Genomic DNA, 52,464 nt, shown 5'->3' on the forward strand with positions numbered 1-52,464 from the left:
AAAACACTCAACTGGCAATCACCACGAAAGGTTTTTCAGCAGTTTGCAGTGTTCGGTTAATTCTTGCAATCTACCATTTGTTTGTTAGGATCTCCTGGAACAGACATGATAACCTTATTATCACTATTTATTGATATCACATCTCCGGACAATTGGATTTTTTGCCCGAAGTAATCGGCGGAATTATTTAACAATTGAGTGGATGTAATGTCTGATCTGTATTCACTATCACTACCATTATTGGAAGCAGAAGAAGACGAAGAAGAATTTTGATTATTGTTCGAGCTATCGACAGGACCGGTTTTCATAGATGATGTAGACGATTTAGATGATGTAGGTGATGAATTCGTGCTAACACTATCGCTGATTGAATCATTGATATTTGATATTGCACTTGAGGTGATTGAATCATTTGAATGGTCTGAACTCTTATTCTGTGGTTTTTCTGGTGATCCTTTTGACGAGTTGACAGATGGTATTGAAGAACTAGTCTCTGATGCCTTACTAATAGGAGTATTGCTTTGGATAGTACTTTGGTTGTTCATCTCGCTACTTGGTCTAAACTGCGATATTTCAGCTTTTCTAATTGATTTACTAACAGCGTGACGTAAAACATAAGCATATTTTTTCTGAGAGTCGGCTGCTATATGTGCCAAAAAAGCGCTGACCAAGATGCATATAGAAATGACGACTGTCCACACCATGATGGGTTTTGAATGAAATAATTTTTTAAACATATTAATGTTCCTTTTATATCAATATTTGTCCAAATTTAAGTTGAAAGCAAACTAATACAACATCCTATTCATAATGTATCATATAAAAATAACAAAACTACTATAATAGTGTGACACTTTATTTATAATCTCAATTGCATCTCAGTCAAATGTTGTCTCATTAATTGAATAAGAATAGTACAATTTAATGGCTTCTGAGCAGTTTCAGATGCTATTATGAAGAGCAAAAGTCTCTGTTTGATGTCATAAAATATTACAACAAAAGTTTGTTGTTTATTGATTCACATTCACTCATTGCAAAATAAGGCTAGTTATCGGATAAACACTATCAGAATTGTTTTAATATATGCTATCATTTATTTGAGTCAAAAAAGAAAAGGAAAACCATCTTATGACACTGATTAATGAATTACATGCTATAGCCGAAACGGCTGAGCACCATGAAGGTAAAACAATCTATTTAGCCGGAGGTTGGTTTAACCCACTTCAAGAAAAAATTCTGAAAGAATCTTTCAGTTCCTTACTCAAAAATACGACCGTAGCTCATGTTCATGTGCCCCTACTTCACCAATACCAAGGCTCAAATCCGATTGTAGATGGTGAATTCAATCCTGATCAGGAATGGGCTACTGCCACTTTTGATGACGATGTTAATGCAATCGATAATGCCGACATTGTTGTTGCTTTACTTGACGCAAAAGATCAAGATACTGGTACAATTTGGGAAATGGGATATGCTTACGCCACTCATAAACCTGTGGTTGTATTAACTGTTGGTGATACGTTTGAGTATCCCATTAATCTGATGCCGGCTCAAGGAGCAATTCATCATCTCGAAAACAATACTCTAGCAACATTTGATTTTTATGAAATTAACAAACGTTTCTATGTTGGAAAAACAATTTAAAAACCTTAACCAATCGAAATTTCTGGTTAAGGTTTTTTTCATATCATTTCACGATGAATTATGTTTTTGGATTGAAACTAGCCATATTTGATCAAAATATTTTTAAAAAAGAAACGCCAACTTTGTACGAAGTATCCTGTCGTGAATGCTATAATAAATGTTCCAATTCCCAATGGTCCACCAAATACAAGTGCTAATGTAAAGAAAAGCAAGTCTTGCATAGACCTGGTTAATCGATAACTAATCCAACCCTTTTTTTCAAATGACAGGGCGACAGCATCGTAAGGAGAAACCCCTAAATTGACGCTTGTATATAGACTAATGCCTAATGAAAAAAGAACCATACCAAAAACAAACAAAATAAAAATTTCTAGGATAGAACTCTTACTAAATGTGTGAAAAATTATCTTACTCAATATTGGCGTAAGATAGCCAACAATGTATCCTGGTAATGACATATTAATTAAAGTACCAATGCCAAATTGACTGCGATCAAAAATGCAAATAGTCAAAAATAAAATCACGTTAAAGATTAGTTGATAGTTTCCTAAGTACCAATTAAAAGTATTTGATATACCGATATCAGCGGCTGTCGCGGGGTCTATTCCCAGACTCGATAAGCGAAAAAATACGATACCCAGTGCTATTATACTTGTACCAACAACAGATAAACAAAGGCGAATGAAAATTGAAAGTGAGTCATTCTTAAACATGTCTTCTCCTTTGCCTTACTAATTATAAAAGAAGTCTAAACGTTTAATACATCATTGTCAATTTATATCTATGCCATAAGTATCTTTCTACGCAGATTAATTTTTAATTGATCTTTTCAATTTTTATCTAGTTTATAGCACGCTACTATCACTTTGTAATTGATAAGTCCCGATCCGATCTAATTGTGTCACAAGATTTGTTTTAGGATTGTAGGTCACATTATAAACAAAACGTGTGGTTGCATCTGCCGAGTCCTTGAGATGGCTTTTAACAAAAACAATCACCTTTCCCTTCACTTCTGTGGTACTTGCTGAGGTGGGTAAGAAATCCATGTGATCATAAGTCATTACCACACCTGTCTGTGTAATCAGATTATCGGGATCAGCCTTGAAATCTAAACTATTTTTGACGACATCTTGAGTTACATAAGGTGTCATCTGTTTGGCTTTGGCATCAAATTCCTTTTGAGAGGCAATTGTCCAATCTAGGGTAAACAGTTTATCAAGCAAGTTTGAGGCAGCCGACACATTAGGTTGCTTTGAATCTAGTACCGTACCGACCTTTGATTTCTTGTTGATAAGTTTGCTTTGTTCTACCGCGAGTTCATTTGAGGCACTTTGATGTGTTTTAACAGCGACTTGAGTAGCTAACCAAAATCCCAGTCCAGCTATCACCATCAACGCTGGTATAGCCCACAGTAAGGCTATTTTTTTATTAACTTTTGACATGATTATTTCCTTCCTGAGGTATCTTTTACAGCACCCGTTTGGAGTTCTGTAATTTTGCCATTTTCAATGTGCATCAATAGTGTTGTGCTGGTTTCCTCTTTGCCTAATTTATATTTAACCGTCCCAAATCCTAGACCTGAGCCATCGGCTGCTTTGGAATAGACAATATCATTGCTTTCTAAATGAAAAGTTGGCACCCCTTCATCCACGTCACCGCCAAACGTTGCCCCTAGAAAAGCTGACACAACGTCATCCGTTGCCACACTACTTTTAGCATCTGATTTATTTAACTTTGGTAAGATGGCAAACATTTCTTTGAGGAAAGTATTGCCAATCTTTTCAATGTTTTGGGTATCTCGAATATCGGCAGTTTGAACCTTATCAAGCTGTTTAGCTTGAACACTGTACTGACTTGCTTTAGATTTTGTTGCCTTGATTTCTTTTTGCAAGATATTCACACTCTTGACCGTGCGTTGATAAGTAAGTCCCTGCTGGACTAAAAACAAGCAAGCAAGTGCTAACACAAAGGCGTAAACCCATTTTAAATTGAATTTTGTCATGGTTAATCTCCTGCGACCACTTTAGCAATCGTTTTGTTGTTGTTTGAACTGGTACTGTCAATCACTTGATTACCTTTCAAAGCAATCACTGTGGGTACTTGTGTCACACCATACTTAGCAAGATATGCTTGTGCATCAGACTTCTTGACGTTGATGACAACATAATCAATTGTCTTTTGATGTGTCTTGATTGTCTTTTTAATCGTGCTACGCGCTTTCTTACAGTCAGGGCAACCAGGCTTATGGAAGATTAAGACTGTCTTTTGCTTGCTACTGGCATCTAACTGGTCAATCTTGTCAGCGAAGTTCTTGGTATCTGGATAACCATTCACTTCCGTGTTGTAATAATAAGTCCCACCAATTGCAGTCAATATCGCAATGACGGCTAAAGAGAACACTGCAATGCCCCATTTCTTTAATTTATTCATATTTGAATACTCCTATTTATCTGCTTTGCCTGTACTAGAGTCAAATGGCCCACTAGGAATAACAACGTTAGTGCCTGCCTTTGCAGGTAGCTTGAGATAAAGCCCAGGGGATTTTAGTCCTTTACTTTCGGGCGCCCAATTATATTGATCTTTTGTTTGTACGGCGAAGTGAACGTGAATACCTGTTGCTTCACCAGTTTGTCCTTCATGACTAATGTGTTGACCAGCAGAAACCTTATCACCTGTATTGACAACAATGGCTGACTGAGTTGGTGCGTGACCGTAATAGGTAAACACCCCGTCGGTGCCTTTAATCACTAGCCAATTACCCCCAACGCTATCAAAGCTTTTGGCTACTACCGTGCCATCATGAACAGCGTACACATTACTTTCACCACCAGTCATAGTGTGGTTGACGGTTTGAAAATCGACACCATAATGTTCTGCGCCTGTTAGGCCTGCATAGTTTGGATAGCCACCTGTTATGTTGTATTTTCCTTTAACTGGTAAGCCATCTGTGTTGGTATCCAACCCTGTGTCACATGAGGCATCAGACATAGCACTTGAACTGGCATCGCCTGAGGTATCACTAGAACCCGAGTCGTTGTTGCCGCCATCAAAGACATCAATATCACCTGCATAATCTAGTTTGAAAACCTTTTTGACTTCTTCGGCAGTTTTTGCGGTGTCGGCGACTTTTCGTTGTGGATCATTTTCTCCGACCCCTTCAAACTTTGTATCCCAAGCCACCATTGAACTGTTAATGTTGTTAGCGGCCGCTAAGCCAATTAGAGTTGCTTTATGACTACTATGCAATTCATTGATTGCCAGTTGAACTTGTGCTTGCACTGTATCAGCTGTGTCACCATAGCGATTTCCGTTAATACCTCCAGCACCCCACTGCCAAATGCCTTTTACCGAGCCAGCCGGATTGACGGCTTTCGAATTAAAGCCACTTTCTCTAAGACCAATCGCAATTGCAGCAGCGATATTGTCGCCTGACATTTTAATTTCTTTATGAAAACGGTCAATTGCATGTTGTATGGCTTTGTGCGTTGCTGAGTTGGGATCTTTCCAATCACCACCGATTGAAGTGCCACCATCATCAATGGTTGTATCATCATTCCAACAATTGGCATTCTGTGTTGAAAAGACCATGACACACATTAAGGCAATAACTGATATTGACAGAATTGCTGTAGTGATGATGCCGATGATGACATACAAGCGACGTTTTTTATCTTGCATCCAACGTTCTAACATGGTCTAACCTCCCATTAAAAGGCTGAGGCCTTTGAGAATAAAAACAAAAACAAAACCACCAATGACATACCAAATAATTTTGTTATCCACTGGTTGAGGTTTTTGACCTTTGTCATAGTTTTCAACGATTTGTTGCGCCTCTTGCTTCATTTTTTCACGGTTATCACGCGCCTTCTTTAATGGATGTGGCAACTTCATCTTACAGTCCTCCACCAAACAAATTAATTTCTGAGTCATTAAGATCAACGTGCATGAACGTAGATTGCTTACCCACCAAGTTCATTAAGAAATCACCTTGATCTAATCCTTGTAGCGCTTGTAGTTGACCATCAGTGATATTAGTTTCACTCACCACACTACGTAAACGGGTTGTATCCGTTTTTGATAGACGTCCAATCGTTTGCTTTGGGAATCGGCCGAAGAAGGAAGATGCGGCACGACTAGCCTCAGTGTCTGATGCATTACCTGTTGGCACAACATTTTTGAGTCCTGGGAAGATAGCAAACATCCCGAAGAAATCTTTACCGTGTTGCGCCATCATGTTGTCACCGAGGGTAATGCCTAATGAATGTTTAGCATTGAAAATATCATCCGCTTCATCCTGTATCCACCAGAAATATTTTGGTGGATTACCATTGTTGTTGGCCTGAGTTGAGACTTCACCACGTTTAATGCGCTCACGTTGCTTAGTTCCATTAATCGTGATGTAGCTTTCCATCAAAGACAAAATGGTAAAGTATTGGGCGTTGTAGAGATCATCTTCTAGTCTTGAAAGACCACTCGTATCAAAACGAATCAAACGCTCACCAGACAGATCAGGCATGGTCGTTACACCATTCACCATGTCGCCATGGTTTTGTATTAAGCTGCTAATTGTCGATAAGATGTTATCCAAACGTTCTACTGCAGGCTGTGTCATGTTGCGCGTCAGCATGTTACGGGTTTCTAGGAAGGTTTGAAAATCTTCGAGAATTGGATAGTCTTCATTTTGTAGCCCGATTACACGTAAATCTTGCGGGTTGTCTTTTGGTGACAATGACCACATACGCCGTTCAACATAGAAATCAGTAATTAGGATACCCAACATTTCTAATTCTTTTTTATTTGCTTGCGGGTTAAGCGTAGCGTAGTAAGTAATCACCTTTGTGCGGTGTTGGTTGAAGCTAGCAATGACATCAACATTACCATTGGCATCTAAGACTGTCCCAAACACTTGCATCAAATTGATAATGTTTTGACTGCCATCAAGTGTCAAAGTGACACCATAATAATAATTGACGAGATCACGCCATTCATTAGACTTATCAAATACCCAAACTGTATCACCACGAGAAACTAATGGCCCCAAGTTCTTTTTGGCAAACGAGCTTTTACCTGAGCGCTCACCACCCACAACTAGATTATAAGCGGTTAACTGCGTACGGTGGTCGTTGTAGCTGGGATCATACATAACCTCACCACGCTGCATCGTCAAACCCATGTATGAACCACGAGGATGTGCGATAAAGGTTTGGTTGAAAGCATAAGAACCAGCTAACGCATAGGCTTTCATTGGAAATCCTTTGTCCTTAATCGTTTGATTTTCAATAGACATGGCGGGCATAAAAAACTGTTGGAAGTGGGTTAATTGCTCAGAAGGATAAACTTTCATGCGGTAGTTAGAAAGCTGTTGTTGAATTTCTTTAACACGACGACGTAATTCTTCTGGAGAAACATCTGATATCAATAATCTAACGTAGACACGTTTGTAAATTTCACGACCATTGCGGGCTTCATTCAAGTCTTGGAGTGTAATGTCAGCATCTTGTTCGGCTTCCAACGCGTCACCTTGTGAGGTCACTTCACTACGTGCCTTACTACGCAACGTGTTAGTAGCTGTCTCAAGTGCTTTTTGCACTTCAAACTTGTTCTCAGTCCCAATCTTGATGTCTACAATGGTGTTCTTGTGATTGATTAACTCTTTGAACCAGCCTTGTAACTGTTCATTCTTGGGATAGTCATAGACATTGACAATGGCACTACTTGCCATACCATCATCAAAGTAAGTGGTATGAAATTCAATGCCACTAGGGTTTTGAACTTCCTCAATGAGTTCTAAATTATAGCCGCGTGCTTTCAATGCGGAACGTTTTGCTGTATTTAAACTTGTGCGCATGCTTATTTTTCCTCCAGTTCTAAGGTTTCCCCAGGATTGTTAATTTGGTACATGACCATCTTTTTACGATTAATTGAGACTGGCTCAGGTGTAAACGCCATGCCTGCGTGTGCCATAAAGTCACGGCGATTTTTATCTAAGGCAGCTAACGTCTTGCCATAGATCACAGCGGTATATTCTTGATGTTTAATGTCACCGACCACATTTTTTTCAATATTAATTTCTTGCAAAATAGTTTGGCGCATCATTAACAATTGTTGATAATGACGATCATCTAGGTCAACACTATTCAATTGGCTTTCCACTCTCACTAACTCTTGTCCCCATGAAGCTTGCTGGATTCGCGTGTCAGCGGGTAGTTGACTAACGAAAATATCAAAGTCCTCCACGTAAACTGATAGCAACTGGTGAAAGTCAGCGATAATGGCGTTGGAACTCTTATCGCCTTCAGCATTCAGGAAATCCAAATCTTTTCCAGGTAAATTGAGCATGTCAGCGTATGTATCATCTGCCAATAAAATTGGATGCCCTTTTTTATTCAAAATGTCTTTATAAGGTAAAGCAAAGTAGATTGGAATTGGTTTGCGATTATCAAGTGCTTGTTTGACAACTGTTAAACCCTTTCCCTTTTGTGCTTGTTTAGCTTTTATTCCCATTATTTTTCCTCTCGTTTCTTGTTTTCAGTAATCGCAGTTAGATCACCTGTGGCGTGCTTGCTGGACTTTAAGATGCCACGTAGGATTTCTTGATACATGAGACCCATTGGGTTACTTGGACTAGGTAAAATTAAAAAGCCAGCTAGTAACGCATTACTGACAATTAGAATCAGCCCATACTTGCCAATATTGTAGGGATAGAATGATTTAATCATCAGGTAAGTAATCCCAAAAACAATGACTAATACGAAGATTCGTTCCATCGTGAAAAACATCCACCGTGACACTTTCTTCCAAATATTGCGTCCAGGGGTAAAGTGTTCATACATATAATTTCTCCTTTAACAAGTTATTTTTGCCTGGATTGAAGTTCAATCTGTGGTCAGTGTACAAGGTATCGAAAGAATGTCATAAAGGTAAATGGTTTTTCCTGAGCCAAAGAAAAAGCCCCTGCACGAACAGGAGACAATGATTTGCTTGTTATCTTTTTGTGTATCCAATCTATATAAGATATTGATAGATGTGTATATATTCATCTTATAACACAAACATACCTTTACCTATATTTATAGTATAGTATATTGATATACATGTTATACGTATGATATAATATATATGTAAACAAGTTTTACATGCCTGGATTGATGGTTTCATCGTTATTTCGTTTTGACAAATAAAATAACTAAGGAGCTTCATCATGAGTAAAACAATTACATTTTCAGCATCTAAAGGTGGCGTTGGTAAAACAACGATGACATTTAACTTTGCAAGTTTTCTGGTTCGACAAGGCTACAAGGTTTTGTTAATTGATTCAGACTATCAAGGTAACTTGTCCTCTACCTATGAAAGCTATACTAATAAGAATACGCTATATGACGTCTTTACAGGTGGTTTAGCCCAATTTAGACAAATTACCCCACAATTAGGTTTGTTACCTGCTAGCCCTCATTTAGACGAATTAGAAGGTACATTACAATCAAAGAATAATAAAAACTTTTTGATGATGATGTGGCTTCAAGACCACCTTGAGGAAATCAAAGATTATGACTATATTCTAATTGACACCCATCCAGAGTTTGGGACATTAACGAAGAATATGATTGCCGTTTCTGATTATGTTGTGGTGCCACTAGAACCCTCAGAGTATGGTTTTATTCAATCAAAACAACAATTTGACCTACGGATGAAAGAGTTTCGTGATGATGCAGTAGATATTAGAACACGCGAATCACTGATTGAAGCGAAAGTTTTGTACCTTGCTAATCGTGTGAAGCACAATACCCGTTCAAGTCATGAGTTTGGCCAGATTATTGACCAAATTGAAAACCTTGTCGCCGTCTTAAATGAGCGTGAAGTCTTTAATAGTTCAACGATGCTAAAGACTCCAGTGTTTGATTTAGACCAAGCCAAGCGCAACCCGAAAACTTTGCAGCAAATTAATGATGCTTATCAAAAGCTATTAGAAAGTGTGAAATAATGGATTACGATAAAAAAGACCCCCGTATGTTTGATGAAGCCAGCGCTCAAAAACAAATGGCAGATGCCTTTAGTCGAGACGAACCGCAATCAGAGGTATCGTTAGGTGACGGGTTTAAGTTACCTTCTTCAAATCATAGTAGTCGTAAAATACAAACGACTTACACCATTCGCCCTGAGATAAAACAAGGCATTGAGAAATTAGCAACCAAACAAGGATTCCGCTCATCAAGCGCCTTTGTGGATTTAGTGCTTGAGCAAGTTTTAAATCAATCAAAATAATTTAGGACAAAACAAAAGGCAGTGATTTTTAAGTAATCACTGCCTTTTAGATTAGCTATTTCTTTATATTATCAGGATTAACACCTGGGTATTGTTTATTAAATTTCTTTACAGTTGCAAAATAATCAGATGGAGTACCCTTATCTTTTATGTCTTGCGCCCAGGAATCTAATGGATACGATAAAGTTGATCGACTATTTTTAATAATTGAAGAGGTTCCAAAGCTTTCCTGTACTCCATCTTTATGTCGGGATTCCTCTGACATTGACAGATAATTGTTTGCCCAAGTTTGAAAGTCCTTTTCACTCCAATTAGTAAAATAATATCCATCATCCATCACAATGACGTGACGACTCATTTTAGCAGCCTTTTTAGCATAGGCTTTTTCATTGTTTTTGTCCTGAACTGAGGTTGAGGCGGATGAAGCCTTAGCACTTGACACGTAACTTGATGATTGTGCCTCAGGACTGTTTTGTTTTTGTTGGTGCAACATAGCCAACAAAATTCCGATAACAATGATTCCAATTACCAAAATCGTGATCCAAATTTTATTTTGCTTAATTTTCTCCATCACTATACTCCCTAAAATCAACTACTGTTAGTTTTACCGTATTAGCCTACAAATTAAAAGTCTCACTTGTCTTCTTTACCTACTACGCTTTGTTGATTCTGTATTTTCGCTTTTTGTTTTGCAATAACACTCTCAGCCCAGACGCGATCCTTTTCTTTTTGTTGAACAGGTGTCAGTGGTTGAGTCACTGTCTTTTTGCCAGGCAATGTACCGCTCAAACGTGGGGTGTTTGGACGTGACATGGTTGCTGGTGTTGCACCAACTCCCTTAGGTTGAACAACTGTCCCGCCACTCACAATTGGCTTGGTTGAACTAGTAGCGCTAGGCTTGTTTGAATTAGTTCCAGTAGGTAAGCCACGGTGTGCATCTGACATTGCGTGGCTCATATTAGATTGAGAATGGTCCGCTATACCCTTTGGATGAGCATTAGGTGAATCTGTGGCAGCCTTTGAAAGTGCTTCATGCACATTACGTGGTTGAGAAGAAGATGGTGTATCACCGCTGTTTGACTTTGGTGTCACAGGTGAATGACGTTTGTTAAAGGCTTCAACGGCTTGTTGTCCCCCATCAAAGTTGTCAGCGACACCACCAGCATAATCTTTGACATTGCCAACGGCTTTATTCACGCCACCTTTAACTTTATCACCAGCCGCACGACCAGTGTTTTTCAATAAACTACCAGGATGTTTCATTGCTCCGACTGTACGTCCAGCTACCTCAGCCACCTTTGCTGCCTTACCTGTGGCTTGTGCGGATGCATCGACACCAGTATCATTTAAGCTATGATCAGTCAGTGCTTGACTATTATCTAAGCCTTGATTGCCACCCGAGTTGGCAATCTTCTTACCTAGTTCACGATTCTTCTTTTTCTGTTCTGGTAAAATTGCGTTGAGACCCTTGCCAATATTTTTCTTGGCAACCCTTGTGGCGCCGCCTACCATGTGAGCAGCTTGATTGGCTAACATCATCGAAGCAACAGGATTATGACCTGAGCGAACACCAGTCCATTGTTCAATCATTTCAAAGCCACCTGCGAGCCCTTTACCGCCAGCTAACAGAGCGGCAATTGACAGGATGGTGAATGGCCACATATCTAGACCTAAACCATTAATGGTGTTAAAGGCAAATTCTACCCAGGCAAAGAAGAAAAATAAAGAAATTGGCATCATGACAATACCTGTTATTTGTCCCTCAATCATTCCCAGAACTTGTTGGACACGTTTGCCTTGTGTGCCATCTCTGAGGCCAAAGTATACAATTGAACCTGCCATAAAAGCCATTTTATAAATAGACGATAACAAACGGACAATCGCACCAGCCACAACGATAATAAAGACTATTTCACCACCAATAATGCCTAACCAGTTTGTTTTCATCACTGGATAATCATCCGCAAATGTCTTACCCAGGACAAGTGAATCACCAGTAACATCAACCATGTTGCCATTGCCACCAATTTTCTTGGTGAATACTGATTTTTGAGCGTCACTTAAACCGTCTGTGTAACCTGCATCACTCATTACTGAGTGATAATTAGTACCTTCAATTGTTGTTTGGCCAATTGGATGTCTTTTCATAAAATCTTTGTACTTGTCAAGATCAAAATTACTTTTGGCTAATTTACCCAGATCTGTGGAATTTCCTTGCCACAATTGTGTGACAATATTATAGTCTTTGCTCCCACTTGTATCAGATACTGCTGCTGTACCAATTCCGCTCATTAACCCGATTATTAATGGTAAAGCAGAAATGACACCAACAGTAATGGTGATACCCTTAGGCCACTCTCTACCCTTGCGACCAGAAGTAGCGGTGTATTGTATCCACTGCACCATCATCATGATGCCAAATATGACAAAACCCAGGTACAAGAAGTCTTTGAGAATATTTCCTAAATTCCAGTCGCGATAGACATCACTGTTTGGCTGAAAAAAGATGTTCATAAAGTCTAACAGTTTGAAAGAAGATTGGTAGGCGGTAAAGACCGCATTCGCAATGTAGTAGAAAATCAACGCAATACTGTGCATGAATAGCATGATTAGTGTTAAGAATATATGTGGCAATGGTGATAGGTATTGCGACCATTGGTTGTAAAAATCGGCTGTTGGACCATTATTAGGTAAAGTTGGTAAACTACCCGCTAATGTGTTGATGCCCGAGAATAGATTTGTCATTTGACTTCTCCTTGAGTTATTGCAGCGTTGAGCTGCTTATAAATTTCCCACATGTATGCGGGTTCGTTGTTTAGTAATCTTAGAACTTTACCGTTATTGTTGTTGCCAGAAAGTGTCAAATATTTGCCACGATTTAAGTAAGCAACGGCACTGTTTTGTTCTTCTGTTTTATTTGAGCGCGGTATCCTCATTTTGATGGATTTCTCTACAATTTGACGTAGCTCAACATTATCCAGTTGTTCTTCGGTCATAAATGGCTCATCAGGGTTAAAGTCATGTTTCCACTGTAAGTAACGTTCCTCATCAGAGAGTTCTTGTTGTGTTTGTACTGTGGCTGTTTCGATACCTTGATGCGCTTTGGCCAAAATGTTGTTGATTTTATCATCAGCTAACGTATTGAGTTGACGATTATCAATTTGATTGCCACCTGCGCCTTCTTCCTCAATTTCTAGTTGAACTTGTTGATCTAGCTCATCAAAGTAAGGCACAAAGTCATGATAGAGGTCATCATATTTCAAATCGTTATGCTGCGCTTTGATGTTCAAATCGGCCGTATAGTAATCAAGTGAATACTGCTTACCCAATAATTCGTAGGCAAACGGCATTCGGTAAGCACCCGTAGAGAAAATTGGTAAAGGTCTAACTGATCTTCCCTTCTTATCCGCACGTTTGATCGTACGGATGGTAATCATCTCACGCGGACTCAATTCACTAATTTCTTTGGCATCCAACAGCCGAACCTTGCTAACTTGTGCATGACGGTTACCACGATCTTGACGATCTAAGCCAATCTGTGAATTGACTGATTCGGTTTGGACTTCAACCTCACCTAATTGCTTGGATAAGGCTTCATTAGTTGGCTCATCATTAGTTAAAATGTGGAACCAGTTACCCGTGTTACCATTGATGTCATTGGTTTCCATTTCAGAATAATGCAATCGTGGTTGTGTTAAGGTTTGAATATACAAATCAACCAAATGCCCGTAGGTTAAACCACGCGTTAGAATGTTGGTGAATCCTGGAATACGTGGGAACATAGAAAACTCATTTAGTTTATAAAGTATCCAACTGTCCATTTTCCTGCGGGTAATCGTTGATGCAATGTCCGTATTGACTGAGAAGACTTGTGAGATAAACAAGCTGGCCAAAGCGGAGAAATCATCGTTAGATTGTGGCGTGATGATGAAGACTGCCATTGGATTTTCTGAGTAACGCAAGGTGACACCTGGTGTCTCAGTTGTGCCTTGTGGTTTAATCTGATCGACCAGGCATTGGATGACAGGCTGCTTAGAGAACAAGTCACGCTTAATCTTGCCATTGAGCAATTTTCGTTGTACAATCTTACCAGTCAACGTAAACTTCTGTTTACGCATCGCAATTGAATTGCCGTCATTATCGAGTGACAACTCAATTTGCCAAGAGACGGGTAAATGGTTATGAATCGGATAAGTTAGCGTGCCTGATTGGGACACGGTTAGCTTGTCCTTTTCTATTGCATGCTTTTTACCTGATTCATAAACATGAATGCTAACATAAACCCCTTTATAGCGGTCAGAGAACTTAATCTTCAGCATTCTTGGAAACCCTAAATCGGTCAAATTGATAGTGTTGAAGGTCGTCAAACGTGTGATTGACTCTGAGGCAAACAAATTCAAACGATTCATAACTGAGAAAGAAATTGATGATTTTGTATCCCCTGTGGCAGATAGGTACTCAGCGGCGTTTAGAATAATCATATTGCGCGCTGGTGTTCGCGGGAGTTTACCAATGTTAGTAATGTACTTAGTTAAGCCATCACCTTCCTTGTCCGTGAACTTGTTCATATCATTGATGAATTGCAAAACGTTTGAGATGGTTACCATTGATTTGTCCTGGTGACGTACAGCAATATCGAGCACCGTGAGCATGACTGCTTGAATGGTACTTTCAGCGGCACTATCCCAAATATCCTTGTGGCTACTTTCTTCACCACTTGAACCACCAATAACCTGCACAACCTTACGTAGTTCCGTATTGGCACTGTCCCAATCACCATCAAAGGCATAATCAATCGCTATTTCAAGTGGATTCCAGGACTCAGACTCACTTGGCTCCATGATATTGAGTAATTTCACGTCATAACCTGCTGTGCGTAAGGACTTGTAGCTCATTTTGGCATCTTCGTTTTTGGCATCAGTATCAATAATGTTCCATTTAATTTCGGCACGACGAATGATGTCAATTAGGGTATACCCACGCATTTGGTCTTTTGAAGAACGCGTCATACCAGTTGTCTTGGAATGGGTGTTACTGGTGTCTACCCAGTAAAAGCCATCAAAACCGCCTTGAACGTTCAGTTGCTTTTCAAATAGCTTTGGCAAACGTTCCAGTAAAACGGGACGTATTTTTTTGTACACCCCGCTAAATTCTAGTGAATTCATACCTAGTGGCCGCTTAACCCATTGCCACGCCCACAGGAACGGATGAATCATAAAGAATTCAAGGGTGTATCCTTGTGTGTGCAGCACTGGTTGGCCTGGGCGACCCTTAAAATTCTTATTGCGATCAGGAATCAATTTATAAACTTTATCCACCTCACGAACTTCCGCAAAACGGTTAGTATTACGCGTTTGGTCTCTAAACAATTGATACCAGTCATAAATACGTTGGAAGACATATTTTTTGATTAGTAGTAACAGGCACAGAATCAACACAATACCTGTCACTAAAGTGAGCCTAAAGAGAATGGTGAAAATATTGAGTGGATTGAGCACCGTGGCGGTCATGTTCATGACATCGTTGAATTCTGGCCATTGAGCGACACCACTTTGCAGATAGAACTTGAAGGCTTGAATATATGGGCCAACAACTCTAATCAACAAGTCAACAATAATCGTGACGTAAAGCGATATAAATATCACACCAATAGTTGCTATAATGCCATACAACCACAAGAACCAGGGACGACCACGCCAACGAATGTAACTTTCGCGCATGAATTGTCTTTCGGCACGATAATCTTTTTTAAATAGCTTCATTATCTGCTGCCTCCCTAGCTGTGGAAACCACAACTTGCCATTCACCATAAGGACTTGTCAAAGATGGTGGATTACCAATGGCTCTAAAGATGAAAGTATCAAAGTCCTGTCCTAGTCCTTGTCGCTTTTGGATAATTGCGGCAGACACTGGATCACTCACATACGTAGCAATCGTGTCATCAATTGGTCTGACTCCTCGAGACGGTTTATAACCAACGTCTGCGATGTAGTTGGCAATTGGTGAGCTGACTTCCTGTGTACCATTTAGATACTCAAATCCCAGGTCAAATGATGGGATATAGCGTGCCACTTCTTGTGTGTCAAAAACAATATTGAAACCACTCCCTTGTGCTTTTTGATTGAGTCGTGACAACTTCAATTCAACAATTCGCACCATGTCCGCCATCTTTAAGACATCAAAGACAATAATGGCACCAATTCTTGCGATAAACTCAGGACGGTAACCATCACTTTGCAAGGCAATTTCGAGTTGTTCTTCAAAATTTGCTTGACGCTTTTTGTCTTCTTTAACAGCATCTGATTTGGCATCACGATTCATCACTGCTGTGGCCCCTGAGTTGGTTGTCATGACAACGATTAAGTCTTTAAAGTTAATGACCCGACCATATTCATCACTCAAACGACCATCATCTAAGACCTGCAAAAGTAAATCCATGACTTCTGGATCAGCCTTTTCAATTTCATCCAACAACAATACGGCATAAGGCGTGTGCCTGACTCTAGTTGTGAGTTGATCTTTAAATCTTTCTAGGCTAGTCCCCGCAAACTTAAACTCAGACATATCAAAGCGAATAAAGTTTTGAGCGTTACCAAATAGATTTAGCGCTAGTTGTTTGGCGGTCTCAGTCTTACCAACACCAGTTGGCCCCATAAAGAGAAATGACTCAGGCTTTGAGGTATCGGCCAGACCTGCCTCACGATTAGTCAGTTTCATCGCAACTTTTTCTAAGGCTGTGTCTTGACCAATCACCTGGCTTTTTAGTCTTGGTAACAGGTTTAATAATCGTTCATCAGACGTCTGATTAATGACATATTCAGGCACATGATAATCATCATGGATGATTGTGGCAACATCTGTGTCTTCTAAACTAGATTTATTAGCTAATCGTGCGACACTTAACGCACCATCTAGCAACATAATTGCCTTTTCAGGAAAGTAACGGTCAGTGATATAGCGTTGTGATAGTGCCATAATTCTGTCTTGTACTGTTTCTGTCACTTCAATACCGTTATTTAGTTGTAAGGCGACTTTAGACAAAACACGCTTCGTTTGTTCAAAGCTCAGTTCTGGCACTTCAATCAAATCAAATCGCCGCATCAGTGCGCCATCACGCGCCACATATTCGTGAAATTCTTTCGTAGTCGTTGCTCCAATAATTTGGAGATCATCACGACTCAGAGCTGGTTTGATAATATTACCCGCATCCAATGAACTGCCTGATGTTTCAGCACCAGTGCCAACAATTTGATGAATTTCATCAATAAAGGCAATCACTGTATCTTTATTGGCAATCAATTCATCAATGATGGCTTGGAATTTATGAGCAAATGACTCACCATCGCTACTTTTCATTAAGTTGGCCAAACTAATTTGAACTAAGTGCTTGCCTTTGAGGGAAGAAACTGAGGTACTTAACAATTGACGTGCCAGGTCTTCCACAATGGCTGTTTTACCAACGCCAGGTAGCCCAACTAATAAAGGCGCATTTTGAATCTGTTTCATCAAGGAGACCATGATACGACGCGTAATACTTTCACGTTCGTAGGCATGATACTTTTCTGGATCAGACATCACTTTGGCACTAATGTCTGTTGTATAGCAATCAAGGTAAGGCGTGGTATTGTTTTGTTTTAATTCAATCATTCATTCCCTCCTTGGTCGGTGACGGGATCACCATAATTCGTATTGCTTTCAGGAACTTGATTGGCAGCATCATGTTCTCTGGCCAATTCTTCTAATTCGCTTGTACCCGCATCAATGTGATCAACTGCTTTTTGACGGTCAGCAATTAAACTTGTGTAGACATCAGTGCTTTTGGCATCATCTAATTGATGATTCAATTGGCCAAGTTCTGGCACTTCATCAGCGGCAATAAAATCACCTTCGGGATCATAAATTGAGATCACTTGTAATTTCTTGCCAACTTGTTGTAACACGGCCACCATCTCAATGCCTAAAATTGGATCGCCTGCTGGGAATAATTCGTGGTAGCGTCTGGTTTCAATTGTCAAAGCAATGGCGCCTGGTTGACCCTTTTCCTGGAAGGATAAAATATTAACTTCCGCAGACTTTGTAATGCCTGTGATAAAGCCTGTAACTTCTTGAATGTTTTCTTGTGACATGTGTTTGCTCCTTTTACATGTGTCGTGTACTTGTTTGATTAATGGCCTGATAGTTTTGTTCGACAACCGCTAACTTATCAGGCTTAAGCAATTTTGTTGTTTTTGGTTGGCGTACTTCACCGTTGCTCAAGTTATCCGATAAATACTGAGTAACATCCGTACTTGCTTTGAGTGCCTGACTAATGATTTTGCCAGTATTTTGACCCTCTAGCGCCTTTAAGTTCTTTGACCAACCCGCAATATAATCAACGCTTTTTTCACCAGGCTCAATGCCTAGGTTTTTAGTAATCACATAGCTGGATAACTCTGCCTGCGTTTCTTTAATGGCTGTGGGCCAATTATTTTGACTCTGCAAAGAATGAAGCTGCGCGTGCGCTATTTCGTGTGCTAAGGTGTGGATTTTATCGGTTGGGGTAAGATCACTGCGCAATAGGATATATTTTTCATCCTTATTAGTTTTTGATTGAACAAAGGCCCCTTTTGCTTGTCCCTGCCAGGTCATTGGCCGCTTGGCAATTTGTTCATCTACACCTTGGTCAATGACGGGCACTTTAAGTTTGTCGGCGAACTTCAACAACGTTTTATAGGCCGCATCCAAATGTTTTGGACTTTTATCAGTGGCTAAGTCAATTGGACGATTCGGTAACATGCTGGGCAACTGCTCAGCTATGGCATTGGTTTGACGAACATCAAATACGGTTTCGACTGGATAATGTTTTACACTGCGGACTTCCAATTGATTGTTATTGGCTAACTGTTTTTGTTCAGGCGTTGCATCCGCCCAACGTATCTTTTCACCATTGCTGTCAATAATGGTTTTCAAGTTTGTTGGGGCGCCAAATATTTTGATGCCCTTTTCCCCCTTATTAACTTGGATGCCATCAGCAGACCATTGTTTGTAGCCTTTTAACAAGGTGGCTTTTGGATTTTGTAGTTGAATCAACATTGAATTACGAGCCGAATAATTTAAGCCAGTAGCAGTAAAGTCAAGGAGCTTTTTGAGTTCAGCGGGATCTTGTTGGTACTTAGCCACCTTTCCCATTGCCTCTTGAATAATCTGCTTATTCTTCAAAGCATTTTCCTTACGACGGTCAGCTTTGGAACGACGCTCTTTACCCTTTTTAGGTGTTTGTTCCTCAACAGTTGGCTTAACAGGTTGAATGGTGCTCATTTTGACATCCACATAATCAGGTTTGCCTGTTTGTGTCTCTTGCACTGCAAGTTTTTCTAAGGCATCTAGGCGATTAGCATTATCCGTCATACTCATGACACGACGGCCTGTAACACCTGCTTTCAGTTGTTCGTTCCAATCTTTGCCTTGTAAGGGAATATGACGTTCTGCTTCAATCGCTTCACCAGTAATTGGATTTTTAAAGCTAAATCGATCAAAGTAATCTGCAGCTTTAAACCCCGCGACATCGTTATCAAAAGCCACAGTGATCTTATTAAATTTGGCTTGCTTAGCAGCAACCGCATCATTCAAATATTGCAAGCCACGCTTAGCATCAGTGCCAGACACAGACAATAGCGTGGCGTTACTTTTCACCATGTCTTGATGATTTTGTTGTGCATAACTCAATAAATCAATTGGGCTTTCAAATAAAATCAATGTTTTATCACCTGAACCAAATGAGAGGTTATAACCCGTTGAGGTATCACTGCCAGCAAAGATTTTTTTGGATGTGCCACGCTTTTTGTAATGTTCAAAGTCTTGTTCAGTCCCTTGACGATCAGCGCCCACAATTTTGCCATTCACATCCTTCCAGGGAAAGATGACGGGGTTTTGATGCAACTTATCACCTTCACGGTAACGGCTACCTTGTACCACTGCGCCACTTTTCAATAAATTGTCAACGAACTGTGGATTGAGCTTGCGTTGATTAACTAAATAATCTTTGGCTACGTTTGTTTCTTGAGTTTTGAAGACCTTGTCATAATCAAACTTGTAACGCGGTGTGTTGTCTTCGTACAGTTTAGAGACATCAATATTTTCACCTTTGACAAAGCGCGCGTAGGCCAGTTGATTTTTAATAGCAGGACCTTTACTGTCACCATCTGATTTGCCTAATTCGTAGTAGTGGATGAAATCAACCAAATCACCTTTAACACCAGTCGAGTTCCAGACAAAACGGTTTAATTTTGTTCTAACCACCAAACTATCGTGATCAACCATGCGTAACTCAGTAGGAGTATCCGTTGTGTAAGGAATACCTTTCCAATCGCAATAGCCCCGAATTGGTAACAGTTTGAGTTGCGCACGTTCTTCCTTACTGATCGCCATGAGCTTGTCCTCCAACTTGTTTGTCAATTGGTAAGTGATTCAATTCAGCAAATGCCTGGTCAATATCATCTGTTTCCAAATTCATTTTGGCTAACAGTGATCGTCCCAATTCAGCCACAAGAGCGTCATTAAGTTGTTTGATGTCTTTTTTGATGGCCCGCTTTTCGTCTTGAATTGCCTTTGCTTGTAAATCTAGTTCATCCAAACGTGTTTGCTTTTCTTTGATTTGTTGGTCAATCGTTTTTTTAGCCATTTTGTAGCTCCCTTTTTGTTTAATATAGGGTCAATATACCAACCTTTTAAATAACCTCATAAAAGTAAATGGTTTTTCCTGAGACATCACAAACCTCCCCCAGTCCCCCTAATCATTAACTTGACAGGCGTGGTTATTACCACACCAGTAAAGTTAATTGGGGGTTCAAAAAAAGCCATCACATTCAAACGATTTTCAAACCGTTTAAATGTGATGGCTTTCCTGCCTGCTGGCTGTTATGCACCATCTATTCTTGCTTTTGTGACTACCAAAACTCTAACAAGTCAAGCAAATCTAAGGACTAAAGTCCAAAGATTTGGGGCTAAATTTGCAAGGCCAAGCACTGCGTGTCGCTACGCGAGCTTTGCAAACCCGCCCTGGCTTGTTTTAGTTTATCCGTTCACAACGCAATAAGAATAAATTGGTCACAAAACAGGCCAACAGGAGGACAAGACTATGGGCTTAGATATGTATTTACAAACAGAGAACAAGCAAACAGGTAAAGCCGTCATTATTCACTCATGGCGTAAAGCCAATCAAATTAGAGATTGGTTTGTAAGACGCTTTGACTTAGACCCTAATGACCAATTGAAGATTGCTATCACTCGTGATGACTTAGAGGCTTTAACGAGTGATATTGAACAGGTTTTGCCAAGCCATGCTTTGGCACTAGAGTTGTTACCAACAGCATCAGGGTTTTTCTTTGGTAGTACAGACTATGACGGCTATTATTTTGAAGTGTTGAGAGACACACGGCATTTTCTTCAGAAAGAATTTACTTACAACAGTGATTCAGAAAATTTGTACTATACAGAATGGTGGTGAAATATGAATATCAGAATTATTAGAATGGAGATCTACTTACAAAATTCTGTAATGGCACTCATTCCTAGCGGTGCTATTCAAGCCGTAGAACTTGTTTATCAAGCTAAAGACTATGATGAAGATGATTTAACGGCTAATGTTTGGTCAGGATTGGAAGACGAGTTATCCGAGCTAGGACTTTATTATCCCGTCAACAACAATTGGGTACACCATCAACATCTAAATGAGAAATTTGATAGATTAACAATTGGCTATGTCGCAGACAACAACATCACGGTCACAAACGAAATTCTAGTAAATCATATTCACGGCAGTATTGATGGTGATGAAAGACCAGATTGGATGTAAAGGAGACACTATGGCATGGTATGAACCTCATCAAGACTTGATAACTGACTATATGATGATTGAACAAAATATTTCAATAACTGCAGAATTACTGAGCTGGCGGGATTGCGACAAACAATTAAAACAAATTCGCTTGCAGGCGTATCGTAATGACTACAATGACGGTGACTATGACTATTTCTTCTCATTGCGGTTTGCAGAATATCCATTATCCAATCTTGTTTTTAATAAAGATGTGACGGAACTAGTATGTGGCAACCCCAAAGCCAGTGCAGCAACCATTCGTAAAAAGTTGTTTAAAATCATGAATGCATGGTGGCTAAACAGCCCAGACTATCACTCACCAAAATCAGACAAGGAGCAACAAAATGACAGAAACTAACCCATTTGAAATTGTAAATAAGCTAATCACTACCAATGGTGTGGTGATTGCAACCCTAAAAAATGGTGATGAGATAACCGTGGCTAGTAATGGTCTTGCGAGACATAACGGAACTTACTTCAAAGATTATGGAGACATTCTAGCGAGTGTTTCAATTGATACAATTCTTGACGCTATTGTTCAATCAATATCTCAATAAAACAAGCCATGACTATTTTTTAGTCATAGCCCTTCCCCCAGTCCCCCTGATCATTAACTTGACAGGCGTGGTTGATACCACACCAGTAAAGTTAATTGGGGGTTCAAAAGGCTCACTTCCGTTCGCATCGCACCAAATTGTTCTGTTTGCTCTGTGCCGTTTTCACAATCGCATGATAAAGAGTCTGTAAGGCGCAAGCGCCAAACAGTCTCTACAAAGCAACACAAGGACGTAACAAGTTGCTGCGCAATCCTTGTGTTTCTTTGGTTATCATGCCAATTGTTACCCGTCACGACGCAACCAGCTCAATTGGAGCGATTGCCAACAGGAAAAAGTTTTGGAAAGGTTTATTTCTTATGGAAGTTTATTATCAACTTATTCGCAACAGCGGTCATACCGTGCGTTATGCCTCAACAGATAAGCAAGTTGTTCTCACGCATGGCTATCCAATTTATTTACAAATCTATGGCGCTAATCGTTCTACAGATTATATTTTGAAAGACACGTTTGCCTTTTTAGACACCCAATACGGCAACAATATTAAATTAGTCAATGTTGATGAACTGGAGAAAAAATAATGACAAAGCAATTCTATGATGATTTTAGCAAATTACCAATCGCCAAAATGGCACAATCAATCGCTGACATGACTTATTTGTTCAATGAGACCAAAGTGCCAACTAGTCACTATAAAGCGCAATTAAGTAAAGGCTTTGAAGAAATGGTTGAAGCAAGCGTTAGTGTTTCATTAGTCAACACCATTTTCAACACTTTGCAAGCTTTGCAAAAAGAAAGCCCAAAGTTATTTTATCAAGCTATGCTCTGCCTTGATACCAAAGTAAAGCCTAGCAGTATTACCCCCAGTCAATATCAAGCAATGGAATTTACTTGGTCACAATTTGAATTGAACAAAAAGAAAAATATCCTTGATAAGGACTTTATCCAAATGTTCAATCAAGTTGAAGAAAATGGACTGACCTATTACACGCAAAACCAACAGGAGACAGATGACAATGAATGATGAAGTGATTGAAAATATAGCAATACGTTACTTTTCTTGGTCTGATAAACAACCTCTGGGTGGCTCAGAAATACTGGTAAGCGAAAATCAAAGCAATAGTTCTGGCGAAATTGATTTATCAGATGATGAAGCACTGCGATTAAGCGCATTTATCATGGAAGAATTGGCTGAGGTTACCCTAAGAACCACAATTTAAGGAGAATAATACGGCAATCGTCAACGTTAAATATATGGAAACATTGGTTAGAACAGTGGTAGTTAATGTCCCTGATACACTCACAGATGAGCAGAAACTGACACAAGCTGTTGAAATTGGTAAACGTCACTATTTTGATGAAAAAGTGATTTTAGGGGCAGATGATTTAGATTTACGTGAAATCAGTGCGGAGTACAAACAAGAGACAACAGATTACGAGGAATTTTAATCACAAATAGGAGCGTGGCAATATGGGGACATTTGTTTTTAAATTATTTGTGTTAATCATTTTATTGGTTTACATACTCTATTACATAGTTGGTGTGATTATGATTGCACATGAAGATGATGAGCGGTAAAAATTTTTTGCCGTGCTCCCCAGACCCGCAAGCGGGATCAAACACGCTACGCTTGTCCTGCCAAGGTCTTGGGTGCCACTTCGCTTTGAGTCAAACATTGTGCCACAACCAGTGACTTGTAAGCTGTGGTGGTGATACCACAGCAACAAGCACTAGCCCAGAATAAAAGGGCTTCGTAAATTCGCTACGCTCACCCTTGTATTCTGCGCTGCTTGTGTCCCCATGTTCTTCGTCAAAACGAAATAACACACCAATCACAGGCAGGGCCGACAGGAAATGGTTTCTGCCTGGTGCGTACATAATCAAGGAGAACTACTATGAATCGAATTACCAAAGTTATCACTACTATTGCCGCAACAATTATCAGTTTGGATATTTTACTAATGGTCATCAATGGCACGATGCTGTATGTCTTACTCACCCTGGCTGGCTTTTATGTCTTAGCATGTTTGGCTTTTAAGCAGTCCGCTTATAAAGCGACGCGTAGCTGGATCGATACTGGTCACCTGCCCCATAAGGAGAAAACTCATGTCAAAACTCACAACTAAAACATTGTCTAACACTACTAATGCTAACGTGTTAGTCATTTTAAAAAGCAACGGTCAATATATCTATCCAGGTTTAGCACAAGAAATCTTTGACGATGTTATTTTTGGTCCGCGCATTTTAAAGCGGCTGCAACGCCTTTTTGTTGACCACCCGGATGGTCTGAGTGAATCAGGTCATGACTGGTATTTTGGTTATCTGGTCTGTGCTTATACGCAAACGCATTTTGGTATTAAGAATTTATTGAACTATCCCTCAGTGACAAAGGAGCTCTTTTCACTTTGTCTCACACAACTCTCTAATTAGGAGGAACCTAGCATGTTAATCTTTTGTTTATGTTTATTAGCAATGTTTCTGTTTTGGCTATTTGGCCACATCATGGGCACCATCCTGTATTTGAGTATCCTATTTGTTGGTCATTTCATTTCATATTGGTACTTTTATTTATCACTTATTATTTTGATAAGTCTGGCTATTGTTTTTGGCATCAAAAGTATCTTAGCGATGCTGGTGCTAATTATTCTCATTCTTTCACTTGTATTAGCACTAATGATATATTGGCCGCGTCATCACAATTCATAACAAAATAAAAAGCCTTGAATAATCAGAGCTTTTACCGAACTATAACATTCGGTATCCAATGGTTAAGCGCGTTGTAAATGCCATTGCTGTAATTTACGTGAAGATTATGTCATAGACAAATTTATTTAGACAGCAGTAATCCGAGTTTTTGATCTAATAATGTATGTCCCTTAAAATTACTTTTTTAAGGCGCTAAATGAGCCAAATAGAGAAATAAATAACAGCACACTAATAAGGATTAATGAAACTTGGCTACCTGTTACAATACCAATTTGTTCGTTCTTAGATAAAAAGAACGTTAATATTTGTGCGCTAATCACAGTACCGAAAGCACCGGCTATTTGTTGTAAAGTATTATTAATTGCACTGCCATCAGATAAGTTATTGACCTGCAATTTTGACAATGATAGTGTCATTAAGTTAGTATAAGTTACACCGACACCAACCATCATTAATATATGTAACAACAGGAATATATTGTAGGATAAGATTTCAATGTAACAAATCATAATGATTAATGGAATGATTGTTAGTGCTGTACCTAAACAGATCACATACTGTTCTTTGAACTTATTCAGTAAATTTCCAGAAAGCGGTGCAAGAATTGCGCCCACAAAGGCACCTGGAATCATAAACATACCAGCCTGCATTGGGTTAATTCCCATTTTGATTTGAATAAAATTTGGAATGATAAATGCCACTGACAATAGTAGCATCTGATACGTTAATAATGAAATCAGTAGTAAGGTATATTTTCTTTGTTTCAAAATAATTAGCTCTATAAGTTTGTGAACCTTGTTTGTAATACCAAAAAGAATCCACGCTATTATACTGATAACCACAAATACAATTTTAAAATGACTCAAAAATAAAAACAAAGAGACAACTGCAACAATCAAATAAGCAAGTGTATTAAAAGGCATTTTGATATCTGAGCTTTCTTCAATTCCATGACTTTCAATACTGCAAATACCGATAATTAAAGAAAAACATATAATTGGTAACAAACCAACAAATATATAACGCCAACCAAATGTCTGAAGCATAAACCCGCCATATGCTGGTCCAAACGCTGGAGCTATCGAGGTCGCCATCCCACCTAATCCCATCATAATAGGTAGTTTTGACTTAGGCGATTGTGTCAAAATAATATGGTACATCAATGGTAGCGCAATTCCTGTACCAATCCCTTGAAACGCACGTGCTGCTATCAACATTTCAAAGCTGACAGCAAATGCACCCAACAAAGTACCTAAAACCAAGCAAAGTATTGCTGAAATAAATAGAGATTTAATTTTATACTTTTTTATTAAAACCACAGACATTGGCAACAAAATAGATAGTGCAACTAAATAACCAGTTGTCAACCACTGAACAACATTTGGTTCGATTTTAAATTGATTCATTAATGTTGGAAAAGTGACATTCATTGCTGTCTCAACTAACACTCCCATAAAACTAACAATGCCTGTTGCGATAATTGATAAATAGAATTTCATGACATTCCTTTCTAATTCATGACATATATTGGACATAAAAAAACGGCATCCAAATAAGATGTCGCCTCTTTAATCGGTGCTTGGCAAAACTCAAACACTATCTGTACGAAAAATATAATCTATAAATACCTGCTATATGACAATTTTTGGAGTTGAGCTAGCGCCAATCAATTTCACCAAATTGCGTTGAATCAACATTTTGCATTAAATTTGCAATTGTATAACTCTTTAATCTTTTTTTAAAATCCTGCTCGGCCGCGCTAAAAGTCGTCAGAACGTCAGCAATGGCAACATCCAAAACTTCTTGGACATCTTCAACAGGTTTATCTGACTGTTGGTTCAAAAAAATTCGATCTGCTAACTGTGTAGAATGTATAAAACTGCCATCTCCTTCAATTGCTTCGTAAACGTCCAGTAATGTAATTTTGTCCGTCGGTCTAGCTAATTTGAAGCCACCTTCTTTACTAGCTATTGCATCTACTATTCCTGCAACAACCAACTTTCTCATTGTTTTTTTAAGGTAGGATTCTGAGACTTGTAAACGATCACTAAGTAGATAGCTTTTCACGGGTTCATGGTCTGTTTGCAGTTCAAGCATGACCAATACAACTAAACTTTGTTCCACAGCTTTGGACATTTTCATTATAATATTTCCACCTATCTTCTCTTGGTAAATAACATTATTATCAATCTTGAGACCAAATAAGGTTATTATGCTTTAATTTCCAATGATATACACCCCATGTTAATACCATTGATATAATACCAATTGATAGCAAAACTATCAAGTCACCAGTAATATTACCGCCAATCGAAATTACCTCTCTGAATGCATGAACAGAAAAAGTCATCGGGATCCATGGATGTATTGCTTGAAAGAAACCATTTGACAACTCAATAGGATATGACCCAGCGCTAGCACTGAGTTGCAGAACTAATGCGATAATCATTAAACCAGAGCCTAGTTTACCAAATAAAGTACTAAATAATAGCACAAATTGGTTGAACGCGAACGCGACAATTAGTGCTGATAAGTACAGCAGTGGAATACTTTTAGGCTCAAGTCCATCCACTAGCAACAATAAAGTCGTTAATAACAGAGCCTGTGCAATCCATACTGGTACATTAACTGCTTGTTTTTGTGCCCACCAAGCGAATCCGTTTCGCGGCCGCTTTGCAACAGTAACGAAATCATAAATCGCACTGAAAGTTATCATACCGACAAATAGTCCTACAGACATCATATACGGTGTCATTCCTGTACCATTATTTTGAACGGTTGAGAGGTTGTGCTGCGAACTTCTTACTGGTTGGCTTAACGCATTGACGTTGCTTTTTTTGCTATTAATAACAGAGAGCTTTATCGAGCCTTCAGCGAGTTTTTGAGCCAACGTTTGCGTTCCCTGCTGTGCGGTTTGTAATCCAGAAACTAATTGTGACGATCCATCGCTAATTTTCTGAGAACCTGTTTGTAGTTGAGTCGCTCCACTGTTCAAAGTATGACTATTATTATTCAATTGATTCAATCCAGAGCTGAGTTGAGTAGCTCCGATAGCGAGCTGGCTACTGCCACTTGCTAATTGACCAGCTCCAGAATTTAATTGGTTGACAGCAGCAGTAGCTCTTTTTTGTCCGGCGTTCAGATTCTCTGCACCATTTGCAAGCTTTTGTGCTCCTGGTACCGCGTCGTTAAGTAACCCTTGACTGATAGTTGTCAAATTATCCGATAACGTCTCAATAGTGCTTTTAGCCATCTCAGCAGCTAAGGAGCCCTCTTTTGCCTTTACCTTGAAAGAAGACAGTGTTTTTTTCAGCGCGTTTAATTCTGGCAAAACTGCATCTAAGCTATCCAATTGTCCTTTTATGTCCCCAGCTGCCTTGATGCTCTTTGGTACATTATTTGACAAGCCATCCATTATGGCTGCATATTGCTCTGCAAAATTTGGATTACTAGCAAGAAAGTTTTTAAATTCTGTATTTTGACTCAACTCACTTAAACTTTTAACATCTTGGCCCGTTGCACCAAGTGAAGACGCCAAATTTTCAGAATCATCTTCTAATTGTGTCTGATTTATGCTAATTGTGGGGATTTCCAATTTATCCAGAGCCGAAAGAGAATCTGATAAATCTTCTAAACCATTTTCAAGTTTAGTTAGGTCGCTTGTTTTTGCTTTTTGCTGGTTGCTAATTTCATTACCAATCTTTTGTAGCTGATCGGCTAATTGTTGCGTCCCAAGTGCTATCTGCCGACTGCCCGACTCTAACAGTGACATATTGCTGGCTAATTGTCCAGTGCCATTAGCTAATGCGGTGGATCCATTTGCTGCAGAAACCGTACCGCTGACCAAATTACTTGTGCCGCTATTTGCCTGTGAAACCCCTTGTGTATATTGAGATAATCCATTTTTCAGAGATGATGCACCAGTGGTTAATGTTTTAGCACCATCACTGAGATTATTACCACCATCAGCTAATTTGCCAAGACCTTGGCCCAAAGTTGACGCTCCGTCAGAACCTGACTTCAACCCACCCTCAGAGGAAGTGATCGCTGATAAAATAGTTTTGTTATAAACCTTTTGTAATGATTTGTTGACAGTGGCTTGGATTTTTGTTGCAGCAGACGCGGTCATCTTTTCGGCAATAAAACTCTGACCTGTATTATGGGCAATAATAATTTGTGAAGTCTTGGGATCTGAACTTAACAACGTACCGGCATTCTTTGTAAAGTCCTCTGGTATTGTCAGTGTCATGTAATACTTCCCACTTTTCAAGCCTTTGGAAGCTTCTTTTGAAGACACCGTGCTAAATTTTAATGCCTTTTTTTCAATCAATTTATTAGTTAAATCTTGTCCTAAATTTTCATCCTTGTTATTAATTTCGGATGTTCGATCTTTGTTGACTATGGCAACAGGTAAATTATCTACATTTCCATATGCATCCCAGAGAGAGGAAAGAAAAATAACCGCATAAATACTTGGAATAACAGCTATTCCAACTAATAATAACTTCAGACCGCGGAGTTTACTAATTCTCTCCCATTCAGCACTTTTCCAAAATTTCATATTTTCCCCTTCTGTTTGTTCACCTTAATTATCTATGGATATATTGTATACATGATACGAGGATAATGCAAGTCTTTTCAAAAAAAAATTACGTTTTCATTTTCTTACATGAAAACGTAATTTTTTGTCCAAGGGACTAATTTTAAGTGCCAATGCTCCGTTGTTAATAAATCAATAATTTAATCTTATCTGCACCGTCAAAAGAACGATTATAATTTATCAATCCTAAACTTACAATTTAAGTTACTGTACATAAATAACAAAGTTCATTTTTTCAGAGTATTGTTCCATTCATCTTACATTTATTTTCTAAATAATACATATATTAAAAAAATAGCAAAAGAAGCGCAAGAACAGCAGGAAGTCCTTGCATAATAATAATTTTTCTGGCTGCAGTGAGACTACCATAAACTGCCGCTAGCAGAACAAAAAGCATTTCTAACCTTAGCATTACTAATTGTTGTGATCCTGTCAAAAGCAAAACTGTTCCAATAATCAAGGCGCCAAAAAGTCCATTATATATACCTTGATTTGCTAATAAAGTTTTGACTCCTGGTAATTTCACAAAAGCTTCTTCCAATTCAAATGCTTTAGCCTGCTGGCCCGATGAGCCAAACATTTCTAAAATCATGATACCAATGGCCTCGATAGCCACGAAAATAACTAAAATAGTTCCAATCATATATTTCTCCTTATTGATTTAAAAATTTAAGCTTTATCTTTTATTTTAACAACAACTTTCCCACGGGCATGATGTGTTTCAATACGCTTTTGGGCAGATTGGATTCCGTCGGTAGTAAACGGATAAGTACTGTCTAGTACGACTTTCAAATGATTACTCTCAATTTCGTTAGCTAATAACGCTAAATCCTCACCATTAGGCTGTAACCAACCTGCCATGACGTGCTTATCCGATACTGCTTTTTGATCATCAGTTAATGAACTTGAAATTGTCACAAAATGTCCGCCGCTCCTCAGTATGCTAACACCACGTTCAATATCGCCTACGGTATCAAGCACAGCATCATAATTAGACAGTACTTCATCAATGTTATTTCTGTGATAGTCAATCACTAAATCAGCGCCTAATGATTCAACAAATTCACTGTTATTAGCACTCGCAGTAGTAGCAACGAAAGCACCCATTTGTTTGGCTAATTGAATCGCAAAAATTCCGACTCCTCCTGCACCACCTTGAATCAATATTTTTTGTCCTGCTTGCAAATTAAGTTGCCTCAACATTTGCAAAGCTGTTAAGCCTGCCAAAGGGACCGCAGCGGCCTGTTCAAAATTAATATTGCTAGGTTTTAAAGCTAACTTGTCAGCTTTAACAGCAGTATATTCTGCGTAGGACCCGTTTAAACCAAGAGGATCAATATCTGGACGAGCAAAAACTTCATCTCCTATATTAAAATCTGTTACTTGATCTCCGATGGCAACAATTTTACCAGCTACATCCCATCCCAAAATTACTGGAAATTGCCAGTTAAACATTGATTGAAGTAGACCTTGACGTGCTTTGTAATCAATGGGATTGATACTCGTAGCCACGTTTTCAACTAAAACTTCATCATTATTGACAACAGGTTTATTGGTATTCGTAATTTCAAGTTGTGTAACATCACCATATTCTTTTATAATCGCTGCTTTCATTAATTCTCTCCTAGGCTAAATAATTGGCAATCAGGGGCAATATAATTCCAGAATGAGTTGGAAAGGCAAAAATTTGGCCATGTATGTCACGGGAAGTATACTCATTATTAATAACTGGAACCAGTGCATTAACAACCTCTGGCGCGAAATCACCAATTAGAGACGCGCCCACTAATTTTTTGTCTTGGTCAATTACAAGCTTAATTTTTGCTTTAACGTCATTCAATGTTTGAAAGCGCATGAGTTGACCATAAGGAATTTCCTGAATCCGTAATCTTTCATCATTTTTAGCATCATCAACTGAAATCCCCACTTGAGCCAGTCGTGGAAGTGTAAACGCAATAGACGGTACTACGGGGTATTTAATGGGATCTGAATCACCCGATAATTTTTTTGCAATATACTGTGATTCAAAGGTAGCAGTGGGTGTGAGGCGTGGTATAGCTTTCGCAATGACATCGCCACTTGCATAAATATTAGGATTAGAAGTTCTAAGATAGTCATCAACAACAACACCACTCTTATTATATTCAACACCCGCTGCCTTCAGACCTAAATTATCAATGTTAGGAACGCGTCCTGTTGTGTCCATCACATAGTCAGCATTATATCTTTTACCTTGAGCTGTCTCGACCAAATATTTTTGCTTTTCATCAAGTTCAACATGAGATACACGTTGTCCAAAATCAAAATGTATGCCCCTATCAATCATATCTTCTACAACTTCTTGAGAATATTCTCTATCAAAACCAGATAATGCATGATCACCATATTCAATAACGGTTACTTGACTGCCAGCAGCACGAGCAATTGAAGCAAATTCCATTGCGATATAGCCTCCACCAATAAACACGATTGAACTTGGCATTTCAGGCAATTCTAAAAATTCAGTGCTATCATGTAGCAATTCAGCTCCTGGAATTGCTAATTTTGCGGGCTTTTGACCTGTGGCAATCACGAACTTCTCTGCTTGATATACTACATGATTAACTATTAATGTTTGTTGACCAGTGAACTCAGCGTGACCTGCAATAATGTCAATACCATCTACCGAAAGCATGCGCGCCAGGCCGTCAGACAATGGGTCAATCACTTGGTGCTTATATGCCATCAATTCTGGCCAAATAATATTTGGTGTATCGTTAATACCTATACCATGATAGTGATGCAAATGATGAATTAGTTCTGCTGGTCCATCCAATAAAATTTTAGCGTTACACCCAAAGTTTGTGCAAGTCCCAGCAACTTTATTTTCTTCTATCAAGGCAACTTTTTTGCCTTCACGTGCTAAGGTTTGTGCACCGTGCCATGCTGCATGTCCGCTACCAATAAAAATCACATCATAATTCGTCATTAATTTTCTCCTCTATTTTATTATTGTGCGATAAAATCATTGCCCGTAATGTCTTGTTTAAAGACTCATTTTCGGTAATCATTGAAATTACAGATTTTTCGCTAGCCACCACTAGTTCATCTCGGACAACTGCAACATCTGACAGTATGTGCTCAAAAACTGGGCGTTTCGATTCAGATATTTTTAGATATTTTACACGTTTATCCAATTCACTAGGTACTTTTATGAGCCACTCTTTATTAACTAATCTATCAATAACGGGTGTTAATGTATTACTGGACAACTCTAACTCCTCGCCAATATCCATCAACTTCGCTTTTTCTTTCTTATAGATAATGAGCAATGACATATATTGTAAATAAGATAACTCATAACCCCCTAACAGTTCTGCATACAAGCGATGAAAATAACGATTTGTATTATATATCGATAAACACAGTTCGTCATATAATTGTCCTTTTTTAATCATGACTAACTCCTCTGGAAATAATTATATCGTACACGACATATTTATTCAATATAAATTTTATTTACAGAAATTTTTTTACAAGAGGGAAAACAATTATGAATCGAATTAGTAAAGCTATTACGGATCTTGCCACAGATGTTTTCAGATTATTGTTTTATTAATGGTTATCCAACCACAGTTGATTGTCCTGTCTGCACTTTCCACAAGCAATCGCATTTTGGTATTAAGAATCTATTGAATTATCCCTCAGTGATGAAGAATCCTTTTTCACTTTTTCTCACACAACTGTCTGATTAGGAGGATACAATCATGTTAATCTTTTGTGCATGTTTATTGGCGATGTTCTTGTTCTGGTTGCTTGGAAACATCCTTGACACCTTCCTGTATTTAGGAATCTTATTTGTTGATCACTTGATTTCATATTGGTACTTTTATTTACCACTTATTATTTTGATAAGTCTAGCTATTGCTTTTGGCATCAAAAGTGTCTTAGCGATGCTGGTGCTAATTATTCTCATTCTTTCACTTGTATTAGCACTAATGATATATTGGCCGCGTCATCACAATTCATAACAAAATAAAAAGCCCTGAATAATCAGAGCTTTTACCGAACTATAACATTTGGTACCCAATGGTTAAGCGCGTTGTAAATGCCACTGGTATCATTTACGCCTATCATTATAGCATGAATTCTTAGTCTTCATGAAAGCGCTTTTTTAATTTGGTTTCACCTTGAACAATTAGTTCGTCGACATCTAAATGATATTTATCACTCAAAATCAAAACCTGGTCTAAAACATCGGCTAATTCTTCTTTGAGATGCTCATTAAGCTCCGTAGGTGTTTGTGATGTTTCACCGGGATGATCACGCCCCAGTTCAATGGCTCGCACTGTTTGTGCCAGCTCACCAACTTCTTCCATCAAAAAATTGAGTCGGATAAAGGGTGAATACTGATACCATTCACGTTGTTTATAAAAATTTATTAGCCATTGTCTATGTTCATCAATTATCATTTGTAACCCCCTTTGTTTAAATATTAGTGTTAACTGTTAAGCCCGTTTCTTTGCGTATTTTAGCAATGATTTCAGGTATCTGTTCTCTGTACTCACTGTCTAAGCGAGCAATTTGTTGTGAGTGTGTTGCTTTGCCAATTTTATAGTATTCAAAGAAAATATTGACCTTCTTTGAGTATATCTGATCGACCACCCTTACTTCATAGATTGTGTTAGGTTGCTTAGCAAACATTTTTTTAATATCAACAATGACTGCATCAATTTGATTCATTCTTCTTTCACCACCGCTCTAATATTTTCAAATGCAATATAGGACTCATTAATATACACCCCTAAATCAGAAAAGCCATCGACCAAACCTGTTAGGTTAGGTACTAAGTGACCGTCCGTGTCCTCAATATTTTGTTGTACAGTCACAAATTCATAATTCGCTGAGGCATGACGCAAGATATTTTGACAAGCCGTTAAGGACATCATTGGTAATTTAACAGGAACTGCATTTTTTGCTTGTGCTTCACGTTTTAAAGCTGAGGTATGGTCTGAGAGAAAATAGCCATTCCACTTCACCTTACCACGCTCGCGATAGTCGTTTTGAAAGTAATTGTTAATCATCTTACTAAATTCTGCATCACTCATAGCTGTTACCTCCGTTATGACCACCAACCAGGCTGGCACGGTTAATCGCCGTACCGCCTTTTTCTTTGGACATTGCCCGCATCAGGGCTGTGGTGCCAAACCGTTTTCGAATTTCATCAACAACTTGATCAATCTTGTTGTATTTAATTGATTTTTCTGGTTGCTCAAAGAGGTCAAGTTGCACGCCAGTGTCCTCAATTAAGCCGCCATAATCAATCCCAATATTACGAATCACTTCACCATGCCAATGCTTTTCAAACAAAGCCACCATAATTGCCATTAGTTTGCGGGTATCATTAGTGGGATCAATTCTTTGTTGTTTTCTAAAACCATGAGACCCTTGGCGTTCGCTTTCTGCAAAGGAATAACCAATAAAAAGACTGACTAAACAAGTTTGTTTCTTGTGTGCTCTAATTCTGGTCGCCACTTGATCTGCCATTTCACGGACAACAATTTCAATTTCTTCTTTTCGTTTATAGTCACGTGGTAAGACCTGAGAATTACCGTATGATTTGCTTTTAGGAACGACCACCTCAGTCATATCTGTACGATCAATGCCCCAAGATAAGGCAAATAATTGCTCACCCACTAACCCCATCTTTGCTCTAAATAGATACGGATCCTGATGCGCTAAGTCGTACATTGAATGGATACCCATCACTTCAAGTTTGTGTGCCGTACGGGAGCCAATACTCCAGACATCATCAAGTTTCGTAATGGGCCATAATTTTGTCGGCACATCCTCATAGTGCCAAACACCCGTCAGGTTTCTAGTGTGCTTTGCTTCAATGTCTAAGGCTATTTTAGCGAGCACAGGCGTGTCACCAATACCGACCGTTAAATAGACACCCGTTTCTGCTCTAACTTGCTTTTGAATTTTAAAAGCTACTTCCTCAGGAGTTTTACCAAACAACCGCCAAGAGTGGGTTACGTCTAAAATAGACTCATCAATCGAGTACGGCAGCAAGTTAATATCATCGGTGTATTGACGATAGATATTATTGATTTTTAGGTTTTCAGCAATATAATTATTCATCCTAGGGTGTGCGATAAACAAGTCATGCACATCAGGTAAATCACGTTGACGCATCACGTTACTAATGCCTAAGTCCTTTTTAGCTGTTGGTGAGGCCGCTAGGACTAAACCACCATTCGTGTTTGCTTGTTCAGACATCACGACTAAATCGCCCTTTAATGGATTAAAGCCTCGCTCAACATTTTCAACACTGGCGTAGAAACTTTTTGAATCAATTAAAAAAAACACGCCACGCTTTTCTTTGCTATAATCATATTCAGTTGTGATTGCGTTTTCCATCAGCAACCTCCAAAAACAATTGTGTATAATTCATTATACGAACAAGCGTTCGATTAAGCAAGCGAACAAAACATTAAATTTGTGACAAAAGAAAAAGCTATGCTATAATAAAGACATAGAAAAGAGCCGTAGCGCTAACTACGACTCCTAGCAAACCCGTATCGACGGTGGCTAAGTTAATAATTCATCTAATGATCATCAGCCCAGCTAAAGCAAGATGATCATTTTTTATTGCTGCTTTTTATCAGCTCAACAACTAATCCAACCAGCATCAAGACAAATGTCCCAAAACCAATCATTAGCTGTAAAGTATCCGAAACGGACACTAGGCATCTCCTTTCCTAGAATCTGGGTTTACAGTTTTAACACCATAAGCACCACCTCCACTCAGGATAGCCACCATCTTAACTTGTTTGCTGTAATTAGTATAACATACGTCAAAACAGCAATTGGTCTAAAACACAGTCGCTTGTGAAATACATCAAACATGTGTGTTTGTGAAATAAAAAAATCTGCATTATGGGCAGCTTGTGAATTTTGCTATTTCACAAACAAAAAACAGGTTCAAGAAAGCCTGTCCCTACGCTACTTTGTATAGCAGCGATTATGTTAACGTTAGTTGGTATAGATCTTTTTGTCTTTTGATGATTAATCCAACCAACTGAACAAAATAGTCCAATTTATTAACTTATGAGCAGAACCATTATCCAAAGTCAATTTGATCGAGAATCGTCTCTCGACTTGCTTGATCCAAGCCAAGATAGGCTAGAGTCATAGCTTCACTAGAATGATTCAGTAAGTGCATGACTAGACCAATGTTGTAATTCGACTGCGTATACACGCGATAAGCACCTGTTTTACGCATGGTATGTGTGCCTAGATAGTTGATGCTTAATAGCTCCCCCACGCGCGCCATTACCTTGTAAAACTGTTTCTCAGTAATATGTCGATCTGAATGTGCCGTTGAAGGAAATAACCAGTCAGAAATGATGTTTTCTTGGAGCAGCCAATCATGATATTGTAGCAAGTCTTGTTGGACAGGCTTTAAATATAAGGTGTTTGCTTTGCCTGTCTTTTTATCATGAATAAAGGCCGTATTTTTAACAGTTCCATCGGGATTATAGACATCTGATTTTTTTAACGTCATGACATCACTCACCCGTAGTAGAGTGGCTTTTCCAACTTGGAAGATGGTGTAGTTTCGACGACCAGCGCGAAAACTATCTAATAAGGTGTCCTGTACCATCTTTAATACGTTTGAGTCTTTAATTGGCAGTACAATCTGTTGAGACATCATATACCTCCCCGTTAATTAAATTTTGTCTATTTGATTGATATCAGACGGATCGTATGTTGTTGTACCATTTGGCTCATACTCAGTAACTAATACATCTTCTTCGTTTAATATTTTGATATCTTGTTCGAAATCTTGTTGCGTATAATTGACGGATTTACCCAACTCATCTTTCAGTTTGTTAGCCATTGGTTTTAATGACAGATAGTTCATGCTTCCTGATAAAACTCCCCCTACGACTGGAATAACTTTGGATACTCCCTTAGCAAAAGTTGCTTTCGTTAATTTTGTTCCAAATATAGCCAGTACCTTTTTCAATATTGTAAAGTAAAGATGCTTAGTTAACGTTTTATTAGGAAGCTGTTTTAGTGCTTGTAAGGCTAATTTATTAGATAAAATACGAATAGTTGATCCAGCGGAACTCACACCAAACATGATACCTAAGTAAAGAATTAGCGTGTTTTTTGCATCTTCCGTTAATTCATCTTGGTTATCCCAAATATTCTGATATCCATAAACGTATGATATTTCTTGAGCTAGTTTTAAAGAGTATCCGTAAAACTGAGCCATATCAGCAGGAATGGTTGCTGCAATAGCTACGCCACCTGGTAACCCACTTGCAAATGATATTGATGAGGATTTCAATACATTTGAATTGATAACGTTACTAGCAATACGATCGAGTTCTTCTTTTGAAAAAAAAGCCTGGGGACCTTCCTTGAATAACTTTGGCATATCATCTATTTTGTTACTAAATGTTTTAGTTAAAAAATCAGAGCGATCTACTTTGATAAAAGGTAATTTCAAAGATTCGTTGATTACATTTAATGCTACGCTTTCCTTATTTATTGCCATTTTTTATACCTAATCTCTTATAGTTTTTATGGGTTATTATACCATATAAAATTAAAAACAGCCCCTTATATCTACTGGTTAGATATAAGGGGCTGTTTTAATAGGTTTTGTTAGGGGCGATAATTTAGTTATAGACCCTGTTTTAGAAAGCTATATTTTGAATTTTGTTTCGTACCTGACGGGCATCACCCGCAACATAGAATTTAACACCATACAACTTTACCTTATCATTTTCGCCAATAACATCGACACTCTCAGGCGAAATACTCGTTAACAAGTCCTCTTTCCACTGATCTTGAATAAGATACGGATCTCCTTTGGGTTCGATATAAATCTGATAAATATAAAATTCATTAGCCAAGTACAACACAAAGTCTGGTAAAAAACCAGCATAATGAGTGATATCTCCTGCAAATTCATGCAATTTTACCTTAGTATTACGCTCATCACTCCGGATGAGGTACACATCTTTATATTTACTTTGTAATTTTTCTACATATCCGTGGATTAATTCAATTAAACTGCGTTCCAATTTATCGACAATAGCCTCGTTATAGACAAACCAAGGTGCCTTTTTATAGTCATAAGTTTGAATTAACCCATGAACACCAGCATCAGAATAGTTCACGGGAACACGCTTCTGATAATCCTGAACGGCATCTTTAATTGGCAACCCAATAAACTTATTGGTTCCGCGTTGGCGCCTATAGTTCATGATTAACATGCGCTGAATATAGGCTAGATATTTTTCAACGACTAATAGCTGTGTTTCTCGACTAAGCACTGCATCTGAACCCGTCGATACCGTTGCTTGGATTTCTTTTATTTGCCCCAACCACTGTGCCTCGTACATAAATTCCGAGATAGAATTTAGCGTCGGCATATATTTTTTCATGGTATTGAATCTGAAGAAAGGATTCCGTGCCAATGCTTTTTTGACGAGGGCATCATCAATCTTTACCAGTCGTGTCTCATTCATACCAGCAACATTTTGTGTATCAAAGGCAGTTGCTTCTAGGGTTGCCGTCTCAATATTGACGGTAGGTAGTTCCGCAACGGGAACACCGTATTTTGCCAACCCATTGTATTCACTCTCAGGGACATCTTCGACGTCATTGTAATACAGCTTGCCATATTGATAGACATCGGAACGCTTAAATGACGCTTTAACTGTCGTGGTTAAAATATCAAAGTCTTTATCATCTTCAACTTGGAGCTGCATTGCTTCAAAAGATTTTGTCAGATTATCAATATATTTTTTATCATTAATCGTGTGATAATGTAAGGACTCTAATATCTGTAATTCTGGCGTGCTATGGTCAAACCGTCGCGTAAACGATGTTGCCTCTTCATAGACAAAGGGATTGTAGCGCGCACCACGACCAATTAATTGCGCCTCACTATTGGTTTGTGTTGACGTAATGGGTTGCTCCCCAATTCGGACAATATCATACAAATTTAAGACATCCCAACCTTCAGAAAGCTTTGCGACCGCGAAAATAGCTCTAGCGGGATTACTTGGTTCCTCTAAAGTATTCAACTTGTGAAATTTATCTAAGTCCTCTAAAATCCCCTTGTTACCTTTATCATTAACATCAATTATATTCGATTGGTTAAAATCACGTTGCAATTCGCGTACCAAACTCCCCATATCAATTGATTGATAATAAGCATAGGCTTGGCGCAAAGTAGATGATTGTGTGGTGTTCAATTGTGTTGCAATAAATTGTCCTAAATCTTCAACAGTCAGCTGGCCGATGATTGTCAAAAATTGACGGTAAAACGTATGTGAAACCTTAATTTTATTGGATTTAAATAAAATGACTGGTTTAAAGTCTGGTACACCAGCCTGAATAGCCATCCGTTTGCGATATTGTGACAATAACACTGCAGTTAGCATTTTTTCATTATCATCAGAATTAGCTTGTAAACGGGCTATTTTCTTTGAGTAACCAGCATTTTGAAACTCTTTTAAATCATATTGAAAAATAACTTTATTTTGATATTTTTCGTAAATAAACTCGTTATTCAAATCAATCGTGGCTGTAAATTCTAACTGTCGATTGGCTTTATTAGCTTGTCGAATACGGTCTAAGACGTATTCCCACGCTTTATTTTTTTGATCTGCTTTGCTCTTTGTGCCGGCAGAAAAATGATGCGCTTCATCAGCTAGTATAATCAACTTCTGTTTCTCTAAATCAGCATAAGTTAAACCATTTTCGCGTGGTGTATTTAATTCATTTGCTAAAGTTTGGATCGTTGTGAGCCACAAGTAGATCACGCCTGGTTCACTATTTGTTGGAAATCGGGTGACTTCTCGCAATTCAATCGGCATCCCATCAATATTGAGTGGTTGTGAAAAGAGGTACTTTGGTGACTGAACATTCAGCATGTTTTCACGGGTTTTAGCAATCACCGCGTTTGTATTAACGACAAACAGAAAATTTTGATAGCCAAATTCATGGTAAAAATACAGCATATCAGCTGCCATCACATCAGTTTTTCCCGAACCAGTGGCCATATGGAATAACAACTGATTAAAGCGACTAGCACCATTGACATCCTTTTGCGTGTAATTCAAGTTGTACAGTGATTGCTTTTGATAATCACGTAACTGATGTTTGAGATTGTGCTTAATGTAGTCCGGATAAACAAACGCATGTCTAGGTTCGTCGTTCTTTAAAAAGTCACTCGTATAGTCATTAATTTCATGAACAATAGGTAAGACAAGTTCTCGTGCTTTCTTTTTGGCCATTACAGATCACGCTCCCCATAAAAGCTCTTATTAAAGGCAATATCACTCTCAGACATCAGCTCTTGTACATCACGATCTTCCATATCACTGTAAGCATAATACAACTGATTCTTATCAATGACCTTGACCATCAGCTGCTTTTTATCAGCCAATGCCATGGCTTGGTATTCAGGATCTTGTAAGACTTCTTCGACGTCAACTTGGAAATCAAAATCAGCTCCACCCACCATCATACGATTAACGACATCTTCTAATTGCTTCGTCGTTTCGGCCTGTTGGACATCTTTGAGATAACCTTGATTCTTTTCCATCAATTCAGCATAGACAAATGAACCACCACCTTGCCAATTAACATCTTTAGAGATTCCACCTTGTTCCCCAGCGATAACATATTGAAGCCTATTTTTGATATCCACAATCTGAATTTCAAGTTGTTCAAGACCAATATACTTTCGTTGAAGTTTATGAGCTACTGATGCTGTTGTGCCACTCCCCAAGTGAAAGTCCAACACTATATCTCCAGGATTCGAACTCATCTCCAAAATTCTTCGGATTAATTTTTCAGGTTTTTTTCCACCTTTAAGTGTTACCCCACCTTCTTTTGCAATTCCTTCATAAGGAACATCCATCCAAATGTTTGAGAGTTGAATGCTTGGAACATCGACACCATCAATAGCTCTTACTTTTTTTGAATAAAAAGCAAGCTCACTACCGTTCCTGATATAAACATCATAATATTTTTCACGAGGCATGGAAATGATATCATCTGGAGATTTCTTTGAAGTATCCCTAGCTATAACAATATCTGCTCCTGCATTATTGCCTATTGCGGTATAACGAAAAACTTTATCTTTATTTTCAAGTGCAAAACCCGCAACCATCTCATGGAAAGCAGCTCTTCCCAATTCCTTTATAGCAGTTCTTTTATTTGTAAATCCCTGTTTCTCAGCGATAAAGTCGAATAAGTTCAATATGTTCCAGTTTTTGTAGCTTTCTTCTTTATTAGGAATATAAAATTTATAATTTTCATCATAACTAGCTTCAACAAATTGTTGATTGTAAGTCCACTGTTTTTTATTTTTAGCAAAAGCTAAAATATATTCAGCTGTCTCAAAGACTCCTGCATTGACACTAGCGAATCCTGATGGTGATTTGGTTTTCACAGTTATCTTGTTAATAAAATTATTTTCATCACTCTTATTAAAAATTTCTTTTAAAAGTCTATGAACTTCTGCAACACCATCGTCACTAATTTGTACAAAAATTGCTCCATCTGGACTTAATAAGTCTCTTGCAACTTCCAAACGATTTTTCATGAATACAAGCCATGTAGAAAGTTTGAAATTAGAATTATATTTAAATGTATCTTCTTTTTTATTAGCTTCAAAATAATAGGGTGGGTCAATATAAATGGTTTTAATCTTACCAGAAAATCTATTTTTCAGAGAATGCAAAGCAATCAAGTTATTTCCCTTGATGATCAAATTATCGTCATCAAAATTATCAGTGGATGCACCGTCTAAACTTTCTTGATCATACTTAGTAACATTTACAAATATTTTAGGTTCTAATAACTGATCAATTTCAGATCTAGCTATCGTTTCATGCAAAAAGGGTTCGTTAGCGTCTTTTTGATCTTCTTTCGTCATACCAGCTTTTAAAACAGTATCCTTGAATGGAAAATCTAGAACAACATCAGCAGTCTCATCAATAAACTTACCACCAGCAGTAAGGCCAATTTTATTCTCAAATTTTGTATAGCTATCTTGCCAGTATTCTTTATACGTAAACATTTCAATAAATTGGTTTAACTTAAAAAGTTCTACATTTTTATCATCTATAACAATTGACTCCGTATAAGTGTCATGAATTAGTTGATTAGCTAGTAATGCCTTCATCAACATAGGTGTGTATGCATCAAGGTCTTCTATTACTTTATTGCGCCTTAAAGTGCCTTTATCTGAAAAATATGTGTTGCCAAAATCTTTCAAAATAGACTTTGTTGTCTCCATAATTTTTGAATCAATCATTTTTTTGCCCTCGTTTTTTAAATTGCCACCACTTTTTACTTTCCTTTTGTGGCAATTTTTTTATATAGTCTGTTATTGTCTCTTTTGGAGAAGAATCATCTTTTTTATTCCTTGTGGGGCCCTTATGCTTTTAAATTCCTTGTTTCTGCCTTAAATTCTTCTAAAATTTTTTGTACTGAACCGCTAATTGCTGTTGCTTATTTAATGATGTTTGCATTTGAGATATTTGTGTTTCTTTGTTTTCTAATTAATTACGTTTAATAGCTAATTTTTGTTCTAAATGATGCTAACAGTTTTGTTTCTACAAAACTTGTAATGGTGTTTTCAGAACCAGTTTCATGGAGCTAAAGCCTCCTCCATATAGCACTGGTTGTTTTCTAATACCACGGGGTTAGTTAACCATAGTTGAGGACGAGCCCTCAGGCGAAAGCGAGCGGCAACCCCAAAGTGCTTACACAGTGATATGTGGGCAGCCAATACACCGGCAGGTTATCGTTTGTCAGTTAAAAGCCTAATTTTGTTTGCCTACTTTATTGAAATAGGACCATCCAATACTTTTTTTAATCTATCAATTGAACTAACAAGCGGTAATGCCGAAACTGATTCAATGGTCACATCATCTTTCGCAATAACGAAATCTTGTTTCTTGTTATCAAACGATAGCTGCACAACTCTAGATTTATTAATGTTAACAGTATTTATTGTTTCATCCATATTCCCACTATACGAAAATTCATCACCAAGATACTGTTGAGCAGCAATTATAGGTAAACTAAATTTATTTGAATTGAAAACTCCAACTCGCCACAGAAGGCCAAAAACGGTGTCTTCCCATACATCAACAGCTCCAATACGATTAACAATCTTTGGATAAGAAATAATCCATTGTTTCCATACTTCTAATTCAGAAACATCAATAAAATCGGTTTTATACCATTGTTTTATCCATTCAATATCGATTTTTTCTTTTTTATACCCTCTATCTCGAAAATATTTTTTCCATGACCTATCGCGTAATAAGTTAGATACATTGCCATCGCCGGAATTCTTTGGAAAAAAGCGGTTCATTCTAATATCAGAATATCTCAACATATCTGCAATTTCTGTTTTATCTTTGATCCCATTTTTATCAAATTTTTTAAGTAGCCATTTAGAGTATTTTATGAACTCCCCTAAATCTTCATTAGCCACTCTGAGTATCCATCCAATTGTTCCGTTAAAATACGGGTGGCTTTCAGCTTTATATATCGGTGTTACCCATGCCGGATTTTCCAATATTAGTTTAGCTTTTACAACTTCTTCATTTTTTTGTTCATCGGAATATGCACCAAAAGAGATATTAGTTAAATCTTGAGTAGCCATATAATCTATTATTCCTTTTTGCCACGAAATAGCATATTCAAAAGATTTTAATGAGGTTCTTGTGTTTCCTACTTCCTTTCTATAACTTTCCTCAATATTTGTTGAAATTCGTACAACATTAAACAACTCATCAATATCAAACGTTTCTTCATTTACTTGACTAATATACTTCCAATATGCAAAATATAAATCTAAATCTCTTACAAAATCATCATTTTTAGTTGCTTTTAATATCTTAAAAAAATCATTTTCACGAATTGAAACAAAGCGATCCGAAACATATTGACTAATATCATTTTTAAATTTATCCAGCATCTCTATAAAGTGTTTTATATCTGAAAGGAACTGATAATCAATAAGGGTATCCCAGCTTTTATGAATAAACTGCATTATTTCGTCATTATTCTTTTCTTGCTCATCCATTAGTCTATTCAAAAATATATTTAAATAAAAAAATCTGAGCATTCTGCTTTCAGCGTTTTCAGCCTTGTCTTCTCCGTCATTACCAAGTTTCCAAAAGAAATCTAAAAAATCATTATCAATCCAATCTTTAAAGTCATCGGAATCAGGAATTCCAAATAATTCTGCTTTAAAATTATCCCATTCAGATAGCGGTTTTCCACGAGAATTCATTTTTACATATAATTCTTCTGGTTGCCCTAATTCTTCTACATCCAAAAAAGAAAAAGTGATTTTAGTTAAATTATCATAATTACCACCATTAGGTAATTGTTTATGAATTTCCTCCAGCATTACGAGCATTCCAGAAATTGTTGGATCATATCGCCAAGAATTAAAGAACCATTTCCGACTTTGAAAATAGTCAACAGATGTTTTGTCGGGATTCCATGCTTCTTCAATGATTGCTGAGCAAAACTCTCTTGTGCTTGTTCTAGTAGCATAAGTAAATCTAGATAAATAATCATCCGTTTTATTATTTTTCCTTGATAGATAAATAGCCAATAACCACAAAGTTGTAATTCGCTGTTGTCCATCTAATGGGATAAAAGAATCGCCAACATGCTTTCCATAGATGAAATCAAGATGAAGACTTTTTTCATTACCGTTAATAACATTTGAAAGACTAGAAACAAAATTTATTCTCTTTTGTTTGCCTTCAATATTGCTTCTTCCAAAAGCGTAATCTCTTTGGATAGCGGGAATTGATATTTCATCACTTAGGAGCCCTTGTAAAGTCATCTTCTCTTTACTTTTCATCTTCTGTCTCCTCCCATCTAAAGTAATCAAACATAGTATTTTTTATCACGTTTTCATATGCTTCAGCATCGCTTTCATCCCATGTCAGATTATTAACATTTAAATCTGAGTAATATTTCAAAAAAGCATTCTTTGTTGTTGGCAATAAATATCTAGATTGTTTCATGTCTATTTTAACAATTGCCTTCACCTTCAAAGGAAACGGTTTGTTCCCATATCCACGGTTTGTTTCTGCATCAAGTAAACACAGGTTACCCAATCTATTTATGTTATCCCTGTCCCAGGTTTTACTCTCTGTTAGTCTAATTACAGAATTATAAAAATCAATAAACTTTTCATCATCTCCGGCAATTTTCTCCACACACTCAAATGCTAGTGAAGAAAAAATAGGTAAATTGGCATCACGTATAGAATTAATCCATTCCACTCTTTCTTTTAGATTTTGAATTTTATCAAAACGACTATGTGGTGATATATGTTCTACATCGTATTTCCCTTCGACATAGTCATCAAAACGGAACTTAGACTTAGTATTGATACATGTTACTATATTAAAAAGCAACAATCCTTTTCGTAAATCTGTAGATTCCAATGATAATTCATCAAAATTTATCTTTTTTATTAATGTCTTAAAATCCAGAAAATCATGTTCAAGATATTGTTGATATAAAGATTTAATATCGACTTTTTGCGCATTTAACAAATAGCCCACAAGATGATATATTTCATTATCTGAATACCAATCTTCAAATGTCATAAAGCATTGTTTAACTTTTTTCCAAAAAGTCGATACGATGCCTATATTGTCTCTTTCATGAAAATATTTATTAATAACGTTGTAACTATATAATTCTTGGAATACTTTCTTTTCAAGATTATAGTTTTTCTCCTGCTTGATTAAATCAGCAACAGCATCAAGAATTAAATCGATATGAGGTGAATCATTACTTAAATTTTGTCCCAGCCAAGCCCAAAAATTAGGCTCTTGAAGTCTTTTTTCAATTCGATCCCATTCTTGTGCTATTTCGACAAATTCATTATGATAAGTCTCGTTTTTAAAATTATTTTCTCTTAAAATCAGTGCCTTCACTAGTTCTGAATTGGTCAAAGGAATTTTTCCGGCGTTTAGTCCAGTAAAAATCTGCTCAACTTTACGAGAATCTACTTCCTTCAATATTTGATACTGAATAAAAAAAGCCCCTCTTTCTCTATCTAAGAGTTTATCCAACCATTGGTCCTGGTTATGGTTTTCAAAGTAACTTTGAGCAGTCGTGTAGCATTGATGCATATAAAACCAGTCGATATTTTCTGAGCTTTTCGATTCGTCACCCAAAGAAGATTTTAAAAACTCCGCTGTTCCTTTTCTGGTTTTGTATTCAATTTGATACTTAATATTATCCAATCCAGATGCTTTTAAAATTATGTAAATAGTCGTTAGTCTCTGTTGCCCATCAACTAACTCTATTCGACCATCCTCTAACTGGTTGATTACAATCGGTTGTAAAGAATATCTAGCATTTTCTTCCCAATTCCAAATATCATCTAACAAATCCTCAACTTGCTTTTTAGTCCAGCGATATCCTCGTTGATATGCTGGTACGAAATATTTGCTTCCGGAATTTATAACTTTACTTACTTCAAGTTCTGTTATGGCTTCAGGTTTCTCAAGTGTGTACTTCCCAATAAATTTACCATCACGATAAATTTCAATGACTTTCGAATTTCCAATCTCCTGATTAAGCAAGTGGTTATTCAAATCTAGTCTTGCCATAAAGTTCCCCCGTATAAAAAGATTCCTACAGTTATTATAACATCAACTCTATATGCTCAGAAATCAATAAATTGGACTATTTTTATTCAGTTCCTTAGGCGACATTTGATATGCAATGGCAATTATACAAATTGATATACCAACCAATGGCTGCTTGGACTTCATTATTGTTCCAAATACATCTAGCATAATGACTTATTATCATACACCAAATATTTTATTGTTCCCTATGGAATTGGTAATACTTATTTCTTCCTAGTAGGGAGATCCTTAAAAAATCCTTTTTTACCAATCATACTTACCAGAGCGCTTATTTTTTTTGGGGGGCAGTTAATCAACAGACCAATTCTAGACTGATTATAAAAATCAATAAGAATTTTTAGCGGATTACAACTTCAAATTATATTGTTCCTTTTCAAAATGGTCTTGCTACTGTATACCTTTGAGTAACTGGCTGATGCTGAAATTCGCCATGTTGCATTGATCCGCAAGAATCTCATGACGATTTTTGTCAATATTCTTAATGTTATTTTTTTGACAGAATACGAGATATTTTAATCGCAATATTTAGTGGTTGTATGATAATAACTGTCTTCCTGGTCGTCTGTGTAAACGGTAGATTGTAAAATTAAACCGAACACTTGAATAAAAAAGCCGCAGCGCCTTTAATGGTAATTGTCTAAAACAACCATAAAGGAACTGCGACTCATGACTAGTTTATCATCTCAAGAACGCACTGTCATTCAAACTTTACTCGAATTGAATTATTCTGTTCGTGCCATTGCGCGCTTTATTAAACGCTCTCCTTCAACCGTTTCGATTGAAATTCATCAAGTTACACCCTATAAAGCTGAGATTGCTCATGCGTTGGCATTGAAAAAACGTCATCTACGTGGTCGTCATGACACGCTAACACCAGCTATCGCTGTCTTTTTGAATCACCACATTGGTATATTGAAGGGGTCACCAGTCTGAATTCGTTTTTTTCAAGGGATCAAAAATGGCAAGTCAATCACTGTTGATCGTGGGCGAGAATTTGCAAAATATAACGAAATCGAGCAAAAACTAGGCATTCCAGTCTATTTTGCGCACCCATATTCACCAGAAGAACGTGGGAGTAATGAGATATTAAATCGATACGTCCGTCGTTTTATACCGAAAGAACGCAAAATTGAAACAGTTAGCGCCAAAGAATTAGATCAAATTAATCATTGGATCAATGCGAGACCAATGAAAACACTCAACTGGCAATCACCACGAAAGGTTTTTCAGCAGTTTGCAGTGTTCGGTTAATTCTTGCAATCTACAGTATACTGAAACTAAATTTTAAAAAGATTTTCAGAATACTCAAAAAACTTTGACTCTAAAAATCGAGTTCGCTCGTCAATTTTAATTTTTTCTTCTTGATGAATAATGTTTTGAAAATGAGGTATCACGGATTGTAAGACATCTTTATTTCTACTTTGAGAATAGTAGTTTTCAATTTTGTCGCTCACAGGCGTATCCGCTGCTCCGGAATTAATAGAATCTTCTAATAACGTTAAGTTACCTAAATTATTCGTATACTGTTTCTGAGTTGATTCTGGCACAATATGTTCAACAGACATGCCCGAATCTACAAGTGAAACGTTATTTTCGAAAAGAAAAACGCACTCTAATATGTATTTTGTTGTTATGTTCTCATAAATTTTAATTTTATCGTTTCCTGTTTTTTTTGTGAAATGAATGTTAGTATAAAGATTATTGTTTTTGTTAGCACGATAAAATAGAAACATTAATGCTTTTAAATTTGAAACAGACGCATAAGATTCTGCTTTACTTGATGCCAAGTTGAGCTCGTGTAAAATATTTTTCAAAGATTGCCTAAAAAGAACTTGTTTTCTTCTTTGACCAATAATCAGTTGCGATACTTGGCTAACCACACCAAAAAGGATGCAGCTTCCCAAAATGAAATCGGTTATTTCTAAGAGTAATGTGCTGGTAAAGTAATGTGTAGTTTTGTGTTTGTGGTAGGCAACCATAAATAGCTCAGTCAGCATATCCAATAACGACACGTCATTTATATAATCACTATTCAATAGCAAAGACAAGAATCCAAAATCTCTATATATTCTTTTACCAGTTTGGCTGTGCCAATTATTTATATTTGGAAAATAAATTTCATGTAATGCTTCAGAATAAACTTTAAATTGATTAATGATTTTTAAATATGTACTATCAATTCCTTCACTAATATTTGTGAAATAGTTTTTAAAAGACTTATATAACTGATAATTTTCGAGATATAAAAAATCGTCATCTAAAATATTGTTCGATTTTAGAACACTAATCATTAACCATTGATCAATTGAACCGTGTGGTTGATATTCCACAAAAATTTTTTGTTTTAAGTCAGCGTTCTTTTCACGTACCTTTTTCCACATGTCAACAAATTTAGCAATAAAGTTTTGGGTTTCAGCAGTGTAAATTATTCTATTTTTTATTAAGTCAAGATCAGATAACGGTTGTCCCTTTGAGTTTAAACTTTCAAATGCTAAATAAGCCTCTTTTTTATCAGCGGAAAATAGGTTTATTGCAAAGGCTTTCGTAATTGTTTCTCTGACTGACAATAACCATTTGAAATATTCTTCGTCATTTTGATCAGAATTATGTTCGAGTACTTTTTTAAAAACCTCTTGGGCAATTTTGAATTTTTGGATCTCGTCGTTATTCTCGCCAAAATTTTCATCATCGTAGTACGGATTTTTATTTACTAAAATATAGTCAACATATTCGTACGTAGCATTAGTTTCCAAAGTAGCCTGCAGTGCATTCTCATTATCTCGCTGACATAAAAAACGCTCCTGTATTGCATCACCATAATTGTCTTTTCCAATTTCATATAGCCTATCTCTTAAGCATGCTAGGAATATGAAAATTGAAGTCAGTCGCTGTTGTCCATCGGTAATCTTAACAACATCATCGCCTTGTAAACCTATGAACATAAATGTTCCTAAAAATAGCGTTGCTGATTTTTTTTCATTTTGCAATATGTCTTCTGCGAGTGTTTGAAAATCTGATTTTCCCCATGTAAATTCTCGCTGAAAATCGGGAATTTGATATTTTCTTGAAATTAACATCTGACCTATTGTTGTTTTTACGGGTTCGAACCCCTGACCTAAAGACATTGACAACTCCTCATAACTTTACTTGACCAAAAGTAAAACGGATAATTAATAAATGTTGTTAAATTACATAATCATGTTTTAATTATCGATTATTAAATACTTTCTTAAACATAGTCATATTATACTACCAAATTCTTACTATTGAACAGCTATTATTAGCCCTGTTTATAGTGGATGTAACGTACACTCTTTTTTTATTATAAAAAATGATGACCTTACGATTAACAACGGAATATTAAAGACTTTTTCATTATGTTGCGTGTATCTTTACTATTAATCATTTGTGTCCTCACTACTAATGTATCATAGCGTAGCAATAATCATCACTTTGCATTGCTTTCAATAATTTGCTCAAACTGTAATCAGTAATGTTGAATTTATCTGCAAGCATTTCACGACGATTCAGATCAAATCTTTAACTGTAAATCTTTTTGATAGGATACGAGATATTTTTACCGCAATTTCTAGTGGTGGTAGATGATGATAACGGTCTTCCTTGTCATTTGAGTAGACGTATAAGTAATCATTTGCTGTTACAATAACTTCTCCTTACATTCCTCTTGATATTTGGGACTCATATTCTTCTTGAGCCTTTTCTTGTTCAACTTTCTTTTGATTTCTTAAGAATTGACGTTCTGCGTTTATCTCAGCACGGATGTCCTGCCGCCACAAGCGACTAATTTTATTAAACGAACCACCCCGCACTGGCATCTGATCACCTATGTGATTTGAATTTGGGGTTACATTGTTGATCAACGGCTTGGAGGGGGAATTTTTTTCCTGAGGGTTAGATGCAATTTTAGTTTTGTCTACGTAACCACCTTTGTCAAGCTTTTTAACACGTCTTAGCAATTCAGACATTTGTTGGTCAATATCATTCATTGAGATGTCTTCAATTTGTGCCAAATGTTTGTAGAGTTGATTCGCTAAGCGTTTCCTTAATCCCTCTTCCTTATTCTCAGACCATTTGCGTTGTCCCTTATGCATCATGCCATGGTCTTCAATATTAATGGCGTCGTATCCTTGTGCCAGCGACTTAAAACCCTCATATTCAGTTTTAAGCTCTTTGGCAAACAAATCGTCTAATAGTTGATTTGTTAATTGATTTGCTTTTGCCATCTTGCCTTTTTCAGCTGTTAAATGAGCATTACCAACCTGCCACCGTCCTTTCATGTCTTGAGGTAAAGCATCATAAATTTGCTTGATGGCTTTGGCATGGCGGTCATTTAAGAGGTTTTCTGGTGCTGTCTCAATAATTTCTTTTTTAAAACCACCAACGCCTTTCAATATTTCCTGATGCCGCCTTAGTTCACGTGATGACATTAATTGCTTTCTAAACTGTCGCTTGGCTTGTTCAATCATCTCTAGAGGTATAACGCCGATTGGTTGCCCTTTGTACTTACCTTCTTGCTTGACCATCTCAGGCCGCGTTTCTTGGCTTTTTTTAGCAAACCACAGATGCATGTTTAGGTGGTCAGTATCCTGATGAATCACACCAAACCAAACAATGTCATTTTCATCTTCTCCCAAAGGTAAATTAAATCCTTTGTTAATTAGCGTCTTAGCAACCTCTTGTTCTGCATGCTTCAATTTATTTTGGTCTATCATACGAGTTTCGGGATCATAGAGATTGTTTTTAACTAACCAATCGCCTCTAATTGAAAAAGCAAGTTCATGGATATTATTGCCATTTTTTTGAGCCTCATCCAAGTCTTTTCTCAATACAGAAACATCGTGATTATCATAATTGAGTTTATCGCTTCCAAATATTGGATGCGTTTCTGTTACCGCAGAATTTCGGTTGGCATAGCCAGGTTTGCTAAATTGTTCCTTTAAGTCAATTAAATCGTTCATGGATTCATTATTGAAATCACTTGTCTTTTCCGAATTATTAGCATAATCAACTAGATCTGAGTATTTTTGTCCCTTCATATCTGCTGTACTAGACGTGACGAATTGTGCTGGTAAATTGACCATTGCCGTCTT

Annotated in this window: 50 protein-coding genes and 1 pseudogene; 15 read left to right on the top strand and 36 right to left on the bottom strand. The window is 37.5% G+C overall.

Annotated features, from left to right (window positions below; translation table 11 throughout):
* The first annotated feature begins 276 nt into the window (after positions 1 to 276).
* Both IEU71_RS03195 and IEU71_RS03200 read left to right on the top strand, forming a co-directional pair.
* A complete protein-coding gene (locus IEU71_RS03195; RefSeq protein WP_036067273.1) occupies positions 277 to 606 on the top strand; it encodes a hypothetical protein in 330 nt (109 codons plus the stop codon).
* A 522-nt stretch (positions 607 to 1,128) separates the two neighbouring features.
* Positions 1,129 to 1,644: a nucleoside 2-deoxyribosyltransferase gene (locus tag IEU71_RS03200; RefSeq protein ID WP_004915955.1), complete on the top strand. Its 516-nt coding sequence runs from the start codon at positions 1,129 to 1,131 to the stop codon at positions 1,642 to 1,644.
* A gap of 77 nt (positions 1,645 to 1,721) precedes the next feature.
* Here the strand turns inward: IEU71_RS03200 and IEU71_RS03205 are convergent, their stop codons facing one another.
* The 9 genes from IEU71_RS03205 to IEU71_RS03245 form a co-directional block, all read right to left on the bottom strand.
* Positions 1,722 to 2,357 (bottom strand): YczE/YyaS/YitT family protein, encoded by a 636-nt coding sequence (locus IEU71_RS03205; RefSeq protein ID WP_004915953.1) that lies wholly within the window; start codon positions 2,355 to 2,357, stop codon positions 1,722 to 1,724.
* A gap of 132 nt (positions 2,358 to 2,489) precedes the next feature.
* The gene (locus IEU71_RS03210; RefSeq protein ID WP_004915951.1) at positions 2,490 to 3,086 is read right to left on the bottom strand and encodes a hypothetical protein; all 597 of its coding nucleotides are present in this window, start codon (positions 3,084 to 3,086) and stop codon (positions 2,490 to 2,492) included.
* 2 nt (positions 3,087 to 3,088) lie between these two features.
* Entirely contained in the window at positions 3,089 to 3,646 is a 558-nt protein-coding gene (locus tag IEU71_RS03215; protein ID WP_004915950.1) for a hypothetical protein, read from the bottom strand.
* 2 nt (positions 3,647 to 3,648) lie between these two features.
* Positions 3,649 to 4,074: a thioredoxin family protein gene (locus IEU71_RS03220; protein ID WP_004915948.1), complete on the bottom strand. Its 426-nt coding sequence runs from the start codon at positions 4,072 to 4,074 to the stop codon at positions 3,649 to 3,651.
* A gap of 12 nt (positions 4,075 to 4,086) precedes the next feature.
* Complete coding sequence (locus IEU71_RS03225; RefSeq protein ID WP_004915946.1) at positions 4,087 to 5,337, bottom strand: phage tail tip lysozyme; 1,251 nt, start codon at positions 5,335 to 5,337, stop codon at positions 4,087 to 4,089.
* Positions 5,338 to 5,340: 3 nt separating this feature from the next.
* The gene (locus IEU71_RS03230; protein ID WP_004915944.1) at positions 5,341 to 5,535 is read right to left on the bottom strand and encodes a hypothetical protein; all 195 of its coding nucleotides are present in this window, start codon (positions 5,533 to 5,535) and stop codon (positions 5,341 to 5,343) included.
* A gap of 1 nt (position 5,536) precedes the next feature.
* On the bottom strand, positions 5,537 to 7,492 hold the full coding sequence (locus IEU71_RS03235; protein ID WP_004915942.1) for a putative type IV secretion/conjugal transfer ATPase: 1,956 nt from the start codon (positions 7,490 to 7,492) through the stop codon (positions 5,537 to 5,539).
* 2 nt (positions 7,493 to 7,494) lie between these two features.
* Positions 7,495 to 8,148, bottom strand: a complete 654-nt coding sequence (locus tag IEU71_RS03240; RefSeq protein ID WP_004915941.1) for a TraC-like domain-containing protein — start codon at positions 8,146 to 8,148, stop codon at positions 7,495 to 7,497.
* Complete coding sequence (locus IEU71_RS03245) at positions 8,148 to 8,477, bottom strand: hypothetical protein (RefSeq protein ID WP_004915939.1); 330 nt, start codon at positions 8,475 to 8,477, stop codon at positions 8,148 to 8,150. Before IEU71_RS03245 ends, IEU71_RS03240 begins: the two co-directional genes overlap by 1 nt.
* A 368-nt stretch (positions 8,478 to 8,845) precedes the next feature.
* Between IEU71_RS03245 and IEU71_RS03250 the strand changes: the two genes are divergently transcribed.
* Together IEU71_RS03250 and IEU71_RS03255 are read left to right on the top strand one after the other, a co-directional pair.
* Complete coding sequence (locus tag IEU71_RS03250) at positions 8,846 to 9,625, top strand: ParA family protein (RefSeq protein ID WP_004915937.1); 780 nt, start codon at positions 8,846 to 8,848, stop codon at positions 9,623 to 9,625.
* Positions 9,625 to 9,906, top strand: coding sequence for a hypothetical protein (locus tag IEU71_RS03255; protein WP_004915935.1), 282 nt, complete (start codon positions 9,625 to 9,627; stop codon positions 9,904 to 9,906). The genes IEU71_RS03250 and IEU71_RS03255 overlap by 1 nt, the downstream gene beginning before the upstream one ends.
* 55 nt (positions 9,907 to 9,961) lie before the next feature.
* On the opposite strand, the gene IEU71_RS03260 is transcribed toward IEU71_RS03255, so the two are convergent.
* From IEU71_RS03260 to IEU71_RS03290, 7 genes are all read right to left on the bottom strand, one after another.
* Positions 9,962 to 10,477 carry a hypothetical protein gene (locus IEU71_RS03260; RefSeq protein ID WP_004915933.1) on the bottom strand — a complete coding sequence of 172 codons (516 nt, stop codon included), beginning with the start codon at positions 10,475 to 10,477 and terminating at the stop codon, positions 9,962 to 9,964.
* A gap of 62 nt (positions 10,478 to 10,539) precedes the next feature.
* The gene (locus IEU71_RS03265; protein WP_004915932.1) at positions 10,540 to 12,651 is read right to left on the bottom strand and encodes a pLS20_p028 family conjugation system transmembrane protein; all 2,112 of its coding nucleotides are present in this window, start codon (positions 12,649 to 12,651) and stop codon (positions 10,540 to 10,542) included.
* The gene (locus tag IEU71_RS03270) at positions 12,648 to 15,668 is read right to left on the bottom strand and encodes a type IV secretory system conjugative DNA transfer family protein (protein WP_004915931.1); all 3,021 of its coding nucleotides are present in this window, start codon (positions 15,666 to 15,668) and stop codon (positions 12,648 to 12,650) included. Before IEU71_RS03270 ends, IEU71_RS03265 begins: the two co-directional genes overlap by 4 nt.
* Positions 15,655 to 17,553: an AAA family ATPase gene (locus IEU71_RS03275; protein ID WP_004915930.1), complete on the bottom strand. Its 1,899-nt coding sequence runs from the start codon at positions 17,551 to 17,553 to the stop codon at positions 15,655 to 15,657. The genes IEU71_RS03270 and IEU71_RS03275 overlap by 14 nt, the downstream gene beginning before the upstream one ends.
* Positions 17,550 to 18,032 (bottom strand): hypothetical protein, encoded by a 483-nt coding sequence (locus tag IEU71_RS03280; RefSeq protein ID WP_004915929.1) that lies wholly within the window; start codon positions 18,030 to 18,032, stop codon positions 17,550 to 17,552. The genes IEU71_RS03275 and IEU71_RS03280 overlap by 4 nt, the downstream gene beginning before the upstream one ends.
* 13 nt (positions 18,033 to 18,045) lie before the next feature.
* Complete coding sequence (locus tag IEU71_RS03285) at positions 18,046 to 20,313, bottom strand: ArdC-like ssDNA-binding domain-containing protein (RefSeq protein WP_004915928.1); 2,268 nt, start codon at positions 20,311 to 20,313, stop codon at positions 18,046 to 18,048.
* Positions 20,300 to 20,566, bottom strand: a complete 267-nt coding sequence (locus IEU71_RS03290) for a hypothetical protein (RefSeq protein WP_002814593.1) — start codon at positions 20,564 to 20,566, stop codon at positions 20,300 to 20,302. The genes IEU71_RS03285 and IEU71_RS03290 overlap by 14 nt, the downstream gene beginning before the upstream one ends.
* Positions 20,567 to 21,022: 456 nt before the next feature.
* On the opposite strand from IEU71_RS03290, the gene IEU71_RS03295 reads away from it, so the two are divergent.
* The 10 genes from IEU71_RS03295 (at position 21,023) to IEU71_RS03340 (ending at position 24,748) form a co-directional block, all read left to right on the top strand.
* On the top strand, positions 21,023 to 21,391 hold the full coding sequence (locus IEU71_RS03295) for a hypothetical protein (RefSeq protein WP_004915927.1): 369 nt from the start codon (positions 21,023 to 21,025) through the stop codon (positions 21,389 to 21,391).
* Positions 21,392 to 21,394: 3 nt separating this feature from the next.
* A complete protein-coding gene (locus IEU71_RS03300; protein WP_036067271.1) occupies positions 21,395 to 21,739 on the top strand; it encodes a hypothetical protein in 345 nt (114 codons plus the stop codon).
* A gap of 10 nt (positions 21,740 to 21,749) precedes the next feature.
* Positions 21,750 to 22,121: a hypothetical protein gene (locus IEU71_RS03305; protein ID WP_004915925.1), complete on the top strand. Its 372-nt coding sequence runs from the start codon at positions 21,750 to 21,752 to the stop codon at positions 22,119 to 22,121.
* The gene (locus IEU71_RS03310; protein WP_004915924.1) at positions 22,108 to 22,320 is read left to right on the top strand and encodes a hypothetical protein; all 213 of its coding nucleotides are present in this window, start codon (positions 22,108 to 22,110) and stop codon (positions 22,318 to 22,320) included. The genes IEU71_RS03305 and IEU71_RS03310 overlap by 14 nt, the downstream gene beginning before the upstream one ends.
* A gap of 356 nt (positions 22,321 to 22,676) precedes the next feature.
* Positions 22,677 to 22,898, top strand: a complete 222-nt coding sequence (locus IEU71_RS03315) for a hypothetical protein (RefSeq protein ID WP_004915923.1) — start codon at positions 22,677 to 22,679, stop codon at positions 22,896 to 22,898.
* The gene (locus IEU71_RS03320) at positions 22,898 to 23,341 is read left to right on the top strand and encodes a hypothetical protein (protein ID WP_004915922.1); all 444 of its coding nucleotides are present in this window, start codon (positions 22,898 to 22,900) and stop codon (positions 23,339 to 23,341) included. Before IEU71_RS03315 ends, IEU71_RS03320 begins: the two co-directional genes overlap by 1 nt.
* A complete protein-coding gene (locus IEU71_RS03325) occupies positions 23,328 to 23,537 on the top strand; it encodes a hypothetical protein (protein WP_233539855.1) in 210 nt (69 codons plus the stop codon). The genes IEU71_RS03320 and IEU71_RS03325 overlap by 14 nt, the downstream gene beginning before the upstream one ends.
* A 34-nt stretch (positions 23,538 to 23,571) precedes the next feature.
* Positions 23,572 to 23,766, top strand: a complete 195-nt coding sequence (locus tag IEU71_RS03330) for a hypothetical protein (RefSeq protein ID WP_004901793.1) — start codon at positions 23,572 to 23,574, stop codon at positions 23,764 to 23,766.
* Between the two features lie 447 nt (positions 23,767 to 24,213).
* Complete coding sequence (locus IEU71_RS03335; RefSeq protein ID WP_010006590.1) at positions 24,214 to 24,444, top strand: hypothetical protein; 231 nt, start codon at positions 24,214 to 24,216, stop codon at positions 24,442 to 24,444.
* Positions 24,425 to 24,748, top strand: a complete 324-nt coding sequence (locus IEU71_RS03340; protein ID WP_004915917.1) for a hypothetical protein — start codon at positions 24,425 to 24,427, stop codon at positions 24,746 to 24,748. Before IEU71_RS03335 ends, IEU71_RS03340 begins: the two co-directional genes overlap by 20 nt.
* A 452-nt stretch (positions 24,749 to 25,200) precedes the next feature.
* On the opposite strand, the gene IEU71_RS03345 is transcribed toward IEU71_RS03340, so the two are convergent.
* The 18 genes from IEU71_RS03345 to IEU71_RS03435 all read right to left on the bottom strand — a co-directional run bounded on the left by IEU71_RS03345 (position 25,201) and on the right by IEU71_RS03435 (position 47,311).
* A complete protein-coding gene (locus IEU71_RS03345; protein WP_004915915.1) occupies positions 25,201 to 26,559 on the bottom strand; it encodes an MFS transporter in 1,359 nt (452 codons plus the stop codon).
* A gap of 121 nt (positions 26,560 to 26,680) precedes the next feature.
* The gene (locus IEU71_RS03350) at positions 26,681 to 27,166 is read right to left on the bottom strand and encodes an RrF2 family transcriptional regulator (protein WP_004915913.1); all 486 of its coding nucleotides are present in this window, start codon (positions 27,164 to 27,166) and stop codon (positions 26,681 to 26,683) included.
* Positions 27,167 to 27,209: 43 nt separating this feature from the next.
* A complete protein-coding gene (locus tag IEU71_RS03355) occupies positions 27,210 to 29,585 on the bottom strand; it encodes a YhgE/Pip domain-containing protein (RefSeq protein ID WP_004915911.1) in 2,376 nt (791 codons plus the stop codon).
* A gap of 325 nt (positions 29,586 to 29,910) precedes the next feature.
* Entirely contained in the window at positions 29,911 to 30,267 is a 357-nt protein-coding gene (locus tag IEU71_RS03360; RefSeq protein ID WP_004915909.1) for a DUF1304 domain-containing protein, read from the bottom strand.
* A 26-nt stretch (positions 30,268 to 30,293) separates the two neighbouring features.
* The gene (locus IEU71_RS03365; protein WP_004915907.1) at positions 30,294 to 31,238 is read right to left on the bottom strand and encodes an NADP-dependent oxidoreductase; all 945 of its coding nucleotides are present in this window, start codon (positions 31,236 to 31,238) and stop codon (positions 30,294 to 30,296) included.
* Between the two features lie 10 nt (positions 31,239 to 31,248).
* A complete protein-coding gene (locus tag IEU71_RS03370; RefSeq protein ID WP_004915904.1) occupies positions 31,249 to 32,592 on the bottom strand; it encodes a dihydrolipoyl dehydrogenase family protein in 1,344 nt (447 codons plus the stop codon).
* Positions 32,579 to 33,061, bottom strand: coding sequence for a MarR family winged helix-turn-helix transcriptional regulator (locus IEU71_RS03375; RefSeq protein WP_004915902.1), 483 nt, complete (start codon positions 33,059 to 33,061; stop codon positions 32,579 to 32,581). Before IEU71_RS03375 ends, IEU71_RS03370 begins: the two co-directional genes overlap by 14 nt.
* Positions 33,062 to 33,754: 693 nt before the next feature.
* Complete coding sequence (locus IEU71_RS03380) at positions 33,755 to 34,075, bottom strand: MazG nucleotide pyrophosphohydrolase domain-containing protein (protein WP_004915900.1); 321 nt, start codon at positions 34,073 to 34,075, stop codon at positions 33,755 to 33,757.
* Positions 34,076 to 34,091: 16 nt separating this feature from the next.
* Positions 34,092 to 34,346 carry a hypothetical protein gene (locus tag IEU71_RS03385; protein WP_004915898.1) on the bottom strand — a complete coding sequence of 85 codons (255 nt, stop codon included), beginning with the start codon at positions 34,344 to 34,346 and terminating at the stop codon, positions 34,092 to 34,094.
* Positions 34,343 to 34,711 carry a hypothetical protein gene (locus IEU71_RS03390; protein WP_004915897.1) on the bottom strand — a complete coding sequence of 123 codons (369 nt, stop codon included), beginning with the start codon at positions 34,709 to 34,711 and terminating at the stop codon, positions 34,343 to 34,345. The genes IEU71_RS03385 and IEU71_RS03390 overlap by 4 nt, the downstream gene beginning before the upstream one ends.
* Positions 34,704 to 36,026 (bottom strand): Y-family DNA polymerase, encoded by a 1,323-nt coding sequence (locus IEU71_RS03395; protein WP_080519728.1) that lies wholly within the window; start codon positions 36,024 to 36,026, stop codon positions 34,704 to 34,706. Before IEU71_RS03395 ends, IEU71_RS03390 begins: the two co-directional genes overlap by 8 nt.
* Before the next feature lie 221 nt (positions 36,027 to 36,247).
* The gene (locus IEU71_RS10310) at positions 36,248 to 36,325 is read right to left on the bottom strand and encodes a putative holin-like toxin (RefSeq protein ID WP_233539856.1); all 78 of its coding nucleotides are present in this window, start codon (positions 36,323 to 36,325) and stop codon (positions 36,248 to 36,250) included.
* Between the two features lie 404 nt (positions 36,326 to 36,729).
* Positions 36,730 to 37,320 carry a site-specific integrase gene (locus IEU71_RS03410; protein WP_004915893.1) on the bottom strand — a complete coding sequence of 197 codons (591 nt, stop codon included), beginning with the start codon at positions 37,318 to 37,320 and terminating at the stop codon, positions 36,730 to 36,732.
* A gap of 18 nt (positions 37,321 to 37,338) precedes the next feature.
* On the bottom strand, positions 37,339 to 38,175 hold the full coding sequence (locus IEU71_RS03415) for an EcsC family protein (protein ID WP_004915891.1): 837 nt from the start codon (positions 38,173 to 38,175) through the stop codon (positions 37,339 to 37,341).
* A 142-nt stretch (positions 38,176 to 38,317) separates the two neighbouring features.
* Positions 38,318 to 40,930, bottom strand: a complete 2,613-nt coding sequence (locus IEU71_RS03420) for a DEAD/DEAH box helicase family protein (protein ID WP_080519748.1) — start codon at positions 40,928 to 40,930, stop codon at positions 38,318 to 38,320.
* Complete coding sequence (locus IEU71_RS03425; RefSeq protein WP_004915888.1) at positions 40,930 to 42,960, bottom strand: DNA methyltransferase; 2,031 nt, start codon at positions 42,958 to 42,960, stop codon at positions 40,930 to 40,932. Before IEU71_RS03425 ends, IEU71_RS03420 begins: the two co-directional genes overlap by 1 nt.
* A gap of 525 nt (positions 42,961 to 43,485) precedes the next feature.
* Positions 43,486 to 45,540 carry a DUF262 domain-containing protein gene (locus tag IEU71_RS03430; protein WP_004915886.1) on the bottom strand — a complete coding sequence of 685 codons (2,055 nt, stop codon included), beginning with the start codon at positions 45,538 to 45,540 and terminating at the stop codon, positions 43,486 to 43,488.
* Positions 45,530 to 47,311: a DUF262 domain-containing protein gene (locus IEU71_RS03435; RefSeq protein WP_004915884.1), complete on the bottom strand. Its 1,782-nt coding sequence runs from the start codon at positions 47,309 to 47,311 to the stop codon at positions 45,530 to 45,532. The genes IEU71_RS03430 and IEU71_RS03435 overlap by 11 nt, the downstream gene beginning before the upstream one ends.
* A gap of 708 nt (positions 47,312 to 48,019) precedes the next feature.
* Here IEU71_RS03435 and IEU71_RS03440 point away from each other — a divergent pair.
* Positions 48,020 to 48,604, top strand: a pseudogene (locus IEU71_RS03440) (IS30 family transposase).
* A gap of 26 nt (positions 48,605 to 48,630) precedes the next feature.
* Here the strand turns inward: IEU71_RS03440 and IEU71_RS03445 are convergent.
* Together IEU71_RS03445 and mobP2 are read right to left on the bottom strand one after the other, a co-directional pair.
* The gene (locus tag IEU71_RS03445; RefSeq protein WP_004915880.1) at positions 48,631 to 50,478 is read right to left on the bottom strand and encodes a GmrSD restriction endonuclease domain-containing protein; all 1,848 of its coding nucleotides are present in this window, start codon (positions 50,476 to 50,478) and stop codon (positions 48,631 to 48,633) included.
* Positions 50,479 to 51,027: 549 nt separating this feature from the next.
* A partial coding sequence (mobP2, locus tag IEU71_RS03450) for a MobP2 family relaxase (protein ID WP_188349628.1) occupies positions 51,028 to 52,464 on the bottom strand: 1,437 nt, incomplete at its 5' end.

Source organism: Leuconostoc falkenbergense (assembly GCF_014634805.1).
Lineage (GTDB): Bacteria > Bacillota > Bacilli > Lactobacillales > Lactobacillaceae > Leuconostoc > Leuconostoc falkenbergense.

Coding starts and splice junctions, on each gene's coding strand:
- IEU71_RS03260 (WP_004915933.1), bottom strand. CDS start 10,477: ATGGAGAAAATTAAGCAAAATAAAATTTGGATCACGATTTTGGTAATT.
- IEU71_RS03290 (WP_002814593.1), bottom strand. CDS start 20,566: ATGGCTAAAAAAACGATTGACCAACAAATCAAAGAAAAGCAAACACGT.
- IEU71_RS03230 (WP_004915944.1), bottom strand. CDS start 5,535: ATGAAGTTGCCACATCCATTAAAGAAGGCGCGTGATAACCGTGAAAAA.
- IEU71_RS03220 (WP_004915948.1), bottom strand. CDS start 4,074: ATGAATAAATTAAAGAAATGGGGCATTGCAGTGTTCTCTTTAGCCGTC.
- IEU71_RS03300 (WP_036067271.1), top strand. CDS start 21,395: ATGAATATCAGAATTATTAGAATGGAGATCTACTTACAAAATTCTGTA.
- IEU71_RS03390 (WP_004915897.1), bottom strand. CDS start 34,711: ATGAGTGATGCAGAATTTAGTAAGATGATTAACAATTACTTTCAAAAC.
- IEU71_RS03410 (WP_004915893.1), bottom strand. CDS start 37,320: ATGTCTCAACAGATTGTACTGCCAATTAAAGACTCAAACGTATTAAAG.
- IEU71_RS03255 (WP_004915935.1), top strand. CDS start 9,625: ATGGATTACGATAAAAAAGACCCCCGTATGTTTGATGAAGCCAGCGCT.
- IEU71_RS03305 (WP_004915925.1), top strand. CDS start 21,750: ATGGCATGGTATGAACCTCATCAAGACTTGATAACTGACTATATGATG.
- IEU71_RS03355 (WP_004915911.1), bottom strand. CDS start 29,585: ATGAAATTTTGGAAAAGTGCTGAATGGGAGAGAATTAGTAAACTCCGC.
- IEU71_RS03285 (WP_004915928.1), bottom strand. CDS start 20,313: ATGGCGATCAGTAAGGAAGAACGTGCGCAACTCAAACTGTTACCAATT.
- IEU71_RS03310 (WP_004915924.1), top strand. CDS start 22,108: ATGACAGAAACTAACCCATTTGAAATTGTAAATAAGCTAATCACTACC.
- IEU71_RS03365 (WP_004915907.1), bottom strand. CDS start 31,238: ATGAAAGCAGCGATTATAAAAGAATATGGTGATGTTACACAACTTGAA.
- IEU71_RS03345 (WP_004915915.1), bottom strand. CDS start 26,559: ATGTCCAATATATGTCATGAATTAGAAAGGAATGTCATGAAATTCTAT.
- IEU71_RS03435 (WP_004915884.1), bottom strand. CDS start 47,311: ATGGCAAGACTAGATTTGAATAACCACTTGCTTAATCAGGAGATTGGA.
- IEU71_RS03225 (WP_004915946.1), bottom strand. CDS start 5,337: ATGTTAGAACGTTGGATGCAAGATAAAAAACGTCGCTTGTATGTCATC.
- IEU71_RS03295 (WP_004915927.1), top strand. CDS start 21,023: ATGGGCTTAGATATGTATTTACAAACAGAGAACAAGCAAACAGGTAAA.
- IEU71_RS03420 (WP_080519748.1), bottom strand. CDS start 40,930: ATGGCCAAAAAGAAAGCACGAGAACTTGTCTTACCTATTGTTCATGAA.
- IEU71_RS03325 (WP_233539855.1), top strand. CDS start 23,328: ATGACAATGAATGATGAAGTGATTGAAAATATAGCAATACGTTACTTT.
- IEU71_RS03335 (WP_010006590.1), top strand. CDS start 24,214: ATGAATCGAATTACCAAAGTTATCACTACTATTGCCGCAACAATTATC.
- IEU71_RS03205 (WP_004915953.1), bottom strand. CDS start 2,357: ATGTTTAAGAATGACTCACTTTCAATTTTCATTCGCCTTTGTTTATCT.
- IEU71_RS03240 (WP_004915941.1), bottom strand. CDS start 8,148: ATGGGAATAAAAGCTAAACAAGCACAAAAGGGAAAGGGTTTAACAGTT.
- IEU71_RS03375 (WP_004915902.1), bottom strand. CDS start 33,061: ATGATTAAAAAAGGACAATTATATGACGAACTGTGTTTATCGATATAT.
- IEU71_RS03430 (WP_004915886.1), bottom strand. CDS start 45,540: ATGAAAAGTAAAGAGAAGATGACTTTACAAGGGCTCCTAAGTGATGAA.
- IEU71_RS03330 (WP_004901793.1), top strand. CDS start 23,572: ATGGAAACATTGGTTAGAACAGTGGTAGTTAATGTCCCTGATACACTC.
- IEU71_RS03210 (WP_004915951.1), bottom strand. CDS start 3,086: ATGTCAAAAGTTAATAAAAAAATAGCCTTACTGTGGGCTATACCAGCG.
- IEU71_RS03350 (WP_004915913.1), bottom strand. CDS start 27,166: ATGAAAATGTCCAAAGCTGTGGAACAAAGTTTAGTTGTATTGGTCATG.
- IEU71_RS03265 (WP_004915932.1), bottom strand. CDS start 12,651: ATGACAAATCTATTCTCGGGCATCAACACATTAGCGGGTAGTTTACCA.
- IEU71_RS03370 (WP_004915904.1), bottom strand. CDS start 32,592: ATGACGAATTATGATGTGATTTTTATTGGTAGCGGACATGCAGCATGG.
- IEU71_RS03235 (WP_004915942.1), bottom strand. CDS start 7,492: ATGCGCACAAGTTTAAATACAGCAAAACGTTCCGCATTGAAAGCACGC.
- IEU71_RS03445 (WP_004915880.1), bottom strand. CDS start 50,478: ATGTCTTTAGGTCAGGGGTTCGAACCCGTAAAAACAACAATAGGTCAG.
- IEU71_RS03360 (WP_004915909.1), bottom strand. CDS start 30,267: ATGATTGGAACTATTTTAGTTATTTTCGTGGCTATCGAGGCCATTGGT.
- IEU71_RS03280 (WP_004915929.1), bottom strand. CDS start 18,032: ATGTCACAAGAAAACATTCAAGAAGTTACAGGCTTTATCACAGGCATT.
- IEU71_RS03340 (WP_004915917.1), top strand. CDS start 24,425: ATGTCAAAACTCACAACTAAAACATTGTCTAACACTACTAATGCTAAC.
- IEU71_RS03385 (WP_004915898.1), bottom strand. CDS start 34,346: ATGAATCAAATTGATGCAGTCATTGTTGATATTAAAAAAATGTTTGCT.
- IEU71_RS03215 (WP_004915950.1), bottom strand. CDS start 3,646: ATGACAAAATTCAATTTAAAATGGGTTTACGCCTTTGTGTTAGCACTT.
- IEU71_RS03200 (WP_004915955.1), top strand. CDS start 1,129: ATGACACTGATTAATGAATTACATGCTATAGCCGAAACGGCTGAGCAC.
- IEU71_RS03270 (WP_004915931.1), bottom strand. CDS start 15,668: ATGAAGCTATTTAAAAAAGATTATCGTGCCGAAAGACAATTCATGCGC.
- IEU71_RS03425 (WP_004915888.1), bottom strand. CDS start 42,960: ATGATTGATTCAAAAATTATGGAGACAACAAAGTCTATTTTGAAAGAT.
- IEU71_RS03245 (WP_004915939.1), bottom strand. CDS start 8,477: ATGTATGAACACTTTACCCCTGGACGCAATATTTGGAAGAAAGTGTCA.
- IEU71_RS03415 (WP_004915891.1), bottom strand. CDS start 38,175: ATGGCAATAAATAAGGAAAGCGTAGCATTAAATGTAATCAACGAATCT.
- IEU71_RS03315 (WP_004915923.1), top strand. CDS start 22,677: ATGGAAGTTTATTATCAACTTATTCGCAACAGCGGTCATACCGTGCGT.
- IEU71_RS03395 (WP_080519728.1), bottom strand. CDS start 36,026: ATGGAAAACGCAATCACAACTGAATATGATTATAGCAAAGAAAAGCGT.
- IEU71_RS03380 (WP_004915900.1), bottom strand. CDS start 34,075: ATGATAATTGATGAACATAGACAATGGCTAATAAATTTTTATAAACAA.
- IEU71_RS03320 (WP_004915922.1), top strand. CDS start 22,898: ATGACAAAGCAATTCTATGATGATTTTAGCAAATTACCAATCGCCAAA.
- IEU71_RS03250 (WP_004915937.1), top strand. CDS start 8,846: ATGAGTAAAACAATTACATTTTCAGCATCTAAAGGTGGCGTTGGTAAA.
- IEU71_RS03275 (WP_004915930.1), bottom strand. CDS start 17,553: ATGATTGAATTAAAACAAAACAATACCACGCCTTACCTTGATTGCTAT.
- IEU71_RS10310 (WP_233539856.1), bottom strand. CDS start 36,325: ATGATTGGTTTTGGGACATTTGTCTTGATGCTGGTTGGATTAGTTGTT.